Below are 57,671 nucleotides of genomic sequence, written 5' to 3'. Positions count from 1 at the left end.
CGGCAGGCGCTGCTGTGCATATTGGCCTGGATTGAATGGGCGCGAGGTCGTGGTTCGATGGCGCTGGTGCTATTGGAACAAGCAGTGCTGGAAAACGAAAAGTATGAACTAGCCATGCTTCTCCAAAAGCTTATGGAACACGGAGTGATGCCCTCATGGGCAACGGATCAACTGCGGGCGTGGCGCGCGAACTTTTCCTGAAACTCGGTCCTTGGGGTGTCTCAAGTGGTGTCTGGGTGGTAATTCATGGATAATGAGATAACAGACCCGGTTAGGTTCGAATTGCCTTCGCCTGAAATCTATGGATTTTGGGAACATAAGGCGGGCTTGAAGCGTTGATAACAATGTGCCAGCCCTGCGGCGTTTAGTCAGTGATTAAACGTCATCGGACTTGACAGGGTCATAGTGGTGTTACCGGCAGGTGCATCCGGAACGCATCGTTAGAAAGGTTATTCGTGTCATCTTCTGAGACGAACGCTAATCGTCAAGCAACTGAAGCCGAGGTCAACGAGGCTGAAGCATCGGCAGAAACTCCTGCGGCGAAGAAGCGTGCTACCAAGGCCAAGCCTCGGACCAAAAAGGTAGCTGCAGACACTGCAGCACAGGACGAATCAACCGCAGCGGTGGCAGAAGGCGACGAGGAAGCCGAGGCTGGAGCCGATTCCAAGCCTGAAGACGATTCCAAGGGCTTCACGCTTTCCACCGGAGATGACGATGCCCCGCAGCAGCAGGTCATGGTTGCCGGCGCAACCGCTGACCCCGTCAAGGACTACCTGAAGCAGATCGGTAAAGTCGCCCTGCTGAACGCAGAGCAGGAAGTCGACTTGGCACTGCGCATCGAAGCTGGCCTGTTTGCAGCAGACAAGCTGGAAAAAGACGACGGCTCAATGGATCAGCGTTTGCGCTGGGACTACGAGCAGATCATTCACGACGGCAAGATCGCCAAGAACCACTTGCTCGAAGCCAACCTCCGCTTGGTTGTATCGCTGGCAAAGCGCTACACCGGCCGCGGCATGCTCTTCCTGGACCTGATCCAGGAAGGCAACCTGGGCCTGATCCGCGCGGTTGAAAAATTCGATTACACCAAGGGCTTCAAGTTCTCGACGTACGCAACTTGGTGGATCCGCCAGGCAATTACCCGTGCAATGGCTGACCAGGCTCGCACCATCCGTATTCCGGTTCACATGGTGGAAGTCATCAACAAGCTGGCTCGCGTACAGCGCCAGATGTTGCAGGATCTTGGTCGTGAACCAACCCCTGAAGAGCTGGCCAAGGAACTGGACATGACCCCTGAAAAGGTTGTTGAAGTTCAGAAGTACGGTCGCGAGCCTATTTCCCTGCACACTCCACTGGGGGAAGATGGCGACTCTGAATTCGGTGACCTCATTGAAGACTCGGAAGCTGTCGTTCCAGCAGACGCAGTCTCGTTCACGCTTTTGCAGGAGCAGCTTCACTCCGTTCTGGACACGCTCTCAGAGCGTGAAGCGGGCGTTGTTGCAATGCGCTTCGGCTTGACCGATGGCCAGCCTAAGACTTTAGACGAAATTGGCAAGGTCTATGGCGTTACGCGTGAGCGTATCCGCCAGATCGAATCCAAGACCATGTCCAAGCTTCGCCATCCGTCGCGCTCCCAGGTGCTGCGCGACTACCTCGACTAAGGCAACATGATCATATGGCCAGCGGAACAGACTGTTCCGCTGGCCATATTTTTATTCGCCATTTAAAAAGAACTGGTGGCTCAACGCTTGTTGGGCCACCAGTTTGCAATTAGTCTCGAACGGAATCAGTCGTTGGCTTCGACCTTCGGCTTTTCGTAGAGTCGCGAAGATTCGTCCTGCCAAACTGAGGACTGCGGGCGCAGCTTTGGTTCCACATCGCGGGCGTGGTGAGCGCAAAACAGCAGTTCACCGCCGGTTGAAGCCAGCACGGCTCGCACATAGGCCTGTGCGCCGCAACGGTCGCACCGGTCGAGTGCGTTCAATTCACGACTAGCGGTCGTAGTAGTCATTGCCAGCCTCCTAAAGTTGATGGTTACTCAATAGAACCAGTTCGAGCCCTGACTTTATCCCGAAAACCGGTGTCTTTCGCTCACCGCGTAGTAGATGTGGATAAGGTCATAGCTATCGAAAGCACGCGAAGACAGCGGAAAATGGCGGATATTCGAACACATTAACGATTAGAATAGGACTCACGACGTCCTTTCTTATGTAGGTAGGAGACAAAGGCCCAGTGGCTTCATCCGACAATTACAACGCTCGACACCTTTCAGTCCTTGAAGGATTGGAAGCGGTCCGCAAACGTCCCGGCATGTACATCGGATCCACGGACTCGCGAGGCTTGATGCATTGCCTCTGGGAAATCATCGATAACTCGGTTGACGAAGCATTGGGCGGTTTCGGCCAGGCGATTGGCGTAGTCCTGCATGCCGATGGCTCCGTTGAAGTCCGCGATGATGGCCGCGGTATCCCCGTGGATATCGAACCTAAAACTGGACTGAGCGGCCTGGAAGTCGTATTCACCAAGCTTCACGCTGGTGGAAAATTTGGTGGGGGATCGTATAGCGCCTCTGGAGGCCTTCACGGCGTCGGCGCTTCGGTCGTTAACGCACTTTCTGCACGTCTAGATGTGGAAGTGGACCGCGGTGGTAAAACGTACGGCATGCAGTTCCGTCGTGGCGAGCCAGGAAAATTTGCCGACAAGGGGCGGAAGAAGGCTGAGGCAGAATTCACTCCCTACGAGGCGGCAACGTCCCCAGAAGTCATTGGTAAGGCCAAGCGCGGAGTAACCGGTACACGCATTCGGTACTGGGCGGATAATCATATCTTCACCCCCGATGCGAAGTTCTCGTACAAGGATTTGCAAGACCGGGCGCGACAGACCTCGTTCTTGGTTCCCGGCCTGCGCATCACGCTTCGTGACGAACGGGGCCTGCCGGATACACCCGGTGCGGATGGGCCGCATGAAGAGATTTTCCAGCACGACGGCGGCATCAGCGAGTTTGCGGAATATCTCAGCAGCGACTCGCCAGTAACTGATATTTGGCGTTTTCAGGGAAGCGGCTCTTTCCATGAGAAGGTTCCTGTCATTGACGACAAGGGACGCAGCCACATCGAAGACGTACAGCGCGTGTGCGAGGTCGACGTCGCGCTGCGGTGGGGGATCGGCTATGACACTTCGCTCCGCAGTTTTGTCAACATTATCGCCACCCCCAAGGGCGGTACGCATAGCGCCGGATTCGAGCAGGCGCTGCTCAAGTCATTCCGCAAAAACGTCGAGGCAAATGCCCGAAAGCTCAAGTTCGGGCAGAAAGACAAGCTAGAAAAGGACGATGTTCTAGCCGGGCTGACTGCAGTTCTTACGGTCCGCCTCGCCGAGCCGCAGTTCGAGGGTCAGACGAAAGAAATTCTGGGCACCCCGCAGGTACGCCAGATCGTCTCCAAAGTCGTCGAAAAGGCGCTTAACGACCGGCTGGGCTCCAGCAAGCGTGCGGAAAAGGCTGAGGCATCCACTTTGTTGGAAAAGGTGGTTAACGAGATGAAATCTCGTGTCTCCGCCCGGATGCACAAGGAAACTCAGCGACGGAAAACCGCTTTGGAATCCTCAACGCTTCCCACAAAATTGTTGGACTGCCGAAGCAAGGAAGTCGGCAAGTCTGAACTGTTCATCGTCGAAGGCGACAGCGCCCTGGGCACGGCACGCCTAGCTCGTTCCAGCGAGTACCAGGCGTTGTTGCCCATCCGAGGCAAGATCCTGAACGTCCAGAAGGCCTCCATCTCGGATATGCTCTCCAACGCGGAATGTGCTGCGATGATTCAGGTCATTGGTGCCGGCTCGGGCCGGAGCTTCGATATCGAGCAAGCCCGGTACGGAAAAATTATTCTCATGACCGATGCCGACGTGGACGGTGCACATATCCGCACGTTGTTGCTCACGCTCTTCTACCGCTACATGCGACCAATGATTGAGCACGGTCGTGTCTATGCTGCTGTACCGCCTTTGCATCGCATCGAAGTGATCAATCCCGGATCGAAACAAAATGAAGTGGTGTACACCTATTCAGAAGCAGAGATGAACAAGCTGCTTGCTCAGTTGGAGAAGGACGGCAAGCGATACAAGGAGCCGATTCAGCGCTACAAGGGCCTTGGCGAAATGGATGCCGATCAGCTGGCAGAGACCACCATGGACCAGCGTCATCGAATGCTGCGCCGAGTGGGGATCGAACACGCCCAGGCTGCTGAAGAAGTCTTCGATTTGCTTATGGGATCTGATGTCGCACCGCGCAAGAAATTTATTATTGACGGTGCGGACGATCTGGAACGCGAACGAATCGATGTCTAGGCATTAAAAGTCGAAGCCGTTGGCTTGGGCAATTCTGCTCAAGCCAGCGGCTTCATGCATTAACGCGAAAACGACAAGACCGCTTCATTACGCAAGCAGCCTCGGCGCCACGAGCAGGACGGTCGGGCAGACCAGCAAGAGAATCGTGCAGGCTAATACGAGATAGCGTGAGGCCCATCCTAGCGGAGCAACTGGCGTCAGCAGGCGTTGCAAGCGTCGTGACGAAACTTCACCGCCGGGCATCCCCACCATTTCTGCGTTCGATGCGTTTCGCTGGCCGGATACTCCATCAGCGTCTGCTGCGGCGGTGGCTACCGCAATGATGGCCTTCAGGAGGGTTTGGCGGTTTACCTTTTCCAGGGCTTTATCGTCGGCAAGCATTTCAATTAGCTGGCGCACTGCCTCCAGCGAGAGCTTAGACGTTGGCAGCCAAGGCAGGGCTTCGTTCCATGCTGTGAAAGCCAGAATTAGCAAGTCATGCCGCTGATCCAGATGCGAACGCTCGTGCGAGATGACTGCTTGTTGTTCTTCGGCAGTGAGTTGTGTGATCAGTCCACGCGAGAGAACAGTCACGGATTGCGAGATGCCCGGAACACAGTAGGCTACTGGCATATCGTGATCAATGACCAAAGTATTGGGGCGAGTTTCCGAAGGGTTGCTGAGCAATCGCAGGAGGTGCCGGTGTTTAGCCCGCTGCCTGGAAGTTCTCCAGGCAGCGCGAATCAGGGTCAACACCAAATGAAACCCGAATAGAAGCGCCGTGCTCAGCGCAAAAAGATGGACGACACCGGGGTAACGTACGGTCGGATCGCCTGTGAGAAGCCGCCAGCTGCCGTGTATAGCCGAGATGAGATCATCGCCCAATGGCGTCAGTCCCCAGACCAGCATCGATCCGATCATGGACAGGCCACCGCCCAAAGCGATGGCTTGCCATAGGAGTACGGCCTGGACTGGCGCGCGAGTGGTCCATTTAGCCTTTGATAGGGCCAACGGCGTCGGCCAGGCTAATGCGATGGCCAACGCCGCTAGGAAGTATGAGGTGAGAAGCACTCAGTCCCCGAAGTGTGAATAAATTATGCGGACTTTACTGAGTCCAAGATAGCACGCAATGAAGCTGCTTCATCTGCGGAGATTCCACCGATGAATCGGGCAAGAACTGCTTCGCGATCCTGGGCTGTGCCCAATGCTTCGTTAAGAAGGCCAACGGTGTGGTCTTCTCGAGAGGATGAAGCAGCGTAGCGGTGTGGGCGGCTAGAGCGCTCGCGCTCAACCAAGCCCTTCTTTTCAAGGCGCGCAAGCACAGTGAGCACCGTTGTAACTGCGAGTTCTTTCGCGTCGGTGCCAAGTGCCGCGAGCTCATCGCGAAGGTCGTTCGCGGTGAGCGGTTCTGTGGAATCCCACAGCAAATCCATGACGGAACGTTCTAGATCGCCAAGGCTGGCCACTAGGTCTTACCTCACTTGCATTAGTACTTTCGCCGCATGCCCCGGGACTAGTCCTAGGCACACTGCTTGAAACACCTATTGTAGCGATTTTTGTTCGAGATTTCTACGACACGTAAAAGAGTGGCAGATTCAGCTTTCTGCTTGCCGCCGCCGGGCCAATGGCCGGCTTCTACCTGCACTGCGAATGGATGCCGAACCCGTAAGGGCCCTTCGGATTGGTGCTTGCTTTCTTCGGGTGGGACCGGGTCTTCGCGATGTGGCTGGGATCAACGTCCCGCGACTTCTACAAGCTGTCGAAATGGTCTATGGTGATACTTGAAGGCATTTCTACGGAACGTAGAAAAGTCTTGGAAGATCCCAACACGCAATAAATTGAGGATTCAATGGATGCACTAGAAATTGCCCGCTGGCAGTTTGGCATAACCACGGTTTACCACTTCCTGATGGTTCCGCTGACCATCGGGCTGGGACTAACGGTCGCCGTCTTGCAAACTATGTGGCATCGCACCGGTAACGAACACTGGCTGCGGATGACAAAATTCTGGGGCAAGTTGTTTCTGATCAACTTCATCATGGGCGTGGCCACCGGCATCGTGCAGGAATTCCAGTTCGGAATGGCTTGGAGCGAATACAGCCGCTATGTCGGCGACGTATTCGGTGCGCCACTGGCCATGGAGGCGCTCCTCGCATTCTTCGTAGAATCCACCTTCCTCGGGCTCTGGATTTTTGGCTGGAAAAAATTGCCGAAGCGCCTGCATCTGGCAACTATCTGGTGCGCGTCGCTGGCTACCATGGTCTCGGCGTATTTCATTCTCGTCGCGAATTCGTGGATGCAACATCCGGTCGGCACCCAGATTATCGATGGTCGCGCCGTAATGACCGATGCCTGGGCAGTATTCACCAACAACACAGCGCTGGTCACCTTCCCGCACACACTTTTCGGGGCGTTCGCCGTCGCAGGTGGATTCTTGCTTGGGATCTCCTGGTTCCACCTTTACCGTCGTCGCAAAGCTGGAATCGACACAGTTGATGCAAACGGCCGAGTGATCATTGGCGAGGATCTGAGCCGGGGGAAGAACCGCGACAAGACCGACTACCAAGTATGGATCAAATCCTTGCGGATCGGTGCAAGCGTTGCCGTGGTCGCATTCCTCGGCGTCGCGTTGACCGGGCACGAACAGGCCAAGCTCATGTTCGAGCAGCAACCGATGAAAATGGCCTCTGCTGAAGCTGCATGCCACGACGGGACGGGTTTCTCGGTCCTGTCACTGGGCGATATTACTGCTCATGGCTCAACCGACTGCGACGATGTCGTGGCAGTATTTGAAATCCCTGGAATTCTTTCCTTCCTTGCCAACGGAGATTTCACCACCGAAATTAAAGGCGTCAACTCACTGATTCCGGAATACCAGGAAAAATACGGAAAATACTACCCCGAGGATGAATCCTTCGGCCAGTATGCAGGGCAAGAAATCGACTACCTGCCAGTCATGGAAGTTACCTACTGGGGTTTCCGCTTGATGATCACCTTCGGCGGGCTCTCCGCAGTTGCTGCCGCTATCGCGTTATGGATCACGCGCAAGGGAACCGTTCCAGATAATAAATGGATCTCCCGACTCGCAGTGTTGGGAATTGCGGCTCCCTTCGGAGCCAACGCCACCGGGTGGATCTTCACCGAAATGGGCCGTCAGCCATTCACCGTGGCACCCAACCCTCAAATGGGAGGGGTTGACCAGGTCTTCATGTACACGGCGGCCTCTGTCTCGCCCACGGTAAGCGCTGGAGAACTCTTGTTCTCGCTGATCTCCCTGACTTCGATCTACGCCGTACTGCTCGTTGTGGAACTGGTGCTTTTGACCCGTTATATTCGCGGCGGAGTAGCTTCTGCCATGCCGGAACTCGAATCAGCAGAAAAGCACGATGATACCGGCGCAAAACCACACGATGGCAATGACGACGATGACGTCTTGGCATTCGCCTACTAGCCTCACGGACGAAGGAGAAAACCATGGAATGGCTACCAACACTCTGGTTCATTGTCATTGCGATACTTTGGTGTGGCTACCTCTTTCTTGAGGGCTTCGACCTCGGCGTAGGCATGCTTATCGGCCTCGGTAAGAGCACCGAAAAACGAAAGCGTTTGCTGCTCAACACCATCGGCCCGGTATGGGACGGCAACGAAGTATGGCTGCTTACTGCCGGTGGTGCCACCTTCGCCGCCTTCCCGCATTGGTACGCTTCGCTCTTCTCTGCGCTCTATATTCCGCTCACCATAGTGCTGATCGCCTTGATCTTCCGTGCCGTTGCCATCGAATATCGAGGCAAGGCAATCACTGCGCTGACCCGCAAGGCATGGGATCTCGCATTGGGCCTGGGCTCCCTAATTGCAGCATTTGGCGTCGGCGCTATGCTCGCGTCCACCACGTTGGGCCTGCCGCTGAACGAAAATGGGGACCGCATCGGTGGCGCTTTCGCTTGGCTCACGTGGCATGCGGTGCTCGGTGGAGTCGCGGTGGTGGCGTTCTGCTGGATTCATGCACTGGCCTTCCTGCGGTTGAAAACCGATGGACCAGTACGGGAGGAAGCCGGAAAGCTTGTGGGACGCTGGCTGCCGGTAGCTGCACTTCCAATGCTGCTTTGGGCTCTCTGGGTGCTCGCCAACAACAATTCAACACTCGCCTGGGTATGCCTAGCGCTGTCAGTTGTGGCGCTGATCGCCGCAGGTGTCATGGGCCGGTCTGGAAAAGAAGGAAAGTCCTTCATCGCGCTCGGAGTCATGCTCCTGGCAGCAGTTGCAGCGATATTCGTCGCGGCCTATCCAGTGGTATTGCCTTCAACGCTGGACTCGGCGTTTGATCTAACCGTTGACAACGCATCCAGCACTCCCTACACGCTCAAGCTGATGAGCATCGTGGCTGCTTTTGGCGTGCCATTGGTTTTGGCCTATCAGGCGTGGAGCTACTGGGTATTCCGCAAACGGCTGCGTGAGGAACATATTCCTGAAACTCACCACGTGACTTCAATCGTTAAATAATTGAACCGGACCTGAAAGTCGAGCTATGCCAGCCCCAAGATTCCTTCCAAAAGAACTGATTTCACCACGCCAATTCGCCGTGTTGACGTGTTTTTCAGTCTTCAAGGTCTTGGGGCTGGTGCTTGTCGCCTACTCGTTGGGAACGTGGATTGCGACCATGGCCTCCGGTGCAAAGAGCGATCCCCAACTTTTGCTCGTTGCAGGCGCTGGCGCCATACTGCGCGCACTCGCCGCGTGGGGATTAAACGCGGGCGCGAGGCGTATGGGGATGGGAGCCAAGGAACGGATGCGGATGCAGCTGCTAAGCTCCGAGTCCTCGCACCCTGTGATTGTTCCGGCAACGCAAAACTCAATCCCTGTGGTAGCCACACTGGCCAGCCATGGAATTGAGAAGCTGGACGATTACTTCACAAAGTTCATTCCAGCTCTCATTGGCGCCGCTGCTGTTCCCCTTTTGCTCGGCATCTACATTCTGCGACTCGACTGGATCAGCGCGGTGATACTGCTACTGACGGTTCCCTTGATTCCGGTGTTCATGGCGCTCATTGGAATGCATACGCAAGACACGCTCAAAGAATCACAATCATCCCTCGACAGGTTGGCGAGCCAGCTCTATGAACTAGCCCAAGGACTACCTGCGCTCCTAGGCCTGGGACGGGCACGTCAACAAGGCAACGCCATCGCGCAGGTCGGCGAGAAGTACCGTATTGCCACCATGGCCAACCTCAGGACCGTGTTCATGTCCAGCTTCTGGCTGGAACTTATTTCAACGCTCTCGGTAGCAGTGTTAGCGGTATTCATCGGCGTGAGACTCGTCAACGGCTCGATGGAACTGTCCGCAGGATTGACCATCCTGATTCTGGCGCCGGAGCTCTTCTCGGCCCTTCGTGAGGTCGGGTCTGCCTATCACGCAGCCGACGACGGACTGGCAGCCTATCAGCGGTACCAGAACATGACTGCAGCTGCTCCAAGCACTACCACTATCGGTGCCTCGCCAGCGCGGGCATCCAAGGTTCTGGAAATTGAGAATCTCAGTGTGCGATACGAAGGCAACGAACCAATATGCAAAAACCTGAACCTCAGCCTGGGCGCGGGGGAGCGGAAGATCATCGCTACGTCGAGCGGTACGGGAAAGACAACTCTGATCACGCTGATCGCGGAAGCAAGCTGCAGCGACAATGCTTTTGATCCAGAACTCGTTCAAGGCACCATTCGAACTTCGGGTTCCATAGCTTTGATCAACCAGCATCCGCGTTTTGATGCGGAGACCGGGGAAGAGCAACTAGCTCAAGACATTCACGCACCTAGGCCCGGACTTGTCAGTGAGCTGGCAGAACGCCTGTCGATGGATCACATGCTTGGACGCAAAATCGCCGAATACTCGCCCGGCGAACTACGCCGATTAGAAGTACTGCGGGCCGTGGCACGCCTGCACAGCGACCCCCAATGCACCTTGCTCCTGGCTGATGAGCCGACGGCTCACCTTGATGACGATAACGCGTCGGTGGTACGCCAATTGCTCAGCGAAATCCCTGCACGCTGCGCAGTTCTCATTGCAAGCCATGATCCATTGATCGACAACTCGCAGGGACGTGGAGCCAGTATCACGCCGAAACCAGCATGGCCGGGCCAGGAATCCGAGCATCGGGCTAGCGGCATTCAAGATGCAGTGCCCTCCACGGCATTGGATCAGAGCCGACAGCGGTTTAACCCTCGTCGAGAACTGCTCAGAGGCTACAGGAGCGCGCCCAAAGCCGTGGCGTGGGGAACGATCAGTGTCTTATGTGCCGTCGCCTTGGCGGCATTGAGCGGATGGCTGATCGTTGAAGCCAGCTATCAGCCACCGATCCTCCACTTGATCGTCGCTTTTGTCATGGTCCGCGCCCTGGGAATCGGCAGAGCAGCTTTCCGCTACTTGGAACAGCTGGCCATTCACGATGCGGTCCTCGAATACGCCGGGAAGCTTCGCGAAAAAATTTGGAACGCCATGGTGGCCGACCCGGCCCGCTGGGGACTTTTTAGCCGGTCGTCTGTCGTATTGCGTTTCTTCCTGGCCGAAGTGGATGAACTGCGTGATCAGCTTGCGCGAGTGGTTTTCCCGCCACTCTCAGCCATTACCCTCTGGGGCGTTGCAACCGTAGCCTTGTTCCTCATCCAGCCGGAATTCGGATGGACAGCGGTCATCGCTGGCATTCTCCTGGCTTTCCCCGTTAGATGGCTGGTCCAGAGAATTGAGGGACAGCATCTGGTACGCCAAATGACCCATCGAATGGCCATGAACCAATCCATTCTGGGAATCTTGCGGCACAAATCAGCATTGCGGATTAACGGTTCACTCAACGCGGCTCTCGCTTCAGTCAATAGCGCCGAACAGGAAAATACCAAGGACGCGCAACGCCACGCGCTTGGCCAGGGGAGTGCTCCCGCGCTCGCCGTATTGCTCAGCGTGCTGATGGCGATCGTGGTGGCCGCGGTTTCCCAAAGCTCGGCATCGTTGACTGCGTTGGCCGTGCTGCTCAGCCTGGCCTTGGGTGATAGCGCCACCAGCGCCCTGCTGGCGGTCCAGCAAGGGCAAGCCTTGAAACAATTGGCTGGGCTTCTGGGGCAACACGGGCTATCCAACCAGGATCAGCAAGGCCGCGAAAACGATCACGCTGCCAGTTTCACCCCGGAGGTTGCAGGATTCGAGCTGGACGAAGTCAGCCTGGGGTACGGCCATGGACCAAATGTGGTCGACAAGCTGACCGCGACCATTCCGCAACGCCGATGGACGGCAATCGTTGGTCCTTCCGGTTCCGGGAAGTCCACTCTTATGACCGCATTGCTTGGGGCCTTGCCGGTGCGCGCCGGCACCTTGAGCCTCATTGACGAACACGGCATGCGCAGTCCGATTCACGGGGCCAAGCTGAACTCCGTGGCCTGGTGCCCGCAGGAAGCCCACCTGTTTGATTCCTCGATACGCCGCAACCTGATGCTCGGCGTAGCCGAAGGGGAGCAACGCGAGGATGCGCAACTTGTCGAGGTGCTACAGCACGTAGGATTGCACTCCTGGTATCAGCAGCAAGCCGAGGGGCTGGAAACAAGGATTGGTTCTGGCGGACATCATCTTTCAGGCGGCCAGCGCTGCAAGATGGCCGTTGCCCGTGCCCTGCTTGGCGGACATCAAGTGGTTCTGCTCGATGAGCCCACAGCGCACTTGGGAGCAGACGAGGCCGCTGAACTGATGGATACGCTGCGCCGTGCTCTGCAAGATCGCACGGTCGTGCTCATTACCCACGATGAGCGATTGGCCGAACAGTGCCATGAACGCATCCAGCTGGAAGCCAAGGTTGCTGCTTGATCCAACTAGAAAGGTGCTGCAACAGATCGCGAATCTGTTGAAGCACCTTTTCGGTGTCGAACCCAGCTGCCTAGAGAATTACTCCGCCGTCGTCAAAGGGCAAGGTATCTTCGCCCGGGTTGAACGCCGGGGCTGCCTTCGGATGCTCGTCTTGAACTGCGTTGCCCACTGGTGCGTCGGCAGGTGAGTCCGGTGCCTGGGCAGCGGATGATTCGGCAGCGCTCAAAGAACCGCCAAGGATGTTGACGGTCTGCGCAAGCGGTGCCCCGGATCCATCACGCTTTCCGAACTCTGTCGGCAAGGCCCGAACCACACCGGCACTTGAACTAGCTCGCGCTGGTCCCTGCCCGGCAAAGGCAAGCTGCAGGTGGTCTTCACCCTTGATGAAACGGTGGGCGCGAACACCGGCCGTGGCACGCCCCTTGGCGGGGAATTCGGCAAACTCGGTGAGCTTCACCGACTGGCCAGAAGTTCCAGGCAAGGTTTGCGAACCCGCTGCAATGGTCGCCACTACGGCATTCTGTGCCGACGAGGGGACGACACCAAAGAAGATGACGTGGTCATCGGCGCTGAGCTTGATTCCGGCCATGCCGCGACCGGTGCGCCCCTGCGGGCGCACAGCAGAGGCAGGGAATCGCAGCAGTTGCGCACCGCGGGTGAGGAAGACCAATTCGTCGTCTTCTCCAGCCACCGCAGCGGCAACCACCGCATCGTCGTCCTTGAGCGTAATGGCCTCGAACTCGTCACGGTTCAACGGGTACTCCGGGGTCACTCGCTTCACGACGCCCTGACGGGTACCGATGGCCAGGACCTCATTTAATGGAACGAGCGCGATGACCGTTTCATTCTTGGGAAGTTTCAGGAACTCGGCCACCGGAACACCCTGCGCCAGCTGCGGGAACCCGTGGGACTCAGGCAGCACGGGCACGTCAATCAGGGAAATGCGCATGATCCTGCCGGTGCTGGTTAATGCGCCGATTTCGCCACGGGCACTGGAGGCCACCTGGGAGATCAGCACATCGTGCTTAATTCGGGCTGAGGCGAAGTCCAGCTGGGCGCGATCGTGGGTGCGAGCGATCTGGCCGGTGGCTGAGAGCAGCGCCCAGCACGCGCTATCGGAAATCTCCATAGTCAGCTTCACCTGCTTGCCGCTGCCGACCGCTTCCGGCAAGGCGGTGCCCTTGAGCGGAGCGAGCTGCGCGGACTTGAGGAGTTTTGTCCGACGAGGCGTGCCGAAGGTCTCCGCCATGGCTTCCAACTCCTCGGAGACCACGGAACGCAGCAATTGGTCGGATTCCAGGATGGCTCGCAGCTTCTCGATTTCCTCGCGCAGCTGCTCTGCTTCGGTTTCCAGCTCAAGCTTGGAATACTTGGTCAGCTGGCGCAGGCGCAGTTCCAGAATATGGTTTGCCTGTGGCTCGCTGAGGTCAAAGACCGTCATCAGCCTCTGGCGTGCTTCATTGGTCTGTTCCGACGAACGGATGATGGCGATAACGTCATCAATATCCACGATGGCGATCAGCAAGCCCTCGACCAGATGCAGGCGGTCTTCACGCTTGGCCAAACGGTAAACGGTGCGTCGGCGCACGACATCAAGCCGGTGGTCGACATAGACCGTGAGCAGTTCACGCAATCCCATGGTCCGCGGTTGCCCATTGACCAGGGCAACGTTATTGATGCCGAAGGAATCCTCCATGGGGGTGTACTTGAACAGGCTAGCCAGCACCGCATTGGCGTTGAAGCCATTCTTCAACTCAATGACCAGCTTCAGGCCGTGGTGGCGATCAGTCAGATCAACAACATCAGAGATGCCGACGATCTTCTTGTTGTTGACGCCGTCCTTGATCTTTTCGATCACCTTTTCGGGCCCTACGCCGTACGGCAGCTCGGTGACCACCAGCGCCGACTTGCGTGCCGAGACCTTTTCCAGCTCTACCGTAGCCCGGGTGCGGAACAGGCCCCGCCCGGTGCGGTACGCATCTTTAACGCCGTCGAGGCCGATGATGCTTCCGCCTGACGGCAAGTCAGGACCCGGGATGAACTTCATCAGTTCTTCGACCGTGGCTTCGGGCTCAATGAGCAGATGCCGCGCGGCCGCGATCACCTCGCCCAGGTTATGCGGTGCCATGTTCGTTGCCATGCCCACCGCGATGCCGGTAGTTCCGTTAACCAAGAGGTTGGGGAAAGCCGCCGGGAGCACCTCGGGCTGCATGAACTGGTTGTCGTAGTTCGGAATGAAGTTCACGACGTCTTCATCCAGGTTCGCCGTCATCGCCACAGCGGATGCGGCCAGTCGCGCCTCGGTATAGCGTGGCGCCGCAGGTCCATCATCCAGCGAGCCGAAGTTGCCGTGCCCATCAATAAGCGGCAAGCGCAGCGAGAAGTCCTGGGCCAGTCGAACCATCGCATCATAAATGGCGGCGTCGCCATGCGGGTGCAGCTTTCCCATGACTTCGCCCACCACGCGGGCGGACTTGACATGGCCCTTTTCGGGGCGCAGCCCCATTTGGGACATCTGAAAAAGAATTCGACGCTGTACTGGTTTCAGTCCGTCACGGGCGTCGGGAAGGGCACGCGAATAGATGACGGAATAGGCGTACTCCAAGAAGGAGGATTCCATTTCATTGGTGACGTCGATATCGACGATATTTTCAACGAAATCCTCTGGAATCTCTTCAGACTTCTTACGAGCCATTACTCTATTTGTCCTTCATCTGCTGTGGTGCGGCCGGGGCCGTCGATACTTCGTGTTGCGTCTGGGCACATCACCAAGGTCGCGACTATTCTAAGCCTATGGTGGATCGTAAACTTTCGGCGGCATATCCAGCGCATTGGGAAGCAGATGTTGTGCTTCGCGACGGAACAACGGCACATCTGCGGCCCATCACCCCAATGGATGCGCAGGCCCTGCAAGAGATGCACAAGCATCAATCCGAAACCTCGGTCTACCTACGCTATTTTACGTACAAGTCCTCCCTGACCCCTAAAGAGCTCGAACGGTTCACCAACGTCGACCATGTGAATCGAGTCGCCTTCACCGTGGTGCGCGGATCAAGGATTATTGGTGTTGGCCGTTATGACCGGCTCGATGATCCGAAAGAGGCCGAAGTTGCCTTCAACGTCTCCGACGAATATCAGGGGACTGGCATTGGCTCGATCTTGCTGGAGCACTTAGCAGCAGCAGCCCGCGAAAACGGCATCGAGAAATTCTCGGCCGAGGTACTTCCGGAAAACCGCAAGATGCTGACGGTCTTCTCGGACGCAGGTTACGCGGTGGCCAGGCACTTTGAAGACGGGGTGGTGATGCTGGAATTTTCCATCAGCCCCACCGAGAAGTCTCGTGAAGTCACCGAGTCCCGGGAGCACCGAGCGGAAGCGAGCAGCGTTGCAGGCCTATTATCACCACAGTCGATAGCGGTGATCGGTGCAAGCCGCACCTGGGGAAAATTAGGCCATGACGTTTTGGAGAGGATCGTCGAGTCCGGTTACACAGGCACCGTCTATGCGGTGAACGATGCTGCCCTTGAAGTTGGAGGGATGGTCGCATATGGCAGGGTCACCGAACTTCCCGGCGCCGTTGACGTGGCGGTCCTATGCATCCCAAGAGAGCGAGTCCTGGAAGCCATCCAGGACTGCGCCAAACATGGGGTGAAGGCACTGGTCATCATGTCCGCTGGGTATGAATCTGCTCAAGGGCTCTCGGCCCAACGCGAATTGGTTGCTTTGGCCCGGGCCAACGGCATGCGTGTGGTGGGGCCGGCATCCCTTGGACTCATCAACACCGATCCCTCGGTCAATCTGCATGTTTCGGGTAGTCCCGGTGTTCCGAGCCGGGGCAATGTGGGTTATTTCAGCCAATCGGCAGCCATGGGGATGATCCTCCAGGGCGTGGGCATTCAACAAGGCGTCGGCGTCAGCAGCGCAATTTCTGCCGGCTTGCGCGCCGACGTGTCCGGCAATGACGCCATGCAGTTTTTCGAGGATGATCCGCGCACGGACGTTGTTGCCATGTACTTGGAATCCTTCGGCAACCCGCGAAAATTTGCCCGTATTGCACGCAGGCTAGCGCGTCGCAAGCCGGTGGTCGTGGCCAAGACTGATGTCATGGGCCGCCGGCTGCCGCCAGGCCACTCGGTACGTGTCGGGCAAGCGCCAGCAGGTGCGATGAATGCGATCTTGCGCCAATCCGGTGTCATTCGCGTTCGCTCATCGGAAGAATTATTGGATGTGACGTCCTTGCTGTCGGTATTCCCGCCACCCCAGGGGCCAAATGTCGCAATCATCTCGAATTCTTTGACCATCGCCGAAGTTATTTGCGATGTCGCCGAGGACCGGAACCTCAACGCCGCCATTCACGGCGAAGAACTTGATTACAGCATCGGGCAATCACGGGCCATTCCCATGCTCCGGCGGCGGCTCAAAGAGCTCGTTGCGGACTCGGATGTGCATTCTGTGCTTCTTGCGCACCTGCCCTATTCCGGACTGGAAACCTCAGCGGTTTTAAAAGTTGCCCGCGAATTCCTTGACCAGCCGAAGCCGATCGTGGCTTTGGTGCCAGGCCTGTCAAGCTCTGAAATTACCGGCGGCGTGAAGCAAGGAGTTCCGCTATATACGTCGCCCACTACGGCCATTGGCGCCTTGGCGAAAGCGTACGGCTATCAGCAATGGGTGGATGTTCCCTACGAACCCATCGAGGACCCGGACGGAATCGACGCCGAAGGGGCGGGCGAATATCTCGCAGAACTAGTGGCCACGGTTTCAGGCACCAACCTGCTTGAACTTTCCGAAGCCCAAGCGCAAAAGCTGCTGGGGTTCTACGGAATTCAGATCTACGGTTCCCGGGTAGTCAACACGGTTTCAGAAGCCATTGAAGCGGCGGATGAACTTGGCTGGCCAGTCGCCCTGAAAGCCAACGATCCAGACCTGCGCCAAAGACTGGACCTCGGAGGGGTCCGCTTGAGCATTCCAGATAAGCAGAGCCTGGAGGCAAACTTCACCCATATGAAGCTGCTGATGCGCAACTACGGCGTCGATGCTCTCGAGGTTCAAAGCATGGCGCCGGCCGGGCAGGCCTGTGTAGTGAAAGCGGTCGAGGACCCATTGCTTGGCCCAGTGATCTCCTTTGGGCTCAGCGGCGATCCCGTGAACCTCTTGGACGATTGGGCCCACGGCGTGGCACCCCTCTCAACACATGATCTGGAGCAACTGATTCGTCGTCCCCGAAGCAGCGTCAGGCTACTGGGATATCAAGGGCTTGCCGCGGTGGATCTGGAGGCATTAAAGGATTTTGTTACCCGCGTATCGCTCTTCAAGGACAATCATCCTGAGGTCACTGTCGCAAAGTTCGCTCCAATCTCGGTCTCGGCCAATTCGCTGAGTGTCTTGTCAGTTAATATCCAGATCAGCAACGCTGAGCAACGGACTGACAGCGTGCGCCGAGCATTGCGAAGCTGAGCAGTTGGGCAAAACGTGAATTGGGCGTAGCTACTGAGTAGAATTGGCTTATGAGTTCTCCAACATATTCGACTGCTCCGGGCGCTGAGCTTCTCGACGATCTGGTACGGGCGGGCTTCTACCCGCAGATGGTTCAGGATGTCCTTGCCGAAGCAATGACCGGGCAGCCAGTACTCGACCACTATGTACATCTGGAAACTCATTTCGACCACACCGAAGTGCACCGCCATATTACGGTCATGGTGAAGAGCGAAAAGGTGCTTTTCATTTTGCACGTCGATGACCAGCAGCTTGATGACCATGGCAAGGACGTTATGGCTCAGGTTTCCGTTGAAATGATTGCACTATCACGTATCTCGTCGGTAGCAACGAGCTATGTGTACCACCAGCCACAGCACTATTCATCCGGGGATCCAGTGAAGGAATTGACCTTCGGCATGTCCTGGGGCGGCACCAAGCGCATTGACCTGGCTCCGGCTGCCTGCGGCGATCCCCAATGCGATGCCGACCACGGGCTCAACGGCACGTCCCAGCCCGAAGACCTGGTTATTCGTGTCAGCGCCGAGGCTGATGGACAGCGTGCTGTCAATAAAGCACGCGAATTTGCGGTGCGACTGCGATTGGCTACGATCGCTTGAGCATGAACGAGTCGCTGAACGCAGCTGATCTTTCGGTGCCAGCACAAAAAATCCCGGATGCGCCGCAGTATGGCCAAGCGACGCTATCTGAAATTCTTCCCTCGGCTGCAACTGCCTTGGGGGTTCCTGGATTCAGCAACGCCCTGGGGCTCCAACCGACTAAGCGCGTTGTGGTGATCATGGTTGATGGCCTGGGCTGGAACCAGATCAAAAGCCACGTTGGGCATGCACCGTTTTTGCGTTCACTATTTGCCGAAGGCCGCAAGCTTGGAACAGGATTCCCCTCGACCACGGCAACCTCTCTGAGCAGTCTTGCCACCGGCGTTACCCCGGGCGAACACGGAATGCTCGGCTATGACGTGGTGGATCCGGCCCGGCGTCGCGTTGTCAACCAGCTTGGCGGGTGGCCTAGCGACCTCAACCCGGAAGCCTGGCAAACCCGTCCTACGGTTTTCGAAAAGGTGGCGGAGCACGGCATACATGTCGCAACGGTGTCCATCCCAATGTTTGCGAAGTCCGCATTAACCAGGGCATCGCTGCGCGGGCCTAAATTTGTGGCCGCGAATCAGCCGTTGGCACGGGCGCGAGCTACGCACACCGTCTTTGAATCCCAGCGCAATGCGCTGGTGTACACGTACTTTAATGAGCTGGACAAGACTGGCCACAAATTCGGTGTCGATTCCAGCCAGTGGCGCGACACTTTGGAAGAGCTTGACTACGTCATCAAGAGCCTCGTGTCACGGTTGCCGGAAGAAACCACGGTGCTGATTACGGGCGACCACGGGATGGTGGATGTTCCCGAATCGCAGCGGATCGACTACAGCCGTTATCCGGAACTGGTTGATGGCGTCGAGCTGACGAGCGGGGAACCGCGTGGAGTCCAGCTGACCTTCGCACCGGGGACAGACGAAACCAGCAGGCTCAAAGTCAAGCACGCATGGCATAAGGAATTTGGTTCCAAAGCGTGGATCTTGACCCGCCAAGAGGCCATCGATCGTGGCTATTTTGGGCCGATCACCCCAGAACATGAAGCCAGGCTCGGGGATCTGATGATCCTGGCTGCGGAATCCATTGCTTTTTACGATGGCCGCAGGGTCGCTCCCATGGCTTTTGAAATGGTTGGGCAGCATGGCTCTCTCACATCGGGGGAGCGATACGTTCCGCTGCTGGTGCATCGAACCAAATAGAAAATGCGATCGGGCAACACCTGAAGGTGTTGCCCGATCGCATTCAAGCACGGCTGGTTCCGGATTAGGAATCCGTATCCTTCTTGCGCTTGCCGAACATGATGTCGTCCCAGCTCGGTACCGATGAGCGCTTCGCCTTGCGCGGCGAGGAATCATCGTTGTTCTGCTCGCCTTGCTTGTCCTCGGCGTCGGAGTCACCTTGATCGGAATCGGTGACGACAACCAACTGCGAAGTCCGCGGCGAAATTCCCTGCGGAAGGTGAGGCAGCGAATCCTCTTCATCAGCGTCGTACTTGCTCATGCCGCGTTCAATGATGTCATTGAAACGGGATTCGCGTTCTGGATCCTGATCCTTTGGCCGCTGGCCTCGACGAGCATTGAGCAGTGTTACCAGCTCTTCAGTTTCATCAGCTTCAGGGGTGTTGGTCGCAGGCTGCTCTGGTTCCGGCTGGCTTACTGCCGAGATCGGGCGAAAGTATTCCGGCGCGACCTGTTCGCTGAGCGTCTGGGCCCAGCGATTCAGGTTCTTCAACGTTTTGCGTGCCGGGGCAAAGGCCCAGCGGGCGACGTTCCCGGAAACCTCAGAGGAGTCAGCTCCCAAGGATTCAACATTTTCGGTGGGCAACGGCGAATCGAATTCAACGGTAATGATCCACTGGCCTTCTGGATCCTTCCACGAGTTCCACCGAGCGGTTTCGCTATCGATGTGCAACTGGTTGAAGCGGTGCACGACCATGGAGCCCAGATCGGCAGGTTCTTCTCCAAAGACTTCGCGATATTCAGCATCGGTCTGAGGACCGGAGACCTCCACACGGCGAGCCAGCTCGGCTATGTGTTCGCGCTCGGCAAGCACCGGACCTTCGTACTTCACGATGTCCTCAACGGGAATATCCCATTCAAGGGACAGATCGTAGGCAGAAGCACCGGCACGCACGCGGGCCTGAATTTCACGTGGCGAGTGGACCGAGGACTCTTCGCGATTTCTCGGAGCCCGCGAGCGAGCTATTTCTGCCATTGCACTGCGCAGTGCATCGTCAACGGGGAGCTCGTAGCTCATCCCGTCGTCGCTGCTGACCTGCAGGCTGGAACCATTTTCATGAATTCCTACCAGTCTCAGCTGACGCATTAATACCCTCCACACGCTATATTTCCTGAGTAAAACTCTGCCACCTCGAAGGCTGAATTCCTACCACCGCCCCGGGTGTGGCGCAAGAATAGTCATCAACTTCACGCCTTATTTCCCGATAACTTCAGCCGGTGGCTGATGTCCTGCCCCATGGGAATGGATTGCCCGGAAGAACGTTATACTTTTAGGCCGGTGTGAATTTTTCACGTTGTGGACCTACCGGCTCGATTGAATACCTGCAGGAAAGAGCGAAAAACGATCATGGCAATTGAATCTGCTGCACCAGCCGTTATCTCGGAAGAGGATCGCGCCAAGGAGATCGCTGAGCTTAAAGCGGGCAAGACCGCTGAAATGGCAAACCTGATCGATGAGTCTGAAGCTTCGTTGGCCGAAGAATATGTGTTGCCGGGCGGAGAGGCAGCCCAGGAGGAAGCCAGCGTAGAGATTCTTAGCGAACAAGCTGATGAATTCACATGCGCGTCCTGCTTCATGGTCCGGCACCGTACGCAGCTGGTGCGCGAAGAGAACGGCCAGAAGTTCTGCAGCGAGTGCGAAGGATAAATCCCCAACACTGATCGTTCAGCATTGGGGATCTTCTATGCGGATATTCCTGCTCTGGCGGCCTCGAAATCAGTCTTCAGGAGTCAGCGGAGAGTCTTCCCCGGCTTCGGCTTCTGCCTTGCCTTCTTCGGTGAACTCATACATGACTCCGCCTAGGGAAGCTGCCAATTCTTCGGGGCGGCGGGTGGAAGTAAGCCAGTACGGAGTGGCATCCCGCTCATCGGTAACTTCCATTTTGACCACGCCATCGAGCCATCCGCGCAACAACATGTAAGCCAGGCCGTGCAATTTCTGCCCACGCTGCTTGAAGGCTTCTTCGCCGCGGTAGCCCACTACTTCACCGACAAACTGTCGTTCGATGCTGGCACGGCCGACAGTTACCGTCGAATCGGTGACTTCGATGCTCGGCACGCGCACGAGGAAAATGACCACGAGGGCAACGAGCATTGCCGCTCCGATGCCCCAGCCGAGCGGGGCGCTGATCGGCGCAACAGCGATACCGGCGGTCAACGCGATAATGATTGGCCAAATCCAGGTGCTGGCCGAAGGCCAAAGTTTTTCGCTGTACAGGACGCTCGATGCCGCAGGGCTGGTGTTACTCATGATTCCAAGTCTAGGCAATAATTCTTTGAGCCAAGAACGGGGCGCATGTGACAGCCCATTCCTAGCCGCGCACGATAGAGTTAACTCAACAAAACTGTCGAACGACCACTTCACAAAACTCCCGGGGGATAACCAAACTGATGAGTGAGCCAACAATCTCGATCGCCATCAAGATGCTAGACAGCGAATTGCCAGTGCCTGGTTATGCTCACCCTTCGGACGCTGGCGCTGACTTGCACGCACGCGAAGGACTGGTGCTTCAGCCAGGTGAACGCGCACTGGTTCGTACAGGCATCGCGTTGGCTATTCCCCATGGGTATGTCGGGCTGGTGCACCCGCGCAGCGGGCTGGCTACCAAGCATGGGATAACGGTTGTTAATGCCCCGGGCACTGTTGACGCGGGGTACCGCGGTGAGATCATGGTCACGCTGTTGAATACCGACAAGACGGAAGCCTTTTCGATCAACCGCGGCGACCGCATTGCCCAGCTTGTGATCCAGAAGGTCGAACAGGCGGTGTTCACCCAAGTCGATTCCCTCGAGGAGACGGCCCGTGGCGTCGGTGGCTTCGGATCCACTGGTGGATTCAGCGCCAATTAAGCACTGATTGACAATCAGCCAAGTTTTCTAAGGAAACCATGATTTTTAAGCGCAAGAAAACCAAAGAGCAGGAAGCCCCGGTTGAATCGAACGAGGTTTCCGCCAGTTCTGACGAACCAAAAACTGGTCCTTACGACATCAACGATGTGGCGGACACCAATGAGTACCTCGACTTCGGTTCGATCCTGATCAAACCGGTGAGCGGGCTCAAGGTTCGAATGGACGTCGAAGAATCCAATAAGCGAGTGATCGCGGTTTCGCTGGAAATTGCGGAGTCGCGAGTACAGCTCATGGCCTTCTCCTCTTCGAAGTCCGAGTCGCTATGGCCTGGCATCAAGGACAAGATCAAGAGCGATATCACCGCGCAAAACGGCGAGATATTCAAGCGCGATGGCGATTATGGAGAGGAGCTGCTGGCCAAAGTTCCACAGCAGTTGCCAGATGGCCGTGCCGGCCACGTCGCACTGCGTTTCGTGGGAATCGACGGACCTCGCTGGTTCCTTCGTGCAGTCATCGGCGGCAATGCAATTGCCAATGAAGAAGCAGCGGCAACCGTGGATGGGATCTTGCGCGATGTCATCGTCAACCGCGGCGACAAGCCATTGCCTCCCGCAGAATTGCTGCCCTTGAATGTGCCGGCAAATGCTCAGACCCGTCCAGTTCAGGAAGACGCTCAGCCTGAGATCAAGCGGCCCGAGCGCGGACCAGAGATTACCCAGATCGGCTAATCATGTCGTTGAAGGATAAGCCGGTCGCGGCGCATCTGGGCCCATCGGATCCGACATTGAACTATCAGTGCCTGGATTCGCTGGACCAGTTGCCCGTCAAAGGCAGGGTCAAGCACACCGGGTACGTCCAATCTGTCAGCTACTCCGCGCCCAACGAGGCGCCATTGCTCAAAGCTGTGGTAGTCGACAAGCTTGGCAGCGTTGCGGCTCGACGTGGCACGGTGGCCCATGTGCGTTTGATCTTCATGGGGCAAAAGTCGGTACCGGGTATCAAGCCCGGGGTGAAAGTTACCTATTCTGGGATGGTCGCTCCGGTGGAACAGATCCCAACGATCTTTAATCCGCGTTATGTAATTGTCCCGGTACCCCGCGGGTAGCTGGAGACTAATTTCCGCAGTGGCGGGGCAGCCTGTGTGCTGTTGGAAATATGGAAGTGGGCATCATGCACGACGAGGAATCCGGGCGCGACGGCGACCAGCAACCTGAGCCAGAGGCCAAACCGTCTTTTGCCTCGATGATTGGCGCGAATTCCAATATCGCCCAGAACGCGGATGGCGGGATCGATCTGCTGTCGACCGTCGGCGGCGTACGCGGAATCCTTGAAACGGTGCTGCCCGGTTTTATCTTCATCATGGTTTTTGCCTTGAGCAGCAACCTGACCTGGGCACTGTTTGCCTCGATCGGCCTTGGAGTGATTTTCATGGTCATCCGACTGGCCAAGCGCTCCACATTGATTCAGTCCGCTTCTGGCCTGATCGGCATTTTGATTTGTGCCTTCGCCGCCCGTCATACGGGCAACGCGAAAGACTACTACATCCCCGGGTTCTATACTTCCGGCGCCTACCTGCTCGCCCTGGTTGTCTCCGTAATTCTCCGCTGGCCGTTGATTGGCCTGCTGTTCGGATTCATCCGCAATGAAGGCGTCGAATGGCGCAATAAGGCCGATCGGCTGCGCCGCTACCAGATAGCGACGTGGATCATCATCGGGGTCTTTGCCTTGCGCCTCGCGGTGCAACTGCCGATGTACTACACCGATCATGTGGTGGCGTTGGGCGTTGCACGGGCCTTGATGGGCGTTCCCCTGTACGCCGCCGGGCTGTGGTTTGCCTGGCTCTTGTCCAAGCCAGCTGAAACCGCAACCGGCGACTCCTCGGGGGCAGTGGCGAACTAGCGGGTGGCTTCGCGCAAGGTCCGGCGCAACAGCGGTTCTGCTTGGGGGGTGGTGATGAAGAAGATTTCATCGCCACCCTCAACTACGTCATCTGCACTTGGCGGGAAGGGCGTCTTGTCGCGGACCACTGCCATGAGCGTGGTGTCCTGCGGCCAGGGAATTCGCCCGATGGTGCGTCCAATGAGCGCGGAGTCGTGGGGAACGGTAAATTCCACCATGTAGACCTCGCCGGTTTTCAATGTCAGCAGGCGCACCAGGTCGCCGACTTCCACGGCTTCCTCGACCAGGGCGGTCATCAAGCGCGGGGTGCTGACCGCAACGTCGACTCCCCAAGCATCGTCGAACATCCACTCATTTTTTGGATTATTCACCCGGCCTACGGTGCGACGGATGCCAAATTCGCTCTTTGCCAACAGCGAGACAACAAGATTGACCTTGTCATCACCGCTGGCGGAGACCACCACATCGTAATCCTCTAGATGCGCTTGCTGCAGAACCGCAAGCTCGCAGGCGTCGCCGATCAGCCATTTCACTCCTTGGAGATCTTCGCGCTGCGCCATCTCGGGCTGGATATCGATGAGCAAGACCTCGTGGTCGTTGATCAGCAGTTCGCGGGCGATGGAGGAACCGACCGAACCGGCTCCGGCAATCATGACCTTCATGGGGTCCTCTCAGTCAGTCGTTGGGCAGGGGAGCGGGAGGGCTGGCAAGGATCTTTTCAACGTCCTTGAGCTGATCTATGCGCATCATGACATGGACCAGATCCCCGCCCTGCAGGCGGGTGCGGTTCTGCGGAATAGTGCCTTCGCCAAATCGAGTGAGATAGGCAACGCGCACGCCAGCGGCGGCTTCCAGATCCTTGACCAGGCGGCCGTACCAGTCCCGGTTCAGTGCTACTTCAGTGAGAACCAAACGTCCCGACGGTTCCCGGAAGTCCCCGCGCATCGAATAGTCGGGCAGAATTCGGCGCAATACCTGGTCGGTGCTCCAACGCACCGCAGCAACCGTGGGTATGCCCAGGCGCTGATAGATTTCGGCGCGTCCCGGATCATAAATACGGGCCACCACATGAGGAACGTTATAGGTTTCGCGGGCTACTCGAGTAGCGAGGATGTTGGAATTATCACCGCTGGATACGGCAGCAAACGCATAGGCGCCATCGATTTTGGCCGCTTCCAAGGTGTCGCGGTCAAATCCTCGTCCGGTCACCGTAAGGCCGGCGAAGTCCTTGCCCAGACGGCGGAAAGCATGAGGGTCTTGATCGATGATTGCCACCGAATGTCCCGCTGAATCCAGTGTATGGGCTAGCGAAACGCCGACGCGGCCGCACCCCATGATCACAAAATGTGCCACCGAGAACTCCTTGGATTGCTGCTTGCGATGATTAGTCCGGAGCACCGCCTAACGGTGCTCCGAATGCAACAATAGCGCTGTTCGGTCCCAGATTATTGGCGGCGAACCGCCCGTGTGCCTTGCGCACCTGCGATAACGTTATGACGTGCCTGCATTATTTGATGGTCTCAAGAGGATTTTGGTGGGACGGCCCTTCAGCACCGAACAGCTGAAAAAGAAGCCGTTGCCACCGAATGTTGCGTTGCCGATTTTCTCCTCCAGCGCCTTGTCGTCATTGGCCTATGCGCCAGATGAAATTCTGCTGACCCTGGCCATGGCCGGCATTGCTGCAACGATGCTCTCCCCGGCGGTGGGCGTCGCCGTTTTGGCCGTACTGGTGGTATTGGTGCTTTCCTACCGTCAATCGGTGGTTGAGTATCCTTCTGGCGGCGGCGATTACGAGATCGTCAAAAAGAATCTTGGCGCACGCTCGGGCACTGCCGTAGCTGCCGCCTTGCTCGTCGACTTTGTGCTGACAGTTGCGGTCTCCAGCTCTTCGGCGGCCGCGTATCTCAGCGCAATATTCCCGTTCCTGGGCGAGCACAAGGCCTGGGTTGCGGCCGCTCTGGTGGCCTTGCTGGTGGTGGGAAACCTCCGTGGCACCGGCCAGGGGCGGTGGACCCTGGCCATTCCGGTGTATCTCTTTGTTGCCGGGATGCTGTTGCTCATTGCCATTGGCGGCGTCATGGCTCTCACCGGAAACCTCGGCCTGGCGCCCAGCGCAGAATTCACGATCGTCCCCGAAGCGGAATTTTCTACCGGTTTGCAAGGGATGGTGGGCGCACTTCTGATCCTCCGTGCCTTTAGCACCGGATCGGCCGCCTTGACCGGTATCGAAGTGCCGATTTCCAATGTCCAGACACTGGCCAAGCCCCGGGCCAAAAACGCCGGCCGGATCCTGCTGGTACTGGGCTTGCTCTCCGGCGTACTCACCCTTGGCACCCTGATGCTTGCACGCGCCACCGGCATTAAAGTGGTCGCCGACCCGCACGAATCATTCCTGCTCCACGGCGGACCGATCCCCGAGGGCTTCGTCCAGGTGCCGGTATTGGGGCAATTGGCCCAGGCGGTCTTCGGAGACTACACGCTGGGCCTCATCCTCGTGTCGGTGTTGACTATCGCGGTGCTGCTCCTGGCTGGAAACCAGGCCTTTAATTCATTCCCGTCGCTGGCCAGCCACTTGGCCACCGACGGTTTCCTGCCGCGCCAATTGCGAACCCGCGGAGACCGGCTGGGGTTCTCCAACGGCATCCTGTCCTTGGGCGTGGCCGCCATTGCCCTGGTGCTGCTCTTCCAAGGCGACGTGACCTTGCTGGTGCAGCTCTACGTTGTCGGCGTTTTCGTCTCCTTTACACTCAGCCAGCTGGGCATGCTCAAGCACTGGAAGCGTGTTCTGGTTCCCGTCGCGGACCGGAGGATTCGCGCTGCAAAACAGCGCAAGCGCATGCTGAATCTGGTCGGCTTGATCCTCTCGGCCCTGGTGCTGGTGGTCGTCCTGGCTACCAGGTTCGTGCACGGCGCGTGGCTGGCGCTGCTGGGCATCGTGGTGCTGATGCTGATCATGGATTCCCTGCAGCGTCACTATCAGAAGGTCGATGCGGAATTGGCAGTCGACGAGGATTATGCGGCCACCGCCTTGCCCTCCCGAGTGCATGCCCTGGTCCTGGTCTCCACGGTGCGCAAGCCCGTGCTTCGCGCACTGGCGTTCGCCCGCGCTTCCCGGCCTTCGAAGCTGGAGGCAATCATCGTTGACGTCGAGCGCGCGAAGACTGAAAAGACCCTTGAAGACTGGGAGCGTTTGGGCATTCCCGTGCCGATTACTGCCTTGGCTTCGCCCTACCGAGACATCCCCGGTGCGCTGATCGAACACATTCGTTCCATCAAGCGCGAGTCGCCACGCGAACTGATCGTGGTGTACATCCCCGAATACGTGGTCGGGCATTGGTGGGAGCAACTGGTCCACAACCAGACCGCGCTGAGAGTAAAAAATCGCCTGCACTATGAACCAGGGGTGCTCATCGCCTCGGTGCCCTGGCGCTTGCTCAGCGCTTCGCGCGCTGTCGGTGGCGGGGCCACCGAAGAATACTCGGCACACCGCTAACAATGCTTCTGACGAAAGACGAAAACATGACTGAATCACCACTGCTGCAGGTTCGCTTGGGCAATATTGCCCATGGAGGGCACACGGTGGCCCGCCACGAGGGTCGCGTGATTTTTGTGCGCCACGGCATTCCCGGCGAATTGGTATCGGTTCGGCTGACCGATTCGGCGCCCGATGCAAAATTCTGGCGCGCCGACGTCGTTGAGGTGCACGAGGCCAGCGAGCACCGGGTACCGCATTTCTGGGATGCAGCTGACGCGCTGAAGCACCGCGACCCGGTGGGTGGCGCAGAATTCGGCCATATTTCGCTGGAGCATCAGCGCGAGCTCAAGGCGCGGGTGGCCGCCGAACAGTTCACTCGCCTGGCCGGGCTGAAGGCAGAGGACTACAACTTCCCGCCGGTTCAAGCGGTCGCTGGAGCAGCCGATGGCCTGGGGTGGCGTACCCGCATGTCGTACTCGGTGGATGGCTCGGGCCACTTGGCGATGAGCGCTTTTCGCAGCAACAAGCTCACGAGCATCGAGTCGATGCCCTTGGCGCATTCCGCCATCGAGAGCAGCGGGATCTACGCAGTGGACTACACGGGCATTGACCGCGTGGAAGTTGCGGTGTCCAGCGCGGATGATCAAACGATCCTGGTGCTGCTTTCTGAAGCCAAGCAAGGTGCAGCCGCCAAGGTAGCCAAGCAATTCCCCGAAGGGGTGAATGTTGCCTCTTTCAGCCAGCATGGCGGGTCGGCGGCAGATGGCAAGGGATCATTGCAGGTTTTGGCCGGCAACCCATGGCTGGGCGAAAAAGTCCTGGGGGAGAAGTACCGCATTACCGGCGAAGGTTTCTGGCAGGTGCACCGTTCAGCAGCCAGCTTGCTCAGCGAACGCGTTCTCGACTTGATCGAGCCGGCGCGCGGTGAGCAGATCGCCGATCTTTATGCCGGAGCAGGATTGTTCTCGTTGCCTTTGGCTAAGTCGGTGGGACAGCAAGGACGGATTTTTTCGATCGAGGGTGCCCCGGGAACCCACGCCGATGCGAAGAAAAATCTGAAGGCGTTCGGGCAAGCTACCGTGATTCGCGGCCGCGTTGAGCGGGTTTTGCGCCAGGTGTCGCGCGATGCCCAGTTGGACGCGGTGGTGCTTGATCCGCCGCGTGCAGGAATCGACAAGCAAGTCGCCGCGGAACTGGGCTCCAGCGCTGTATCGCGCATTTGTTACGTCTCCTGCGACCCGGCGTCTTTTGCCCGGGATATCGCCAGATTGACGTCACGCGGCTATGAATTAGAGCACGTCGAGATTCACGATTTATACCCGCATACCCACCATATGGAGTCCATCGGGCTCTTTGTCCGCCAGTAACGAGCTGAAATCGTACATTCTGACACGAATTTCGATGAAAGTTTATTCCGAGGAGTCTTTTTCCCACAGTTGGCGATAGACTGTTTTTAGCTCTGCCGCGCTAGGAACCTGACTATCTCAGTTAGGAACTCCTAACTGGAATTACAGTGTGCGCGTGCAACAGAATGAGTGTCTGGCGAGAGGAGTCCCACGTGAGCAATGTGGACAGCTTCGGTGCCAAAGGCGTACTTGACGTCAATGGAACCGAATATGAAATTTACCGACTGAACAAGGTTGAAGGCTCAGAAAGCCTTCCCTACAGCCTTAAGGTTCTGCTGGAGAACCTGCTTCGTACCGAAGACGGCGCGAACGTAACGAGCGAGCATATCAATGCACTGGGTCAGTGGGATGCTTCGGCTCAGCCGAACACCGAAATCCAGTTCACCCCGGCTCGTGTCATCATGCAGGACTTCACCGGTGTCCCTTGTGTTGTCGACCTGGCAACCATGCGCGAAGCCGTTAAGGACCTTGGTGGCGATCCAACCCGTGTGAACCCATTGGCACCTGCCGAAATGGTCATCGACCACTCCGTGCAGATCGACACCTTCGGTTTCGAAGGCGCTGTCGAGCGCAACATGGAAATCGAATACCAGCGCAATGGCGAGCGTTACCAGTTCCTGCGCTGGGGACAGACCGCATTTGACGACTTCAAGGTCGTCCCGCCGGGAACCGGCATTGTGCACCAGGTCAACATCGAATTCCTGGCTCGCACCGTCATGACCCGCGAAGTGGGCGGCGTACTGCGCGCTTACCCTGATACCTGCGTCGGCACCGACTCGCACACCACCATGGTCAACGGCCTGGGCGTGCTGGGCTGGGGCGTTGGCGGCATCGAGGCCGAAGCAGCAATGCTCGGCCAGCCAGTGTCCATGCTGATCCCGCGCGTTGTCGGCTTCAAGCTCGCTGGCTCGATCCCAGCTGGCGCGACCGCAACCGACGTGGTTTTGACCATCACCGAAATGCTGCGCAAGCACGGTGTGGTCGGCAAGTTCGTCGAGTTCTACGGCGAGGGCGTGGCAGCTGTGCCACTGGCCAACCGTGCAACCATCGGCAACATGTCCCCAGAATTCGGCTCGACCGCCGCAATGTTCCCGATCGACGATGTCACCCTCGACTACCTGCGCCTGACCGGCCGCAGCGAAGAGAACGTGGCACTGGTCGAGGCTTACGCCAAGGAACAGGGCATGTGGCACGATGCAAGCCGCGAAATCCGTTTCTCGGAATACCTCGAGCTGGACCTGTCCACCGTTGTTCCATCGATCTCCGGCCCGAAGCGTCCGCAGGACCGCATCGAGCTGTCCTCTGCGAAGGAGCAGTTCCGCAAGGACCTGCACAACTACGTATCGGACTCCGAGGACACCCAGGGCGCTGGCCGCCCATCGGTAGCCGTGGACGTGACCAAGGAAGATGGCACCCAGTTCACCCTGGACCACGGCCTGGTTTCGATCGCTTCGATCACCTCGTGCACCAACACCTCCAACCCTTCGGTAATGCTGGCCGCAGCCGTTCTGGCTCGCAACGCCGCCGAAAAGGGCCTGACCTCCAAGCCTTGGGTCAAGACTTCGGTCGCACCAGGCTCGAAGGTTGTCACCGAGTACTACGAGAAGTCCGGCCTGCTGCCATACCTGGAGAAGCTCGGCTTCTTCGTTGTCGGCTACGGTTGCGCAACGTGCATCGGCAACTCCGGTCCATTGGATGCCGAGATCTCCGAAGCCATCCAGGCCAACGACCTCGCAGCCACCGCAGTCCTGTCGGGTAACCGCAACTTCGAAGGCCGCATCAACCCAGACGTGAAGATGAACTACCTGGCTTCCCCGCCACTGGTCATCGCCTACGCACTGGCTGGCACCATGGACTTCGACTTCGAAACCGACGCACTGGGCCAGGACGCCGCGGGCAACGATGTCTTCCTGAAGGACATCTGGCCATCGCCTGTCGAGGTCCAGGAGATCATCGATTCGTCGATCGACAAGGACATGTTCGCCAAGGGCTACGAAGGCGTCTTCGACGGCGATGACCGCTGGAAGGCACTGGACACCCCAGAGGGTTCGACCTTCGCTTGGGACGAGAAGTCGACCTATGCGCGCAAGGCACCATACTTCGAGGGCATGACCGCTGAGCCACAGCCTGTGTCGGACATTTCCGGCGCTCGCGTGCTGCTGAAGCTGGGCGACTCGGTCACCACCGACCACATCTCTCCTGCAGGTTCGTTCAAGTCGGAGACCCCGGCTGGCCGCTACCTCATCGAGAATGGCGTGGATCGCAAGGACTTCAACTCCTACGGCTCGCGCCGTGGCAACCACGAGGTCATGATCCGCGGTACCTTCGCGAACATCCGCATCAAGAACCAGCTGCTGGACGGCGTCGAGGGTGGCTTCACCCGCGACTTCACCCAGGAAGGTGCTCCGCAGGCTTACGTCTACGACGCTGCAGAGAACTACAAGGCCGCCGGCACCCCGCTGGTCGTTCTGGGTGGCAAGGAATACGGTTCGGGATCCTCGCGTGACTGGGCTGCCAAGGGCACCGCATTGCTGGGCGTCAAGGCCGTCATCACCGAGTCCTTCGAGCGCATCCACCGCTCGAACCTGATCGGCATGGGCGTTCTGCCACTGCAGTTCCCAGAGGGCGAGTCCGCTGATTCGCTGGGCCTGACCGGTACCGAGACCTTCGCAGTCGCCGGCGTGACCGAGCTGAACAACGGCACCACCCCGAAGACCCTGAAGGTTACCGCCACCGCTGTTGACGGCAAGGTGACCGAGTTCGACGCAGTTCTGCGCATCGATACCCCAGGTGAAGCTGACTACTACCGCAACGGCGGCATCCTGCAGTACGTACTGCGCCAGATCGCTGCTGCTAACTAGCAGATCCTTCCCGGCACCCGCCGGGGTGAATTTCGAGTAGATACGCAACACCCAAAGATTTGAGGCCCGAGGCATTTGCCTTGGGCCTCAAATCTATTTAATCCGCCGAGCCATCTACGTGTTTGCGCTGGGCCACGATGTGCCCATGGCACCTGGCCCCGCTTCGGTCCCTGGTACCCCGATCCACGATCTCGAAACCAGCAGCCTCAACCAGCTTCGATAGTTCCCCAACCGGCCAGTACCACGCGGGTGCGACCTTGTGCTCGAATGGACGAACCTTCTGGGCAGCGAAAAAGCCCAGGAGCAATGCCCCGCCCGGTTGCAGCACTCTGGCCAATGAATTCAGAACTTCAGGCAGCTGCTCCGGCGGCGTGTGGATGATTGAATACCATGCGAGAACCCCCGAAAAACTGCCATCGGGGAAGGGCAACGCACTCATGTCCGCTAGCTGAAAAGTGCACTCTGGATAGTTTGCTGCGGCATGTTCTATGAATTCGGGCACCATGTCCACACCGATGGCCGGGCGTTCAGCGCTTGCAACGGCATGCGTCCACTGCCCGGGGCCGCAACCCGCATCCAGCACAGGGCCTGCCAAGTCCTGGGCCCATCGGGCGATCAGTTCCCGGTCTTCCGGCTCCGCCTGCTCGACTCGGCCGAACAACTCAATATAGGCTTCGGACAAGGAAGCGTAGCACTGGGCCGTGGGAATTGCGGAGTAAATCTGTGGCATGCTCACAGCCTAGCGAGCTGCACGGCCAACCCCGGTGGAACCTTGCCCAAGAGGCGCAAACGTGGCGTGGAAGGAGGGCCTGTGAAAGAGCTTCGCACCCATCGATTGATCCTGCGTGCGTGGGAGCCCTCGGACGCTTCATTCCTGCTGGATTTGGAATCACGCACGGAAACCATGCGGTACTTGGGGCCCGGTGCAACGCTCATGACGACGATGGAGGAAGCATTGGCCTCCATTGGCCGTCGACGCGCTGTGCGCGGAGCCGGGCAAGGGATTTGGGCAGTAGCGCGCCACGACACCGGCAGGCTCATCGGAAACCTATTGTGCAAGCCCATGAGCGAAGAAATGCAGCGCGCCATCGGCATCGGCTTCGAACAGCAACCCAGCGAAATAGGGTGGCATTTGCACCCCGCGGCTCAAGGCCAAGGGTGCGCCACGGAAGCTGCTCGTGCAGTGCTTGGCTACGCCAACCAGGCGAACGCGGATCAGCCGGTTTTCGCCATTGTAGATCCGCGCAACGAGGCATCGCAGAAAATTTGCGATCGTTTGGGGCTGCAGCGTTTCGGCCGCACCCGCGGATACGCCAGTGCTGAACACCTGGTCTATGTGGCCCCTTCGGCCAGAAGGCAGCCCGTGGGATTGCGATGACTGGAAATGATCCTGCGCAGTTCCTGGCCGCTGGACAAGCAGCTCAACTGCGTGCCTGGCTTGGCAACGTTGAGGTAGTTCGCGACCTTTCATGGAATCTTACCGACACAAGAGTGCTGCACCTTCGCACGAGCCAGCAGGATTGCATTCTCAAAACCGGGGGAGAAGGCAACCACCATATTTCTCGTGAGCTTATCGCGCATCAAAGTTACACCAGGGAACTGAAAACGCGCGGTCTCGCTGCAGAAATGCTGTTTTATAGCGAGGAACTGCGCCTAATGGTATTGGACTACTTGCCAGGCACGCTCTGCGCGGGTACGGGCAACGAATTGAGTCCAGATATCCACCGTCAGGCCGGTGCCGCGCTAAAGATCTTCCATTCCCAGGCTCACCGGCTGGACCCGGACTACGAATCCCGATTGCTCGTAAAGTTCCGTCGATTATTGTCCTCGGAACATCGAATCAGCGTGAGCCAATGCAAGGAGATCGAACGGATCTTTGCCGCGCAAGAGCCCCAAGACGCGGTGCTTGTTCCAACTCATGGTGACTGGCAGCCACGCAATTGGCTGGTGGATCAAGGCCAATTGCGAGCCATAGATTTTGGCAGATTCGAGTTTCGACCAGCTGCCAGCGACCTGGCCAGATTAGGCAGCCAGCAATTCAAAGGGCACCCGGAGCTGGAGTCCGCCTTCATCGAAGGCTACGGTGAGGATCCCCGCCACGAGCCGTCATGGCGGCTCATGCTCCTGCGAGAAGCCATCGGAACGGCGATCTGGGCATATCAAGTGGGCGACGCCGAATTCGAGGCGCAAGGACACCGGATGATTCAGGACGCGCTGGCGAGGTTCGAATAAGTGTCAGCTGTTCGCCAATGCAGGACGAGGTATTGAACGTCATTGCCTGGAAATTCGCGCTATCCGGAGCAGTGGCGGATAATAGGAGAAGCTTCCAACGCGGTAGACTAAGTATTTCGCATGGGCTCACGGCCACCACGGGCGAATTTGTAAAGGGGACGAGCGTGTCTTTGCTGAAGACCATCAAGAAACCAAGCGATCTGCGGGCGCTGACCCTGGAACAACTTCACGAGCTCGCGGATGAAATTCGTACTTTTCTCATCGATAACGTTGCTCGCACCGGCGGCCACTTGGGCCCAAACCTCGGCGTCGTCGAATTGACTCTGGGCATCCACCGAGTCTTTGACTCGCCACAAGACTCCATCGTCTTTGACACCGGACACCAGTCGTATGTCCATAAGCTCGTGACCGGGCGCCAGAACTTTGAGACCTTGCGCCAGCAGGGTGGCTTGTCGGGCTACCCCGACCGTGCCGAATCAGAACATGACGTGGTCGAGTCCTCCCACGCTTCCTCCTCGCTTTCGTGGATTGATGGCATTTCCCGTGCCAATAAGCTGATGCGCAACAATGAGCGCTATGCCGTGGCCCTCGTCGGCGACGGTGCCTTGACCGGTGGCATGGCCTGGGAAGCTGTAAATAACATCGCGGCCGATAAGGACCGCAAGGCCGTGATTGTGGTCAACGATAACGGCCGTTCGTACGCCCCGACTATTGGCGGCTTGGCCAATCAGCTCTCGGGACTTCGTCAGCAACTGGATAAGTTCCGCACCCATCCTGCGTACGAAACCGCGATGGAAAAGCTCAAGGACAGGCTCAAGGGCTCCGGACCCATTGGTGGTTTCACCTACAAGTCCCTTCACGCAACCAAAAAGGGAATCAAGGACTGGTGGGCTCCGCAGGGGCTTTTCGAAGATCTCGGGCTGAAATACATTGGCCCGATTGATGGGCACAACCAGCGCGCAGTCGAAGAAGCCCTGCAGCAGGCCAAGCAATATTCCGGTCCGGTGCTTGTCCATGCCTTGACCGAAAAGGGACACGGCTACGCGCCTGCCCGTGCCGATGAAGCTGACCAGTTCCATGCGGTGGGCATCATCGACCCGGTGACCGGCCTGCCCGTATCCAAGTCCAGCGCGCAAAGCTGGACCAGCGTTTTCGGCGAAGAGATCGCCAAGGTGGCCAAGGAACGCGACGATATTGTCGCGATCACCGGCGCCATGCTGCAACCGGTGGGCCTCAAGAAAATGGCCCAGGAGCATCCCGAGCGCGTAATCGATGTCGGCATCGCCGAACAGCATGCCATGACCACCGCAGCCGGATTGGCTTTCGGCGGACTGCACCCAGTGGTCTGCGTTTATGCGACCTTCCTGAACCGTGCCTTCGATCAATTGCTCATGGACGTCGCCTTGCACAAGGCCGGGGTTACCATCGTTCTCGACCGTGCCGGCGTTACAGGCCCGGATGGTGCAAGCCACCATGGCATGTGGGACATGGCGCTGACCCAAATTGTCCCGAACCTGCATTTGGCGGCACCACGCGACGCAACACGTCTGCGTGAAGAGCTGCGTGAAGCATTGGATATCAACGATGCGCCGAGCGTTGTTCGCTTCTCCAAGGGCTCTGTGGGCGAACCCATTGATGCAATCGACCGCTTGCCAGATGGCGTAGATGTATTGGCGCGCCTGGGTGACAGGGCTGCGCCGGACGTCCTGATCGTTTCGGTCGGCGCCATGAGCGAGTTGTCCCTTGACGTTGCCCAGCGGCTCAATAGCCAAGGAGTCTCGGTTACCGTGGTGGATCCTCGTTGGGTCCTGCCGATGCCGAAGTCGGTGATTTCATTGGCTGCCCGCCACCGCATCGTGGTGTGCATCGAAGATGGAGTCCGGGCTGGCGGCGTTGGCTCCCGCCTGCGTACCGAAATGCGCGCAGCTGGTGTCGACACTGCACTGAACGAAGTCGGCCTGCCTACGGAATTCCTTGCCCACGGTTCACGAGCCGAAGTTCTTGATCGCGTCGGCTTGACCGCCCAGCAGGTGGCAAGGGACACGCTCGCCCAAGTGCTTGGCACCAAGGTTCCGTTTGCCCGTCCACTGCCAGGCCAGGATCTGCCCACAGGACAGATTCCCAAGCTATGAGTGCACTGCACAGCTTCCCCGTTGATTTGCCGCGCAACCCTGAAAGCATCGATTTCGGGGCCTTGGTGGTAGCCCGCGCCTGGAAATACAACGGCCTGCCGCATTGGGTGGTTCCGGGGTTCTACCTCGGGAAAGATGTGCACGGGCACTGGTTGTTCCAACCCGCTGGCTCATTGGTCGCGAGGCCTGGCGCAGCCCACTTGGCTCAAACAAATGCTCTGTGCCTGATTCCGCACGCGGGCTCATGGATCGGCACGCTGTATGCGGATCCTGCCGAGGATTTTGATGTCTACATCGATCTCTCCCATGCCATCGGATGGCGTCCGTTGCAGCATGGCGGCTGGGAAGTGAATTCGGTGGACCTTGACCTCGACGTCATCCGGTCGCGAAGCCGCGGTACTTTCCTCGACGATGAAGACGAATTCGAGGAACATGGGCGGTCAATGGACTACCCCGAGGAACTCAAGAACGAGATACGCGCCGCCAGCGAGAAACTCCTCGATGCGGTTCAACGGGATGAAGCGCCCTTCAACCACTCGCACCGCCAAGGCTGGCTTGATAAGGCCGACCAGCTTCACAACTTATAGCCACAAGCACTTCATTGAACTACTGACCTTGTAAAGGGAAACCAATGGCGATTATTCGCACCTATCGTTTGGACGAGAAAAACGTACTGCACTTCCGCGAAGCGTGGTTCCAGCAATTCGAGAACGAAGAAGTAGGCCAGTTCGTCATCAACCATGGCAGCGTGGGCCACATGTCCACCACCAGCGATGTTCAGGACGTGGATAACGATCGTGCCGATGAGCTGTTCGCTGGATTCTTGCAGGCTTGCGCCGATGAAGGCTACGCCGAAATCAGCGAGGAAGATCAGTCCTGGGTCATCGTGCAATACGCGTTGAAGTCGGCCTCCGGCACCGAGCGTGACCACTACTTGGAAAAGAAGGCCAAGGAAGCTTTGACCGGGCACCTGGCATGGCGTGGATTGGGCACCGTGGAGTCCAGCGACTTTGCACCTCGGAAGATCAACATCCGTATTCTCACCCCGGCGCCTAAACTGGCAGTCGCAGCGATCAAGACGTGCATCCGCGAAGCGAAGCTGGACTTCACCAAAATGAGCATTGGCACCGCGGAATACGCAACGCCCGAGAAGCTCAAGAGCGTGCACCCAATGCCGCCGAAGCCAATGACCCTCGACTAGAGAACCATGCCTGCCCTTCAGCCCGAAGCCATGCAGGCTTCTGACCACGAAGCCATACAGAAACTGTCGCGGTCCCTGGGGCGTTCTTCAGAACCCTCCCGCTTTGGCGATAATGAATGCCAATTGGTGCTGAAGGATCCGCAAGGACAGCTTGTCGGGTGGGCGAGAGCTGGCTGGTGGGATCCAAGCGATCAGCTTGCTCCGGCTGGCTACTACCTCTCTGGTGTCGAGATTTCGCGAGAGCATCAGCATCGTGGATTCGCCTCGATACTGACCGCTGCGCGGCTGAAGTGGGTCGCCGAGCGGGACACTACAGCATGGTGCATCGTCAATGCACGGAATACCAGCTCGCTTGCCTTGCAGGCATCTTTCGGATTCAAGGAAATAGCGAGAGCTTCCCACTTCGGGGCGGTGTCGTTCAGCGGAGGCTGTGGTCTATTGCTTCGCAAGGAACTCAGCGAAGACGCCTTGGTCCTCTCGGCTTGATTGTTATAGGAAATTAGGAGATATGATTCCTCAGGAAGATCGGGATGAGACTCCCGGTGCCCCTCGCAAGTCGCCGCAGATGGGCGCGACCCGCGTGCCCCTTCATCTGGTATTCCAAGCATTCGTCGGTGCCATTATTGGAATTGGAATTGTTTCGCTTCTCAGCGAGGTAGCTCCTGCGCAATTGGCTCTGGCCGGCGTCTTGGTGACGATCGTGGCCTGGATTATCGAGCACGGGTTCAACCTTCCAGCACCTAATTCCAAGCAAGGTGCCCGCGTGCGCTTGATCCTGCGGATGGTCTCGCTCATTGGCTTCACGCTGGCCGTCAGCCCGCTGCTGGCATTGCTAGAAGCCTAGGTTCGGGTGGACTTCGCAGTATCGCTGCAAACGGCGGCTGGATTTGCCATCGGGCCGGTGACGGGCAAGTCGATGGCCCTGCCTAACGAGCAAGCGGCCCTGTTCGGTATCTAAATCACCCTCGGGACCTGCTTGGGCTATGTAGCGTTCATGATCATGGCGAAGTGCACCAAGGCCATGGCAATTATTCATGGATCTCTGCGGATATTGGCCCTGGGTGATTCCATCATGGAGTTGCAGTTCCTCGCAGCTGCCAATGGATTGCTCTGCTGGGCACCAAGGTAAAAATAAAAACGGATCAGGGCTTCTCTTCAAGAGAAGCCCTGATCCGTTTTTGACTAGCGGCAAGCCTTTAGTCGGTACCAGCGTCGAAAGCAGCCGATTCAATGGCGCGATCGGTAGCCAGATCGTCGCTGTCCACAGCGGTGGCGTTGACGATATCATTGGCGCCCCCGGCTTCCAGCGAACCAACGAGTTCTGCGGTGGTTCCACCGACCAGGCCCATGTTGGCGTACTGCTCCAGGCGGCCGCGAGAGTCGGCAATGTCCAGGTTGCGCATGGTCAGCTGGCCGATGCGGTCAACAGGACCGAAGGCTGCGTCGCCCACGCGTTCCATCGACAGCTTGTCCGGGTGGTAGCTGAGGTTCTCGCCCTCGGTGTTCACGATCGTGTAGTCGTCGCCGCGGCGCAGGCGGATGGTGACGGTACCGGTGATGGCCGAGCCGACCCAGCGCTGCAGCGATTCGCGCAGCATCAGAGCCTGTGGGTCCAGCCAGCGGCCTTCGTACATCAGGCGGCCCAGGCGGCGTCCCTCGTTGTGGTAGCTGGCCACGGTGTCTTCGTTGTGGATGGCGTTGACCAGGCGCTCGTACGCGATGTACAGCAGAGCCATGGCAGGCGCTTCGTAGATGCCGCGCGACTTCGCCTCGATGATGCGGTTCTCGATCTGGTCGCTCATGCCCAGACCGTGGCGTCCACCAATGATGTTGGCTTCATTCACGAGAGCCACAGCGTCTGTGTATTCCTTGCCGTTGATGGCTACCGGGCGGCCGGCAACGAAGGAAACCGAGACGTCTTCGGTCTTGATCTCAACGTTCTCGTCCCAGTACTTCACGCCCATGATCGGCTCAACGGTCTCAATCGAGCTGTTGAGCAGTTCCAGGGTCTTGGCTTCGTGGGTTGCGCCCCAGATGTTGGCGTCGGTCGAGTAGGCCTTTTCGGCCGAGTCACGGTATGGGAAGCCGTGCTCCTGCAGCCACTCCGACATTTCCTGGCGACCGCCGAGCTCAGCGACGAAGTTCGGGTCAAGCCATGGCTTGTAGATGCGCAGCTTCGGGTTGGCCATCAGGCCGTAGCGGTAGAAGCGCTCGATGTCGTTGCCCTTGTAGGTTGAACCATCGCCCCAGACATCCACACCGTCTTCGCGCATGGCACGTACCAGCAGCGTGCCGGTGACGGCGCGGCCCAGTGGGGTGGTGTTGAAGTAGGTTTTGCCACCGGTGCGGATATGGAAGGCGCCGCAGGCAAGAGCTGCAAAGCCTTCCTCGACGAGTGCCGGCTTGCAGTCGACCAGACGGGAGTTCTCGGCGCCGTACTCCAGTGCACGGCCAGGAACGGCGTCGATATCTGGTTCGTCGTACTGGCCGAGATCGCCAGTGTAGGTGTAAGGAATGGCGCCCTTGTCGCGCATCCAAGCTACTGCCACCGACGTGTCGAGGCCACCGGAGAACGCGATTCCGACGCGTTCTCCTACAGGAAGATTGGTAAGAACTTTAGACATGTTTCCATCCTAATGGATAAATATGCAATGCAGTGAATTGTGTCGTGAACTCTTCGGTTACAGCACCTACCCGATAGCCTATGGGTATAAGGTCGCGCAGAAAAGCGGCGAAGGAAAAACAGCGAGGTGTGCATGGAATTCCGTCAACTAGGACACAGTGGCTTGAGCGTTTCCGTCGTGGGTTTGGGCTGCAACAATTTGGGCCGAACCGGTACCGCTACCGAGTCCCAGGAAGGCTCGGACGCAGTCGTTCATGCCGCGTTGGACGCCGGTATCACGTTCTTCGACGTCGCGGACAACTACGGAAAAACTGCAGGATTATCCGAGCAGCGCCTGGGCAAGGCCCTGGGCAAGAACCGCGAGAACATTGTCCTGGCCACCAAATTCGGCATGGATGTCAGTGGGGCCAATGGGCCGGACTTCAATGCCCGCGGTTCCCGCCGGTACATCATGAAGGCAGTGGAAGCTTCCCTGAAGCGCCTTGGGACGGATCATATCGATCTGTACCAATTCCACACGCCAGATGCCAATACCCCGATCGACGAGACGCTGCGCGCCTTGGACGATCTGGTCACCAGCGGAAAGGTCCGCTATATTGGCCATTCCAACCGCGCTGGGTGGCAGATCGCCCAGGCAGAGTATGTGGCCCGTGAGCTGGGCACCGAGCGATTCATCTCGGCACAGAACCATTACAATCTCATTGACCGTCGCGCAGAGCTGGAAGTGCTGCCTGCTGCGCGCGAGTTTGGACTCGGCGTTCTTCCATACTTCCCGCTAGCCAACGGATTGCTGACCGGAAAATATTCCAAGGGATACGCCCCTGAAGGCAGCCGCCTGACTCATGCTCGTCAGCAGCTGGTTGAAACCTCTGACTTTGAGCAGCTTGATCGTTTTGCGCAGTTTGCCGCTGATCGCGATCTGGCGCCAATCGAGCTTGCTTTCTCCTGGCTGGCAGCGCAGCAACCCGTGTCATCGGTCATCGCTGGAGCGACCCGACCCGAGCAAATCCAGATGAATGCCAAGGCAGTACGCTGGGTTCCGTCGGATGCCGAGCGTGCCGAACTGGATTCCATCTTCCCAGCTCCGCAGAAGGTGGCACTTTTCTAATTGCCGGTTGCGCACAAAGCGGAATGCTGCAACCCGCCAAGGGTCGCAGCATTCCGCTTTTCTGCAAGATTTCTCGACTTATTTGGAGTCGGTGACGAAGACGATGACCTTGTCGTCCTTGATCTTCGTCGCGTAGCGCGCCAGGGGAGCGATCGCCGGTCCATTGGTCACCGTGCCGTCCGATGGTTGAAAGCGTGATCCGTGGCAGGCGCAGAAAAAGTCGTCTTTCGTGGATTTTGTTGTGACCACACAGCCCTGGTGCGTGCAGACACTGGAGTAGGCGAGGACAGATTTCTCGTCCGGCCGGAAGAGCAGCACCGGAATTTCAGCCCCCGTGGGATGCTTGGCTTGCACAGTGGCTCTCGCCCCAACCTCCAATTCGGCGAGGTCGATCACTGCCTGGCCTTCACCGGTAGGTGACGGAACTGGCGAGGCCTGAGGAACTTGCGCTTCAGAATGTCCGTCGCCACATGCAGTCAAAAGAGCTGCGGAACCGAGGGCGGCGGAGGCGCACATGACGGTGCGGCGGGCTGGTTGAGCGATGTCAGTCATGGAATTATTCTGACAGAACACCCTGTGGCGGTGCTAAGAGCCAAGACAAACTTTCATTAGCACTTCAGCCTTGCGAACCAGCTATCGCTAACGGCCCGGTCTCGTTTGAGCAGTGGGAGGCCGAGCGCGACAGAAAACTCTGGGCTCCAACCCGCAAGGAATGGAGCCCAGAGGTTCAGCAGGATGCTAGCTGTTGAATTTCTTGCCGTTTACGCGCTCGGAAGCGCCGACCTGGTCGAGGTACGGGGTGATCCCGCCCAAGTGCATGGGCCAGCCGGCACCAGTGATCATGCACAGGTCGACATCCGCTGCTTCGGCGACGACGCCTTCAGCAAGGAGCAAGCCGATTTCTTCCGCAAGCGCATCTTGCACGCGGAGAAGAATTTCCTCGCTGGTAGAAGGGTTCGAACCCTGAACCAACAGCTCTTCGGCCAAGGGGTTGAGCGCTTGTGCGCCTTGTTCGTCCTTAACCCACAGGGCGGTGATCTTTGCATCGATCAGCTTTTGAAGGTTCTCGGAAACCACGAATCGGTCGCCGAAAGCGGAATTCAGGGACTCGTTGACGTGCTGTGCCACCGGCAGCCCGACCATGGACAGCAGCGTGAATGGGCTCATCGGAAGCCCCATCGGAGTCAAGGCAGAATCGGCAGTAACAGCGTCAGTGCCCTCATCAAAGGCTGCCTGCACTTCACTCATCAGGCGCAGCAGGACCCGGTTCACGACAAATGCCGCCGCGTCCTGGGTTTTGACGGTTGTCTTCTTCAGTTTCTTGCCAAGCACAAAAGCGGTGGACAGCGAGGATTCATTGGTCCATTGCGTCGCAGCGATTTCCAGCAGCGGCATCACGGCTACCGGGTTGAAGAAGTGGAAGCCAACGAGGCGTTCCGGGTGCTTGAGGTCGCGTCCCATCTCGGTCACCGACAGGGAGGAGGTGTTGGTTGCGAGAATGCATTCGGGGGAGACGACGGCTTCTACTTCGGCGAAGACCTGCTTCTTGACGTTGAGCTCTTCGAAGACTGCCTCGATGACAAAATCGGCATCGGCAAAGGCATCCTTGGTGACCGAACCGGTGACCAAGGCCTTGGCGCGGTTCACCGCGTCTTGGCTCATGCGGCCCTTGCTGTGCAGCTTGTCGATTTCACCGCTGATGTAGGCCAGGCCCTTATCCACGCGTGACTGATCCAGGTCGGTGATCACCACAGGCACGCTCAAGCGGCGCACAAAGAGCAACGCCAGCTGGCTGGCCATCAGCCCGGCGCCGACAACTCCGACCTTCGTGACAGGGCGGGCGAGCTTTGCATCCGGTGCGCCGGCTGGACGCTTGCCACGCTTTTGCACCAAATCCAAGAAAGCGTACACGGTGTTCTGGAATTGATTAGTGCGCATGAGTCCGGTCAGGGCGTCAACTTCAAGTTGCGCCGATTCAGGCTGGGTCAGGCTCATTCCCTTGCGGAAGACCTCCAAGACCTTGTACGGGGCGGGCGCTGCACCAGAGAGCTTGGCATCGACAAATTTTTCGGCCTGGTCAGCTGCGTCGAGCCAGCGGCGAGCCACCTCGGGATCGCTGGGATCAACAGCGTTGGGGCGTTGAACCTCGGTTTCGCCTGACAAGACGGCGCCAACAAATTTGGTGGAATGCTCGATGAAATCTGCCGCTTCGAACAGCGCGTCGGCAACGCCTATCTTGAAGGCAGCTGGGCCGGACAGGGTCCGGTTGTTGTTCAGCGGGTTTTCGATCATCACCTTCAAGGCGTTCTCCGGGCCCACCAGCCGTGGCAGGCGGTAGACACCGGCCCATCCGGGGATCAGGCCAAGGAAGGATTCAGGCAGTCCTAGGGCCCCGGCCGCGGTGCTCACCGTGCGGTAGTTGCACGCCAGGGCGATTTCCAGCCCGCCACCGAGCGCCAGCCCGTTGATGAAGGCGAAGGTGGGAACTCCGAGATCGGCAAGCAGCTCATAGGTGTAATGGCCAAGCGAAGCCATGGCGGTGGCCTGGTCCGGGGCGCTGAGCCGGGTGACCGCCGACAGATCTGCGCCGGCAATCAGGAAGTATGGCTTGCCGGTGATGGCCAGGGCGTCGATCTCGCCGGCCTTGGCACGTGCCGCTTGGGTTTCAAGGGTGGAGCGCAGTTCCAGCAGCCCGTTAGGTCCCAGTGTGGTTGGCTTCTTGTGGTCCAGGCCGTTGTCCAGGGTCAGCAGGGCCAGGGTCTTGCCTCCGGGCAAAGCCACATCGCTGACGTAGGAGTGGGTTACGGTCTCGTCCTGCATGAGCTCGGCGACAGCCGAGTAGGAAGTGGTGGTTGCAGTCATGGTCTTTTCCTTACGCCTTGCTGCCGAAATCTGGATGATTGGGGTTTTCCCAAATGACGGTGCCACCCATTCCCAGGCCAATGCACATGGTGGTGATGCCGTATCGCACGGAGTGGTCTTCGGAAAACTGGCGAGCCAGCTGGGTCATCAGGCGAACGCCCGAGGAAGCCAGCGGGTGGCCGATCGCAATGGCGCCACCGTAGCGGTTGACCCGATCGTCATCCTGATCGATGCCGTAGTAGTCCAGGAAGGAGAGCACCTGGACGGCGAACGCCTCGTTGATCTCGAACAGGCCAATGTCCTCTATGCCCAATCCGGCCTTGGCCAGCGCCTTTTCGGTGGCGGGAACTGGCCCGTAGCCCATGACATCTGGTTCAACACCGGCAAAGGCGAAGGAGACCATGCGCATCTTGGGCTCCAGCCCCAATTCCCGAACTGCTTGGCCGCTGGCTAGCAGGGCTGCGGTGGCACCGTCGTTGAGGCCCGCGGCGTTGCCGGCGCTGACGCGTCCATGAGCACGGAACGGCGTGCGCAGCTGGGCCAGCGATTCCATGGTGGTGCCAGGGCGAGGCGGCTCGTCGCGGGTATTCACGGCCCAGCCTTCGCCCGGGCGCTTGGCAGCCACGGGAATCAGGTCCGGCTGGATCTGCTGGTTCTCGTAGGCCTTGGCAAGCTTGGACTGCGAAGCCACTGCGTAGCGGTCGGCGCGCTCCTTGGTGATAGCGGGGAACCGGTCGTGCAGGTTCTCCGCGGTATTGCCCATGTTCAGGGCCTGCGGGTCCACGATCCTTTCCGAGAGGAAACGCGGGTTGGGGTCGGCCCCTGCGCCCATCGGGTGGTTTCCCATATGTTCCACGCCGCCGGCGACAACTACGTCATAGGCGCCAAAGGCAATGCCGCCTGCGGTTGCGGTGACAGCGGTCATCGCACCGGCGCACATGCGGTCGATGGCAAAGCCGGGAACCGACTTCGGGATGCCGGACAGCAGCCCCACGGTGCGGCCCAGGGTCAGCCCCTGGTCCCCGGATTGCGTGGTGGCGGCGATGGAGATTTCATCGATCTTCTCGGCAGGAACTTTTTGGTTGCGTTCAAGCAGTCCCCGGACCGCTTTGACGGCCAGATCATCGGCACGGGTTCCATGGTAGATGCCCTTTTCGCCTGCTTTGCCGAAAGGGGTGCGCACTCCATCAATGAACACGACGTCGCGGTCGTCCAGGGAGGGATGCGCGGTATGGGGCGCGGTCGAAGCGTTGGCACTCACCGTAAGGCTCCTTGAGGTTGATTCATGCTGCCCAGGAGTGGGCAGCGGCCAGCATCACTGTGACCTAAACCATAGGTTACTCAGGAGTAACTTGAAGTGCAAGTGCAGCACATCACAAGGCGCCATGTCCTGGGCGCCTGGAAGCGGGCAGGAGGCCCTAGTTGCTGGCGAACGCCTGGGCCAAACCTGCCGAGAGCAGCTCTTGCTGCCATGGTCGGGCGCCCATTGAATCCAGCTTTTCAGCCACGGTTTCGACGCTGATCAGTGCTGGCGGATTCCAGCACAGCTCCCGCAGGTATTTGGGCGTCAGCAGATTTTCCGCCGGGATGTTCCAGTGTTCGCCCACTTCGCCGAGCACGGCCTTCGCGGCGTCGAGCCGGACCGCTGCCGCCGGGTTCTTCTCCGCCCATGACCGGGGATGGGGCAGGCCGGCTTTGCTCGAGCGCAGTTCGGGCAAATCGCGGGTATTGCGCCCACGCTGAATCGCATCCATCCATCGCGGAGCATCGCGCTTGGCATTTCTGGTGTGGAACCCGGGGATCTGCAGCAGTGCCGGGACGCTGGCCGCCCGCTGTTCAATGGCCGCCATGATGGCGCGATCGGGCAGCAGCCGCCCGGGGGCGACATCCTGGGTGCGAGCCAGGGCTTCGCGCGAGAGCCACAGCTCGCGGGCGATGGCCAGGTTGCGCCGCCCTTTGAGCTTGTGGATCCCGGAGAGCTTGCGCCATGGTTCCTCGGACGGCTGCGGATCAGGCAGGTTCCGCTCGTATTCGAATTCCTGGAGGGCGAAGTCCATCTTGCCCTGCTCTTCGAGGACCTTGGTGATTTCCTGGCGCAGCTCTTCGAGGACCTCGACGTCTAGCGCGGCGTAGTTCAACCAGGACTCGGGCAATGGGCGGGTGGACCAATCTACCGCCGAATGCTCCTTGGCCAGCTGCAATCCCAGCAATTCGCCGACCATCGTTCCAAGGGAGACCCGGGGGAAACCAGCCAGCCGGCCCGCCAACTCGGTGTCGAACAAGGCGGTAGGCGACATGCCCAATTCATGGAGGCAGGGCAGATCCTGGGTTGCGGCGTGAAGAATCCATGGCTGCTGGTTCACAAAGCTGCGCAACTCGCCCAGGTCATCCAATACCTCGGGGTCGATGAGCCAGGTGCCGGCGCCTTCGCGTCGAATCTGCAGCAGGAAAGCGCGCTGTCCGTAGCGGAAACCGCTGGCTCGCTCGGTATCAACAGCAAGATCGCCGGTTCCAGCGCCCAGTTCGCGCACCGCGCGGGACAGGGCCGCTTGGGTATTGATGACCTCGGGAATGCCATCACGTGGATGGGTGAGCGGGGTCAGCGCCGGTTGATTGGGCTCGAGGCCGGCGGCGGATGATGCGGAAGCGGTGGAGTCAGAATTCGGCATGATGCTTCCATTCTAGGTCCAACCGGCATCTCCCGCGGGGAACAGGCGGTTAACTCAGCCGGCGATGCGGCAGCTGCTGCACGCCCTCGGGCAGTGGTGGCAACCCGGCGAAGGTGCACACCAAGTCGGCCCAAGCGCTCAAATGGGGGCCGAGGTGCTCCGAATCGGGGGACCAGGATGCCCGCAGCTCGATGTCGATATGGTCTTGTTCCCCGGCAAGATCGCCAAAGGACTCGGAGATCACGCGCGTGGCGGTGCCCCCGGCCGAGTGGTGGAATGCCTCGCGTTCGCGCAGGGAATCTTCCAGCCACGACCAGGCCACCGAGGCGAGCATGGCATCTTGGCCCATGTCGTGGTCCAAGCGTGCCCGGATATAGGTGACAATGCGGAACTGCCCATTCCACAGTTCCTGGCCAGCCGGATCGTAGAGGAGGATGAATCGCCCGGTGGCCAATTGCTCCTGGGGCTGCAGGAACGGCGTGCGGCCAATCTCTTGCCCGTGCGGACCGTGGTCGGGAGGAACAACGTCGATCACGTCTCCGCTGAGCGCCAGCGCGAAGGGAGCGAGCCGGCCCGGCGCCGGAATTTCGGTGAACTTCAGTTCCTTGCGCACCTTGGCATGCGACAACTCATCGAGGGCCTTCGCAAAGGCGCTCGGGATGGCGGAAGCAGGGCGATCGTAGGTCACAATTTGAGTCTAAACGTGCCGTACCCGAGGTGCGGTACGGCACGCCGACCCATCCTGCAAGCTACGCGGCCAGATGCGCGTTCATCAGCTCGCGCAGCTTGGCGATGAATGCCTCCACGTCCTGTTCGGTGGTGTCGAAGGAGCACATCCAGCGCACCTCGCCGGCCGCCCGATCCCAGTCGTAGAAGCGGAAATGCTTGCGCAGTTCATCGCTGACCTCGGTTGGCAGCTGCGCGAAGACGCCGTTGGCCTGTGTCGGGTAGACCAGCTCAACGCCGTCGATCTGCTCTACCGCCTCGGAGAGCTTGGCTGCCATCAGGTTCGAGTGGCTGGCAAGTTCGCGCCATAGCCCGGTGCCGTAAAGCTCGATCAGCTGGGCCGAGATGAAGCGCATTTTGCTGCCCAGCTGCATGTTCATCTTGCGCAGGTACTTCATGTCCTGCGCAAGTTCCTTGCGCAGGGTCAAGATTCCCTCGCCCAGCAGGATGCCGTTCTTGGTCCCGCCCAGCGAGACGATGTCGACGCCGGCATCGGTGGTCAGCGCGCGCAAGGGAACACCCAGGGAAGCTGCCGCATTGGACAAGCGCGAACCATCGAGGTGGACCTTCATGCCCAGCTTGTGCGCATGCTCGGTGATCGCCTTGATCTCTTCGGGGGAGTACAGGGTTCCGAGCTCGGTGGCCTGGGTGATGGAGACCGCCAGCGGCTGGGCGCGGTGCTCGTCGCCGAAGCCCCAGGCTTCCTGGTCGATCAGTTCCGGGGTGAGCTTGCCATCAGGCGTTGCCACCTGGAGCAGCTTGAATCCGCCGACCCGTTCGGGGGCGCCATTTTCATCGACGTTGATATGCGCTGTGGTGGCGCAGATGACCGCGCCCCAGCGCGGCAGGAGCGACTGCAGTGCGGTGACGTTCGCCCCGGTGCCATTGAAGACCGGGAAGATCGCTGCATCCTCGCCAAAGACATCGTGCGCGACCTGGCCCAATGCTTCGGTGTACTGGTCTTCGCCATAGGAAATCTGGTGCCCGCCATTAGCCCGTGCGATCGCATCGAGGATTCGCGGATGAACGCCAGAGTAGTTGTCTGAAGCAAAACCCCGCACAGCGGTGTCATGAAGTGTGGTCATCGTTATGTGGTCCTTAAAAGGGTAAAGAGAAAAACTAGGTCACTGCGTTTGCGGGCTGCCATGGCGCGGCAGGCTCAGGCTTGGGGCAGGGCAACCCGGGTGCCGTTGAGCGCTACCGACTGATCGGAAAGCAATTCGAGCGCCGCGTCGGCGAGCCACGCCACCGGGGTATGCCCGGCAGCAGCTTCTCCAGGCGCCGAATCGCTGAGTGCCTTGACCACCCAGCTGATCGCTGAGGCATTTTCGGCGTTCTTGCTGAACAGCCGTGCGATCGCGTTGACCCAGTGCTCAGCCGCGGCCTTGGCCGCCCCGTAGTTGGCATTGGAGGGAGTCGGGTTCTGCACCGCTTCGGCGCTGACGATCGCCAAGCGACCGGACGGAGACGCGAGCAGATCGTCGACAAAGACTCGCGTGGTGTTGCGCAGGGTGGTCAATATGCTGCGGTGCAGGAAATCCCAGTCCTCATCGCTTTGGCCGGCAATGGACTTGCCGCCGCGCCAGCCGCCGACCAGGTGGATCAGCCCATCAATCGGCCCGTAAGCCGCATGGATGCTTTCGGCCAGTTCGCGCACTGCCGCGAAATCCGCGAGGTCGCAGGCGAAGCGGGCCTCGGCAAAGGGCAGGCGTTCATCTAATCGGGCTTGATTGCTGCCGACGGCAAGCACCCGTACTCCGGCATCGCCCAGCGCTTGGGCGCAGGCGATGCCGGAGTACGAGGTGGCACCGGCGATGAGCACTAATCGTGGTGTTTGGTTCAAGAAGAAACTTTCTTTGCTCACGCTTCCTAGCCTAAGGCAGAAGTGCTAGATTTCGGTGGCGCCGGTCATGCCCTTGGTGGATTCGATAACGCTGGACATCTTCTTGTTCAGTGCTTCGTAGAACATCGACAGCGGGAATTCATCGTCCATCACCTGGTCGGTGATTTCCCGCAGTGGCGCGGTCAGCGGCAGTGCTTCCGGGCCCTTGGCCCACTGCGAAGCAGGGTTGGGAGTGACCGTTGCCGAAACCAGCTCGTAGGCGGCCAGCCAGTGGGCCAGCTTCGGGCGATCGATGGACTTCCAGTACAGTTCGTCGATCGCATCTCCCAAGGAGGCAACCACCTCGGGAACCTGGTCCCAGTCGATGCTCAACTTGGTGTCGGTCCAGTGCAGTACGTGGTGCTGGTGCATCCACGCGAAGAGCAGCTGGCCACCGAGTCCATCGTAGTTTCGAACGCGCGAGCCGGTGATGGCAAAACGGAAGATCCGATCGAAGATCACCGCGTACTGGACCAGCTTGGCCATCTTGGCGGTTTTCTCATCGGTCTTCGGGTTGCCCGCAATCTTCATGGACTCGCGGAAGGCGGTCAGATCGCAGCGCAGCTCTTCGAGCGAGTAGAGGAAGAACGGCATGCGCTGCTTGATCATGAACGGGTCGAAGGGAAGATCGCCGCGCATGTGGGTGCGGTCGTGGATCAGATCCCACATGATGAAGGTTTCTTCGGTCAGGTGCTGATCTGCCAGCAGCTCGGCCGCGTCATCAGGCAACTGCAAATTGGTGATGGAAGCGGCCTCCTGCAGCACCTTGCGGAACCGGGCTGCTTCGCGATCCTGGAAGATTGCGCCCCAGGTGAATGAGGGGGTCTCTCGAATGGCTACGGATTCCGGGAACAGCACCGCTGAATTGGTGTCGTAGCCTTCGGTGAAGTCGACAAAGCGCAGCGGAACGAACAGCGCGTTCGTGTAGTCGGTGCCCTCCAGGTTCGCAATGAACTCCGGCCACATGACCTGGACCAGAACGGCTTCCAAATGGCGGCTGGTCGAACCATTCTGCGTGTACATCGGGAAGAGCACCAGGTGCATCAAGCCATCGATGCGCTGGGCCTGTGGCTGGAACTGGACCAGCGAATCCAGGAAATCAGGCACACCGAACCCGGAATCCGACCACTTTTGCAAATCGGCAACGAGCTGTTCGAGGTATTCAGCGTCGTGCTCGAAATGGACTTTGAGGCTCTGGATGGAGGCGATGGCGGTTTCAATGAGCTCGGTGGCCCGTGGCGCGGCGGCCGAATCCGCGAGCGACCCGTCTTTGGCCTGCAGGCCCTGGAATTCTGCAGTGGCAGCCTTCAGGGACAGCCATGCGTCGGAGTTCGCGATCTGCAGTACTTCGGCATCGCTGGCCGGCATTGGCTTTGCGGAAATCTGGGTCATTTCAGTACACTTTCTCTTCATGTTTGGGGAGCGCTCATGTGCTTGATATGAACGCTACGCCCAAACAATAGAAAAGTTGATGCTAAGTCGCTCATGAATAAGCAACTCTAGCCCTAAGTGTGATCCCCACCGCCTCGCAGGCAAAGACTTTATTCAGAGGCGCTGCGCAGCGACAAGCTCAAGGAGTTCATGCAAAAGCGCAGATCGGTAGGCGTGCCGAATCCCTCGCCTTCAAAAACGTGCCCCATGTGCGAATCGCAGTTTGCACAGCGCACTTCCACGCGCTTCATGCCCATCGATTCGTCGGTGATATAGCGCACCCGGTCTTCGGCCAACGGCGCATAGAAGGACGGCCAACCGCAGCCCGCATCAAATTTTGTCGTGCTGGCAAACAACTCGGCACCGCAAGCGCGGCACGAGTAAACGCCCTCGGTCGTCGTATCCCAGTACTCGCCCGTAAACGGGCGTTCCGTTCCAGCCTGGCGCAGCACATGGAATTCTTCGGGAGTCAGGATTTCCTGCCACTGCACCTCGGTACGCGCCGAAGTGTTCTCGCCGGATGGAGTTCTATCGTTCAAGGATTCATTGCTCATACACATGGAAACGTTCGGACCCGGCAGATGATTCCCGTGCGACAACATGGAAAGATGAAAACATGGCTCGGAATATCGTAGATACCTTGCAACCGCGAAAAACCATCCCCGCAACATTGCTGGGCGTGGGATTGGGCGTTGGCGCCGGCTCGTTGCTGGCGGCCAGCGTATCAGCGCTCGCCGGATACTTCGCCCGACGCGTGGTGACTCCCGAAGAGCGGCGCATCGGCAACAGCATGATACGTGAAGTTGTCACCGATGGCGAAGGCAAGCTGTGGTTGCACTTTGTCAAGGACGCAGATACCAGCCAGCCTGGTCCGTGCATCTTCCTCACCGAGTTCGACGCCTGCGCACTGCGGCTCTCGGCTCCCGTCGACGTTCCGGGCAAGCCACGGCGGGTCGCTCGCAAAATCGAACACGTTTACCGGGGGAGCCTGGAAGGGGTCCGGCGCGGATACCTCTCCGGTGCGGTCTACGAGCACCCCGAGGATCTCGGATTCACCGCCGAAGACGTGGTCGTGCCCTTGGAAGGCGGGGACGGGCCGGCATGGCTGGTTCGAGGCACCACCAACAACAACGTGTGGGTGATTGGAGTCCATGGGCGCGGAGCGCGCCGCGACGAAACCATTCGCGCGCTCCCGGCGCTTGCATCCATGGGTGTCACGGCCCTGCTCATGAGCTACCGCAATGACGGGCTCGCGCCCAATGCGCCCGATGGCCGCTACGGTCTTGGCGATACCGAATGGCTCGATGTCCAAGCGGGGATACAGTTCGCCCTGGATCACGGTGCCGAGCAAATCATCTTGCTCGGCTGGTCGATGGGCGGCGCGATCAGCTTGCAGACCGCCGACCGCAGCGAATTGGCCGATCGCATCGATTCGCTGATGCTGGTTGGGCCGGTGATCAACTGGGTTGATGTCCTCTCCCATCAGGCCCGGGCCAATAAGATCCCGCAATCTGTCGGACGAGTTGCCCAGTGGCTGCTATCCAACAAGGCCGGCCGATGGGTCACCGGGCAAGCGGCACCGGTGAACCTCCGGCGGCTGAATTGGGTTGACCGCGCCAGCGAACTGAAGCATCCAACGCTGATCATGCACAGCCGCGACGACGAATTTGTCCCGAACGGGCCCAGCCTCAAGCTTGCCGCCTTGCGCCCGGATCTGGTGACCCTGCGAACCTTCACCAAGGCCGGGCACACCCGCGAACCCAATGTGGATCCCCAGGGCTTCGCCCAAGCGGTCACCGGCTTCTTGAGCAAGCGCATCGCGGCCCGGGCAACTGCGGCACAAAGCTGAAAGGACCCTGCGCCGATGCGGCGCAGGGTCCTGGTTCGGCCTGCAAAAGCTAGCTGGTGATAGGCGCCCACAGCGCACTGGTCGCCGCGACGGCATCCTCCGGGGCGATCTCCAGGCTGAAACCCCGTCGGCCGCCGGAAATGAACACCGTCTGGAATTGCTGTGCGCTGCTGTCAATCACGGTTGTGGCGCGCTGGCGCTGCCCGAAGGGCGAGATGCCGCCGAGCACATAGCCACTGCGGCGTTGCGCAGCAGCCTTGTCAGCCATCTGCGCCCGCTTCTTGCCCAGCGCAGCACCAACCGCTTTCAGGTCGAGCATCGCCGCCACCGGAACGACGGCCACCGCGAGATCCTCGGCGGCATTGGCCCCCGTGGAAACCATGAGCGTCTTGAACACCCGGTCGCCGCTGACCCCCAATTGCTCGGCGGCCTCGGCGCCGTAGCTTTCAGCCGAATCGCTGTGCGCGTAGCTGTGTGCAACATAGCTGATGCCGGCCGCGTCCAGGGCCGCGGTGGCCGGCGTGGAAGCGGACTGCTTTTTCTTGCCCAATGCCCTTAATCCCCTTGGCTCATGCGTGTGGTAGCAGACACCGGCCAGCTAGGCGGCAAGCTGCTCGGAGACCTGGCGCTTGATCCGCCCGAGCATGGCCGTCATGCCTCGCATGCGCAGCGGCGAGAGGGCCCGAGTGAGCCCCAGCTGCTGCGGCATGTCATCAGGCACGCCCAAAACCGAGCGCGCATCGATGCCGTCCAAACCTGCCGCGAGCACCGAAGCGAAGCCGCGCGTGGTGGGCGCTTCTGGCGGTGCGGAGAAGAACAGGTTGACTGTGCGATCCGCATCCTCGGCCACTTCCACAACCAGGAACAACGGGGACTGGCACTCCACCACTTGCTCAAAAAGCTCGGGGTGGTCCGCCAGCCGCGCAGGCAGTTCTGGAAGCTCTCGCGAATATTCGAGCAGCAGCTCCAGGCGGTCCGCTTCAGGAACTTCGGTGAATTCCTCGACGATTCCCTTGAGCTCAACAGGCAACTGGCTCATGCGCGAACCCCTCGCTGTGCTGGTACTTCGCCCTTGGCTTCGCCGCGAACGATCGGCACGCCCACGGCGTTGCCCCATTCGGTCCATGAACCGTCGTAGTTGCGCACATTTTCAAAGCCCAGCAGGTGCTTGAGCACAAACCAGGTGTGGCTCGAGCGTTCCCCGATGCGGCAGTAGGCCACCACATCATCGCCGGGTTCCAGGCCAGCGCCATCCAGATAGATGGCTTCCAGCTCTTGGCGCGAGCGGAAGGTGCCATCCTCGGCAGCCGCCTTGGCCCATGGCACCGAGGCCGCGCTGGGAATGTGGCCTCCGCGCAGTGCGCCTTCTTCCGGGTAATTGGGCATATGCGTCCGTTCGCCGGTGTACTCTTCCGGCGAGCGAACGTCGATCAGCGGGTGGCCCAAATGCGCCAGGACCTGCGGCAGGAACGCGCGGATTTCAGCATCGGCACGCTCGATGACCGGGTACTGGGTGCTGGCAACCTCGGGTTTAACGGTGCTCAGTTCACGGCCTTCGGCAATCCACTTGTCGCGGCCGCCGTCCATCAGGCGCACATCCTCGTGGCCAAAGAGGGCGAAGACCCACAAGGCATAAGCTGCCCACCAGTTGGACTTGTCCCCGTAAATCACCACGGTGCTCTCGCGGGTGATGCCCTTGGCCGCCATCAACGCGGCAAAGCCAGCACCATCCACGTAGTCGCGGGTGACCTCGTCGTTCAGCTCGGTATGCCAATCAATCTTCAGCGCGCCCGGCACATGGCCGGTGGAATACAGCAAGATGTCCTCATCCGATTCCAGCACGACCAAATTCTCCTCGCCCAGATGCTCGGCAACCCATTGGGTGGAGACGAGCCGTTCCGGGTGGGCATAGGAGGCGTACTTCTCGTTGGAGTCAACAGGCAATGGCATTGATGATCACGATCCTTGCAGTTCTTGGTACTGGGCCAAGCTGAAATCAGCTGGCGCCGGGCTTCACATCTAGCCTAGTCCCGAACCGCAGCGATGGCGGTGTGGGATACGACATTTTAGGCAATCAACGCCGCCATCCAAGGTAAACTGGCCGATGGGCTTGCCATGGCAGCCCGGATCATCTGAGCAATCAACTGAAGGGCTCCCACAGCCAATGGCGACAATCACCCACCTGAGCGAGACCAAGCCGAATCTTTCAATCGAGGAATTGTTGGCCGGTTTCCACCCGTCCTACCGCTTTGGTGAAGTGTCCTTCAATACCTACCGGCCCGATCCGACGCAGCCCTCGCAGACCGAGGCCGTCAACAAGCTCAAGGCCTTTGCTGAAACCGTCGGCAAGAACGACTCGGGCTCATTCCTTTCCAAGCTTTTTGGCAAGAAAAAAGAAACCAAGAACGGCATCTACCTTGATGGCGGATTCGGTGTCGGCAAGACCCACCTGCTGGCCTCGCTGTGGCACGCCGCGCCGGGCCGCAAGGCTTTTGGCACCTTCGTCGAATACACCAACCTTGTCGGTGCCCTCTCCTTCCGCCAGACCGTTGAAGTGCTCAGCCAGTACTCGCTGGTCTGCATCGACGAATTCGAGCTGGATGACCCGGGGGACACCGTGCTGATGTCCCGCCTGATGCGCGAGCTCTCCGATGCCGGCGTGAAGCTTGCCGCCACCTCCAACACCCTGCCGGGTGCTTTGGGCGAAGGCCGCTTCGCTGCCGTGGACTTCCAGCGCGAGATCAAAACCCTGTCCGAGCAGTTCGACGTGCACCGTGTTGAAGGCGAAGACTTCCGCCACCGCGGCCTGCCAGATGCCCCTGAGCCCCTGGACGATGGACAGATCGAAAGCTTCGCGCAGCAGCGCTACACGGACAAGACCCTTGCCGTGGACAATTTCGATCAGCTCGTTGCCCACCTGTCCCAGGTCCACCCCTCGCGCTACCGCCAGCTGCTGTCCGAAACCGATGTCCTGGTATTGCACAATGTGGACACCATTACGGACCAGGCCATCGCCCTGCGCTTCGTAGTCCTCGCTGACCGCCTGTATGACAAGGATGTGCCGATCGTGGCTTCGGGCAAGCCGTTCAGCGAGCTGTTCACCCCGGAGATGATGTCCGGCGGCTACCAGAAGAAGTACTACCGCGCGGTCTCGCGCTTGACCGCCTTGGCCCGCGAAGGCCAGATCGGCGAACCAGCGATCTAGGGCAGATCCGTACTAGCCAATTCTTCATCGCCGGGCATTGCGCTCGGCGATGAAGTGGGTTAACAGCCCTGCCACCAGCGCCCAGAACGCCCCGCCAATGCCGAAGAGCGCGAGATTTCCGGCGGCGACCAGCACCGTGACCAGCGCGCTCAAGCGCCACGCGGCATCGCCCATCGCGCCCACCAGCGAACTTCCCAGCGTGGCCAGCAGGGCCAAGCCCGCAGCCGCCTGAAAGAGCCCCTCGGGCGAGGTATTGGCCACCGAGACGATCAGGGCGCTGCACGCTCCGAACAGCAGGTAGAAAATTCCTGAGCTGGCTGCGGCCCGCCAACGAAGTTTCGGATTCTCGCCCGCCTGTTCTCCGGCGGCAAGCGCTGCGGTAATGGCCGCAAGATTGATCGCATGGCCGCCGAATAGGGCACCGGCCGCGGAACCGATGCCGGTGAGGATCATTGAAGGGCGCCACGGCAGCTGATATCCGAATGAATTGAGCACGGCCACTCCAGGAATGTTTTGCGAGGCCATGGTCACGATAAATAGCGGCACGCTGATGCTGGCCACCGCCTGCCATGAAAACTCTGGCGCCACGAATTCGAGTTGCGGCACCACCCGCAGCTGTGCCCACGCCTGATTCTGTCCAATATGCCAGAGCCCGAAGCCCACGGCGGCCAGCATGCTCACGGCCACCGCGAATTTTGGCAGTATCCGCAGCCCGGTCAAGAAGACCAGCAGGATCCCAAGCGCTGGGACAGTAATGGTCCCCAGCGAGGTAAATGGCTTGATGCAGAGCGGGAGCAGCACCCCGGCCAGCATGCCCTGGGCAATCTGCACCGGGATCCGGGCCAGCAACTTGTGCAGCCCGGGCAGCAATCCCGTGAGCACGATCATCACGCCGCTGATCATGAAGGCGCCGATCGCTTCTGCAAACGTGAACGTACCCGGCGCCAATGAGGCGAGCATGGCCGCGCCCGGCGTGGACCACGCGATGCTGATCGGCATCCGATGGCGCCAAGACAGCGCCATGGTGCATATGCCCACGCACACCGAAAGAGCCAACAGCCCGGAGGCGGCCTGCGCCGGTGAAGCCCCGACCTGAAATAGGCCAGCGAGTACAACAGCGAAGGAAGCGACAAAGCCAACTAATGTGGTGATCAATCCCGCAATGACGGCGTGGCTTAAACTATCTTCGATCGAGGAGCGTTGAACCATAAGTCATTTCTACATGCTCGCTCCGGCTAGGGGATAATCACATCCGTTTGTGAAGTTAAACGGAAAAGGTACCGACCGCAGTCGGTACCTTTTCTGGATGCTCGGGCAAGCCGAGGGGAGTCAAGCGAAGGAATTAGCCTTCGTTGTTCTCGCCTTCGCCACCCTCAGCGCCTCCGCCGAGTCCATTGAGGTAATCGTTGGCACCACCCTGGATGCCGTCGACCTGCTCAGCGAACTTGCCACCGGTCTTGTCGTCGATGAAATCGCCGACCTGATCGATGCCCTGGGAGACCTGGTCTGGGTTCTCTTTTGCGAATTCCTCTGCCTTGCCACGCAGATCATCAAATCCTGCCATGCTGCACCTCCATTCGTCTGTGGGAACCCCTTTAGCTCCACAACTGTTCTCCACCCTAGGGCGAAAAGCGCGATCAGGGAAGAGGATCAAAAAAACTCGGGCGTGTCGAGTCGCAAAACTTAAAGCAAAAATGGGAACCACTTGGAGTGATTCCCATTTTTATTTGGAGCGGTCAACGAGGTTCGAACTCGCGACCTCAACCTTGGCAAGGTTGCGCTCTA

51 protein-coding genes (1 of these 51 running past the window's edge) are annotated in these 57,671 nt (G+C 59.0%); 27 read left to right on the top strand and 24 right to left on the bottom strand.

Annotation, left to right across the window (positions count from 1 at the left end):
* Positions 1–201 carry the final stretch of a DUF4192 domain-containing protein gene (locus H6F58_RS11245; protein ID WP_171920103.1) on the top strand. 903 nt of this gene lie to the left of the window's left edge, so the window shows 201 of its 1,104 coding nt (coding positions 904–1,104); the start codon falls outside the window, past its left edge; its stop codon occupies positions 199–201.
* Positions 202–455: 254 nt separating this feature from the next.
* Entirely contained in the window at positions 456–1,658 is a 1,203-nt protein-coding gene (locus H6F58_RS11240) for an RNA polymerase sigma factor (RefSeq protein ID WP_195181773.1), read from the top strand.
* Positions 1,659–1,783: 125 nt separating this feature from the next.
* Here H6F58_RS11240 and H6F58_RS11235 read toward each other — a convergent pair whose 3' ends face one another.
* Entirely contained in the window at positions 1,784–2,008 is a 225-nt protein-coding gene (locus H6F58_RS11235) for a hypothetical protein (protein ID WP_060701946.1), read from the bottom strand.
* Between the two features lie 221 nt (positions 2,009–2,229).
* Between H6F58_RS11235 and H6F58_RS11230 the strand changes: the two genes are divergently transcribed.
* A complete protein-coding gene (locus tag H6F58_RS11230) occupies positions 2,230–4,338 on the top strand; it encodes a DNA topoisomerase IV subunit B (RefSeq protein ID WP_146275374.1) in 2,109 nt (702 codons plus the stop codon).
* A gap of 87 nt (positions 4,339–4,425) precedes the next feature.
* Here H6F58_RS11230 and H6F58_RS11225 read toward each other — a convergent pair whose 3' ends face one another.
* Both H6F58_RS11225 and H6F58_RS11220 read right to left on the bottom strand, forming a co-directional pair.
* Complete coding sequence (locus tag H6F58_RS11225; protein WP_244652552.1) at positions 4,426–5,238, bottom strand: M56 family metallopeptidase; 813 nt, start codon at positions 5,236–5,238, stop codon at positions 4,426–4,428.
* A gap of 173 nt (positions 5,239–5,411) precedes the next feature.
* On the bottom strand, positions 5,412–5,783 hold the full coding sequence (locus H6F58_RS11220; protein WP_146275372.1) for a BlaI/MecI/CopY family transcriptional regulator: 372 nt from the start codon (positions 5,781–5,783) through the stop codon (positions 5,412–5,414).
* Between the two features lie 383 nt (positions 5,784–6,166).
* Between H6F58_RS11220 and H6F58_RS11215 the strand changes: the two genes are divergently transcribed.
* From H6F58_RS11215 to cydC, 3 genes are read left to right on the top strand one after another with little or no spacing between them, the layout of a single operon-like run.
* Positions 6,167–7,768 (top strand): cytochrome ubiquinol oxidase subunit I, encoded by a 1,602-nt coding sequence (locus H6F58_RS11215; protein ID WP_195181772.1) that lies wholly within the window; start codon positions 6,167–6,169, stop codon positions 7,766–7,768.
* 23 nt (positions 7,769–7,791) lie between these two features.
* Positions 7,792–8,817 (top strand): cytochrome d ubiquinol oxidase subunit II, encoded by a 1,026-nt coding sequence (gene cydB / locus H6F58_RS11210; RefSeq protein ID WP_195181771.1) that lies wholly within the window; start codon positions 7,792–7,794, stop codon positions 8,815–8,817.
* 25 nt (positions 8,818–8,842) lie between these two features.
* Positions 8,843–12,157, top strand: a complete 3,315-nt coding sequence (cydC, locus tag H6F58_RS11205) for a thiol reductant ABC exporter subunit CydC (protein WP_195181770.1) — start codon at positions 8,843–8,845, stop codon at positions 12,155–12,157.
* A gap of 70 nt (positions 12,158–12,227) precedes the next feature.
* Here cydC and H6F58_RS11200 read toward each other — a convergent pair whose 3' ends face one another.
* Positions 12,228–14,852: a DNA topoisomerase IV subunit A gene (locus tag H6F58_RS11200; protein ID WP_171918996.1), complete on the bottom strand. Its 2,625-nt coding sequence runs from the start codon at positions 14,850–14,852 to the stop codon at positions 12,228–12,230.
* 98 nt (positions 14,853–14,950) lie between these two features.
* Between H6F58_RS11200 and H6F58_RS11195 the strand changes: the two genes are divergently transcribed.
* The 3 genes from H6F58_RS11195 to H6F58_RS11185 are packed head-to-tail and all read left to right on the top strand — an operon-like array spanning position 14,951 to position 19,436.
* On the top strand, positions 14,951–17,611 hold the full coding sequence (locus H6F58_RS11195; protein ID WP_171918995.1) for a GNAT family N-acetyltransferase: 2,661 nt from the start codon (positions 14,951–14,953) through the stop codon (positions 17,609–17,611).
* A 50-nt stretch (positions 17,612–17,661) separates the two neighbouring features.
* Positions 17,662–18,249, top strand: coding sequence for a DUF5998 family protein (locus H6F58_RS11190; protein ID WP_060701937.1), 588 nt, complete (start codon positions 17,662–17,664; stop codon positions 18,247–18,249).
* Between the two features lie 2 nt (positions 18,250–18,251).
* Positions 18,252–19,436: a nucleotide pyrophosphatase/phosphodiesterase family protein gene (locus H6F58_RS11185; RefSeq protein WP_146278160.1), complete on the top strand. Its 1,185-nt coding sequence runs from the start codon at positions 18,252–18,254 to the stop codon at positions 19,434–19,436.
* A gap of 64 nt (positions 19,437–19,500) precedes the next feature.
* Here H6F58_RS11185 and sepH read toward each other — a convergent pair whose 3' ends face one another.
* Positions 19,501–20,562 (bottom strand): septation protein SepH, encoded by a 1,062-nt coding sequence (gene sepH / locus H6F58_RS11180; RefSeq protein ID WP_146275366.1) that lies wholly within the window; start codon positions 20,560–20,562, stop codon positions 19,501–19,503.
* 261 nt (positions 20,563–20,823) lie between these two features.
* Here sepH and H6F58_RS11175 point away from each other — a divergent pair, with 261 nt between their 5' ends.
* Positions 20,824–21,123: a DUF4193 family protein gene (locus H6F58_RS11175; protein ID WP_060701934.1), complete on the top strand. Its 300-nt coding sequence runs from the start codon at positions 20,824–20,826 to the stop codon at positions 21,121–21,123.
* Positions 21,124–21,192: 69 nt separating this feature from the next.
* Here H6F58_RS11175 and H6F58_RS11170 read toward each other — a convergent pair whose 3' ends face one another.
* Entirely contained in the window at positions 21,193–21,726 is a 534-nt protein-coding gene (locus tag H6F58_RS11170) for a DUF3093 domain-containing protein (protein WP_171918994.1), read from the bottom strand.
* Positions 21,727–21,866: 140 nt separating this feature from the next.
* Here H6F58_RS11170 and dut point away from each other — a divergent pair, with 140 nt between their 5' ends.
* The 4 genes from dut to H6F58_RS11150 all read left to right on the top strand — a co-directional run bounded on the left by dut (position 21,867) and on the right by H6F58_RS11150 (position 24,224).
* Positions 21,867–22,325: a dUTP diphosphatase gene (dut, locus tag H6F58_RS11165; RefSeq protein ID WP_146275365.1), complete on the top strand. Its 459-nt coding sequence runs from the start codon at positions 21,867–21,869 to the stop codon at positions 22,323–22,325.
* A 38-nt stretch (positions 22,326–22,363) separates the two neighbouring features.
* Positions 22,364–23,053, top strand: coding sequence for a DUF3710 domain-containing protein (locus H6F58_RS11160; protein WP_146275364.1), 690 nt, complete (start codon positions 22,364–22,366; stop codon positions 23,051–23,053).
* A 2-nt stretch (positions 23,054–23,055) separates the two neighbouring features.
* Positions 23,056–23,430, top strand: coding sequence for a hypothetical protein (locus H6F58_RS11155; protein ID WP_060701930.1), 375 nt, complete (start codon positions 23,056–23,058; stop codon positions 23,428–23,430).
* Positions 23,431–23,495: 65 nt separating this feature from the next.
* Entirely contained in the window at positions 23,496–24,224 is a 729-nt protein-coding gene (locus H6F58_RS11150; protein ID WP_146278159.1) for a DUF3159 domain-containing protein, read from the top strand.
* Here the strand turns inward: H6F58_RS11150 and H6F58_RS11145 are convergent.
* Positions 24,221–24,886, bottom strand: coding sequence for a TrkA family potassium uptake protein (locus H6F58_RS11145; protein ID WP_060701929.1), 666 nt, complete (start codon positions 24,884–24,886; stop codon positions 24,221–24,223). The two genes, H6F58_RS11150 and H6F58_RS11145, sit on opposite strands and share 4 nt — an antisense overlap.
* A 13-nt stretch (positions 24,887–24,899) precedes the next feature.
* A complete protein-coding gene (locus H6F58_RS11140; RefSeq protein WP_060701928.1) occupies positions 24,900–25,577 on the bottom strand; it encodes a TrkA family potassium uptake protein in 678 nt (225 codons plus the stop codon).
* Positions 25,578–25,722: 145 nt separating this feature from the next.
* Here H6F58_RS11140 and H6F58_RS11135 point away from each other — a divergent pair, with 145 nt between their 5' ends.
* The 3 genes from H6F58_RS11135 to acnA all read left to right on the top strand — a co-directional run bounded on the left by H6F58_RS11135 (position 25,723) and on the right by acnA (position 31,966).
* A complete protein-coding gene (locus H6F58_RS11135; RefSeq protein ID WP_098945505.1) occupies positions 25,723–27,717 on the top strand; it encodes an APC family permease in 1,995 nt (664 codons plus the stop codon).
* Between the two features lie 26 nt (positions 27,718–27,743).
* Entirely contained in the window at positions 27,744–29,066 is a 1,323-nt protein-coding gene (locus tag H6F58_RS11130; RefSeq protein WP_171918993.1) for a class I SAM-dependent RNA methyltransferase, read from the top strand.
* Between the two features lie 191 nt (positions 29,067–29,257).
* Positions 29,258–31,966 carry an aconitate hydratase AcnA gene (gene acnA / locus H6F58_RS11125; protein WP_146275362.1) on the top strand — a complete coding sequence of 903 codons (2,709 nt, stop codon included), beginning with the start codon at positions 29,258–29,260 and terminating at the stop codon, positions 31,964–31,966.
* Positions 31,967–32,063: 97 nt separating this feature from the next.
* Here acnA and H6F58_RS11120 read toward each other — a convergent pair whose 3' ends face one another.
* Positions 32,064–32,696 carry a class I SAM-dependent methyltransferase gene (locus H6F58_RS11120; RefSeq protein ID WP_171920298.1) on the bottom strand — a complete coding sequence of 211 codons (633 nt, stop codon included), beginning with the start codon at positions 32,694–32,696 and terminating at the stop codon, positions 32,064–32,066.
* An 81-nt stretch (positions 32,697–32,777) separates the two neighbouring features.
* Here H6F58_RS11120 and H6F58_RS11115 point away from each other — a divergent pair, with 81 nt between their 5' ends.
* The 7 genes from H6F58_RS11115 to H6F58_RS11085 all read left to right on the top strand — a co-directional run bounded on the left by H6F58_RS11115 (position 32,778) and on the right by H6F58_RS11085 (position 38,375).
* On the top strand, positions 32,778–33,344 hold the full coding sequence (locus H6F58_RS11115) for a GNAT family N-acetyltransferase (RefSeq protein ID WP_195181769.1): 567 nt from the start codon (positions 32,778–32,780) through the stop codon (positions 33,342–33,344).
* Positions 33,341–34,198, top strand: a complete 858-nt coding sequence (locus tag H6F58_RS11110; protein ID WP_146275359.1) for a phosphotransferase — start codon at positions 33,341–33,343, stop codon at positions 34,196–34,198. Before H6F58_RS11115 ends, H6F58_RS11110 begins: the two co-directional genes overlap by 4 nt.
* Positions 34,199–34,362: 164 nt before the next feature.
* On the top strand, positions 34,363–36,330 hold the full coding sequence (dxs, locus tag H6F58_RS11105; RefSeq protein WP_195181768.1) for a 1-deoxy-D-xylulose-5-phosphate synthase: 1,968 nt from the start codon (positions 34,363–34,365) through the stop codon (positions 36,328–36,330).
* Entirely contained in the window at positions 36,327–36,917 is a 591-nt protein-coding gene (locus tag H6F58_RS11100; RefSeq protein WP_146275357.1) for a DUF402 domain-containing protein, read from the top strand. The genes dxs and H6F58_RS11100 overlap by 4 nt, the downstream gene beginning before the upstream one ends.
* Positions 36,918–36,961: 44 nt before the next feature.
* A complete protein-coding gene (locus H6F58_RS11095; protein ID WP_146275356.1) occupies positions 36,962–37,531 on the top strand; it encodes a hypothetical protein in 570 nt (189 codons plus the stop codon).
* Positions 37,532–37,537: 6 nt separating this feature from the next.
* Complete coding sequence (locus H6F58_RS11090) at positions 37,538–38,017, top strand: GNAT family N-acetyltransferase (protein WP_171920357.1); 480 nt, start codon at positions 37,538–37,540, stop codon at positions 38,015–38,017.
* A 22-nt stretch (positions 38,018–38,039) separates the two neighbouring features.
* Complete coding sequence (locus H6F58_RS11085; RefSeq protein WP_171920356.1) at positions 38,040–38,375, top strand: hypothetical protein; 336 nt, start codon at positions 38,040–38,042, stop codon at positions 38,373–38,375.
* A gap of 352 nt (positions 38,376–38,727) precedes the next feature.
* Here the strand turns inward: H6F58_RS11085 and argG are convergent, their stop codons facing one another.
* Positions 38,728–40,155: an argininosuccinate synthase gene (gene argG / locus H6F58_RS11080; protein ID WP_060701918.1), complete on the bottom strand. Its 1,428-nt coding sequence runs from the start codon at positions 40,153–40,155 to the stop codon at positions 38,728–38,730.
* Positions 40,156–40,287: 132 nt separating this feature from the next.
* Here argG and H6F58_RS11075 point away from each other — a divergent pair, with 132 nt between their 5' ends.
* Positions 40,288–41,262, top strand: coding sequence for an aldo/keto reductase (locus tag H6F58_RS11075; protein ID WP_146275352.1), 975 nt, complete (start codon positions 40,288–40,290; stop codon positions 41,260–41,262).
* Between the two features lie 78 nt (positions 41,263–41,340).
* Here H6F58_RS11075 and H6F58_RS11070 read toward each other — a convergent pair whose 3' ends face one another.
* From H6F58_RS11070 to msrB, 9 genes are all read right to left on the bottom strand, one after another.
* Positions 41,341–41,814 (bottom strand): Rieske (2Fe-2S) protein, encoded by a 474-nt coding sequence (locus H6F58_RS11070; RefSeq protein ID WP_146275351.1) that lies wholly within the window; start codon positions 41,812–41,814, stop codon positions 41,341–41,343.
* A gap of 186 nt (positions 41,815–42,000) precedes the next feature.
* On the bottom strand, positions 42,001–44,124 hold the full coding sequence (locus tag H6F58_RS11065) for a 3-hydroxyacyl-CoA dehydrogenase NAD-binding domain-containing protein (protein ID WP_195181767.1): 2,124 nt from the start codon (positions 44,122–44,124) through the stop codon (positions 42,001–42,003).
* Positions 44,125–44,134: 10 nt separating this feature from the next.
* On the bottom strand, positions 44,135–45,385 hold the full coding sequence (locus H6F58_RS11060; protein ID WP_171919277.1) for an acetyl-CoA C-acyltransferase: 1,251 nt from the start codon (positions 45,383–45,385) through the stop codon (positions 44,135–44,137).
* Between the two features lie 157 nt (positions 45,386–45,542).
* Positions 45,543–46,793: an HRDC domain-containing protein gene (locus H6F58_RS11055; RefSeq protein ID WP_195181766.1), complete on the bottom strand. Its 1,251-nt coding sequence runs from the start codon at positions 46,791–46,793 to the stop codon at positions 45,543–45,545.
* A gap of 49 nt (positions 46,794–46,842) precedes the next feature.
* Positions 46,843–47,481: a DUF3000 domain-containing protein gene (locus H6F58_RS11050; protein WP_146275347.1), complete on the bottom strand. Its 639-nt coding sequence runs from the start codon at positions 47,479–47,481 to the stop codon at positions 46,843–46,845.
* A 61-nt stretch (positions 47,482–47,542) separates the two neighbouring features.
* Positions 47,543–48,604, bottom strand: a complete 1,062-nt coding sequence (locus H6F58_RS11045) for a low specificity L-threonine aldolase (RefSeq protein ID WP_146275346.1) — start codon at positions 48,602–48,604, stop codon at positions 47,543–47,545.
* Between the two features lie 74 nt (positions 48,605–48,678).
* Positions 48,679–49,383 carry an SDR family oxidoreductase gene (locus H6F58_RS11040; protein WP_309245046.1) on the bottom strand — a complete coding sequence of 235 codons (705 nt, stop codon included), beginning with the start codon at positions 49,381–49,383 and terminating at the stop codon, positions 48,679–48,681.
* Positions 49,384–49,407: 24 nt separating this feature from the next.
* On the bottom strand, positions 49,408–50,793 hold the full coding sequence (locus H6F58_RS11035) for a DUF6421 family protein (RefSeq protein WP_146275345.1): 1,386 nt from the start codon (positions 50,791–50,793) through the stop codon (positions 49,408–49,410).
* Positions 50,794–50,942: 149 nt separating this feature from the next.
* The gene (gene msrB / locus H6F58_RS11030; RefSeq protein ID WP_060701910.1) at positions 50,943–51,386 is read right to left on the bottom strand and encodes a peptide-methionine (R)-S-oxide reductase MsrB; all 444 of its coding nucleotides are present in this window, start codon (positions 51,384–51,386) and stop codon (positions 50,943–50,945) included.
* Positions 51,387–51,448: 62 nt separating this feature from the next.
* Between msrB and H6F58_RS11025 the strand changes: the two genes are divergently transcribed.
* Positions 51,449–52,681 (top strand): alpha/beta fold hydrolase, encoded by a 1,233-nt coding sequence (locus tag H6F58_RS11025; RefSeq protein WP_195181765.1) that lies wholly within the window; start codon positions 51,449–51,451, stop codon positions 52,679–52,681.
* Between the two features lie 49 nt (positions 52,682–52,730).
* On the opposite strand, the gene ybaK is transcribed toward H6F58_RS11025, so the two are convergent.
* The 3 genes from ybaK to H6F58_RS11010 are packed head-to-tail and all read right to left on the bottom strand — an operon-like array spanning position 52,731 to position 54,631.
* A complete protein-coding gene (gene ybaK, locus H6F58_RS11020) occupies positions 52,731–53,231 on the bottom strand; it encodes a Cys-tRNA(Pro) deacylase (protein WP_146275343.1) in 501 nt (166 codons plus the stop codon).
* Positions 53,232–53,279: 48 nt separating this feature from the next.
* The gene (locus H6F58_RS11015) at positions 53,280–53,720 is read right to left on the bottom strand and encodes a SufE family protein (protein ID WP_060701907.1); all 441 of its coding nucleotides are present in this window, start codon (positions 53,718–53,720) and stop codon (positions 53,280–53,282) included.
* The gene (locus tag H6F58_RS11010) at positions 53,717–54,631 is read right to left on the bottom strand and encodes a sulfurtransferase (protein WP_146275342.1); all 915 of its coding nucleotides are present in this window, start codon (positions 54,629–54,631) and stop codon (positions 53,717–53,719) included. The genes H6F58_RS11015 and H6F58_RS11010 overlap by 4 nt, the downstream gene beginning before the upstream one ends.
* 214 nt (positions 54,632–54,845) lie before the next feature.
* On the opposite strand from H6F58_RS11010, the gene zapE reads away from it, so the two are divergent.
* Complete coding sequence (gene zapE / locus H6F58_RS11005; protein ID WP_146275341.1) at positions 54,846–55,886, top strand: cell division protein ZapE; 1,041 nt, start codon at positions 54,846–54,848, stop codon at positions 55,884–55,886.
* A gap of 24 nt (positions 55,887–55,910) precedes the next feature.
* On the opposite strand, the gene H6F58_RS11000 is transcribed toward zapE, so the two are convergent.
* Both H6F58_RS11000 and H6F58_RS10995 read right to left on the bottom strand, forming a co-directional pair.
* Positions 55,911–57,095, bottom strand: a complete 1,185-nt coding sequence (locus H6F58_RS11000) for a benzoate/H(+) symporter BenE family transporter (protein WP_171919275.1) — start codon at positions 57,093–57,095, stop codon at positions 55,911–55,913.
* Between the two features lie 133 nt (positions 57,096–57,228).
* Positions 57,229–57,450 (bottom strand): antitoxin, encoded by a 222-nt coding sequence (locus H6F58_RS10995; protein ID WP_146275339.1) that lies wholly within the window; start codon positions 57,448–57,450, stop codon positions 57,229–57,231.
* Between the last annotated feature and the right edge of the window lie 221 nt (positions 57,451–57,671).

Source organism: Glutamicibacter sp. FBE19, assembly GCF_015524875.1.
Lineage (GTDB): Bacteria > Actinomycetota > Actinomycetes > Actinomycetales > Micrococcaceae > Glutamicibacter > Glutamicibacter halophytocola.
Note: the sequence above shows the minus strand (reverse complement) of the source record. Positions and strands in the feature narration are given on the sequence as shown.

Excerpts from the sequence above, each read along its gene's own strand:
- H6F58_RS11055 (WP_195181766.1), bottom strand. The coding sequence starts at position 46,793 with ATGCCGAATTCTGACTCCACCGCTTCCGCATCATCCGCCGCCGGCCTC.
- msrB (WP_060701910.1), bottom strand. The coding sequence starts at position 51,386 with ATGAGCAATGAATCCTTGAACGATAGAACTCCATCCGGCGAGAACACT.
- H6F58_RS11095 (WP_146275356.1), top strand. The coding sequence starts at position 36,962 with ATGGCGATTATTCGCACCTATCGTTTGGACGAGAAAAACGTACTGCAC.
- H6F58_RS11160 (WP_146275364.1), top strand. The coding sequence starts at position 22,364 with ATGATTTTTAAGCGCAAGAAAACCAAAGAGCAGGAAGCCCCGGTTGAA.
- H6F58_RS11035 (WP_146275345.1), bottom strand. The coding sequence starts at position 50,793 with ATGACCCAGATTTCCGCAAAGCCAATGCCGGCCAGCGATGCCGAAGTA.
- H6F58_RS11085 (WP_171920356.1), top strand. The coding sequence starts at position 38,040 with ATGATTCCTCAGGAAGATCGGGATGAGACTCCCGGTGCCCCTCGCAAG.
- H6F58_RS11100 (WP_146275357.1), top strand. The coding sequence starts at position 36,327 with ATGAGTGCACTGCACAGCTTCCCCGTTGATTTGCCGCGCAACCCTGAA.
- cydC (WP_195181770.1), top strand. The coding sequence starts at position 8,843 with ATGCCAGCCCCAAGATTCCTTCCAAAAGAACTGATTTCACCACGCCAA.
- H6F58_RS11175 (WP_060701934.1), top strand. The coding sequence starts at position 20,824 with ATGGCAATTGAATCTGCTGCACCAGCCGTTATCTCGGAAGAGGATCGC.
- H6F58_RS11130 (WP_171918993.1), top strand. The coding sequence starts at position 27,744 with ATGACTGAATCACCACTGCTGCAGGTTCGCTTGGGCAATATTGCCCAT.
- H6F58_RS11015 (WP_060701907.1), bottom strand. The coding sequence starts at position 53,720 with ATGAGCCAGTTGCCTGTTGAGCTCAAGGGAATCGTCGAGGAATTCACC.
- H6F58_RS11155 (WP_060701930.1), top strand. The coding sequence starts at position 23,056 with ATGTCGTTGAAGGATAAGCCGGTCGCGGCGCATCTGGGCCCATCGGAT.
- H6F58_RS11090 (WP_171920357.1), top strand. The coding sequence starts at position 37,538 with ATGCCTGCCCTTCAGCCCGAAGCCATGCAGGCTTCTGACCACGAAGCC.
- argG (WP_060701918.1), bottom strand. The coding sequence starts at position 40,155 with ATGTCTAAAGTTCTTACCAATCTTCCTGTAGGAGAACGCGTCGGAATC.
- H6F58_RS11150 (WP_146278159.1), top strand. The coding sequence starts at position 23,496 with ATGCACGACGAGGAATCCGGGCGCGACGGCGACCAGCAACCTGAGCCA.
- H6F58_RS11195 (WP_171918995.1), top strand. The coding sequence starts at position 14,951 with ATGGTGGATCGTAAACTTTCGGCGGCATATCCAGCGCATTGGGAAGCA.
- H6F58_RS11025 (WP_195181765.1), top strand. The coding sequence starts at position 51,449 with ATGGCTCGGAATATCGTAGATACCTTGCAACCGCGAAAAACCATCCCC.
- H6F58_RS11145 (WP_060701929.1), bottom strand. The coding sequence starts at position 24,886 with ATGAAGGTCATGATTGCCGGAGCCGGTTCGGTCGGTTCCTCCATCGCC.
- H6F58_RS11225 (WP_244652552.1), bottom strand. The coding sequence starts at position 5,238 with ATGATCGGATCGATGCTGGTCTGGGGACTGACGCCATTGGGCGATGAT.
- H6F58_RS11000 (WP_171919275.1), bottom strand. The coding sequence starts at position 57,095 with ATGGTTCAACGCTCCTCGATCGAAGATAGTTTAAGCCACGCCGTCATT.
- H6F58_RS11170 (WP_171918994.1), bottom strand. The coding sequence starts at position 21,726 with ATGAGTAACACCAGCCCTGCGGCATCGAGCGTCCTGTACAGCGAAAAA.
- H6F58_RS11065 (WP_195181767.1), bottom strand. The coding sequence starts at position 44,124 with ATGACTGCAACCACCACTTCCTACTCGGCTGTCGCCGAGCTCATGCAG.
- zapE (WP_146275341.1), top strand. The coding sequence starts at position 54,846 with ATGGCGACAATCACCCACCTGAGCGAGACCAAGCCGAATCTTTCAATC.
- H6F58_RS11070 (WP_146275351.1), bottom strand. The coding sequence starts at position 41,814 with ATGACTGACATCGCTCAACCAGCCCGCCGCACCGTCATGTGCGCCTCC.
- H6F58_RS11120 (WP_171920298.1), bottom strand. The coding sequence starts at position 32,696 with ATGCCACAGATTTACTCCGCAATTCCCACGGCCCAGTGCTACGCTTCC.
- H6F58_RS11075 (WP_146275352.1), top strand. The coding sequence starts at position 40,288 with ATGGAATTCCGTCAACTAGGACACAGTGGCTTGAGCGTTTCCGTCGTG.
- H6F58_RS10995 (WP_146275339.1), bottom strand. The coding sequence starts at position 57,450 with ATGGCAGGATTTGATGATCTGCGTGGCAAGGCAGAGGAATTCGCAAAA.
- sepH (WP_146275366.1), bottom strand. The coding sequence starts at position 20,562 with ATGCGTCAGCTGAGACTGGTAGGAATTCATGAAAATGGTTCCAGCCTG.
- dut (WP_146275365.1), top strand. The coding sequence starts at position 21,867 with ATGAGTGAGCCAACAATCTCGATCGCCATCAAGATGCTAGACAGCGAA.
- H6F58_RS11110 (WP_146275359.1), top strand. The coding sequence starts at position 33,341 with ATGACTGGAAATGATCCTGCGCAGTTCCTGGCCGCTGGACAAGCAGCT.
- cydB (WP_195181771.1), top strand. The coding sequence starts at position 7,792 with ATGGAATGGCTACCAACACTCTGGTTCATTGTCATTGCGATACTTTGG.
- H6F58_RS11215 (WP_195181772.1), top strand. The coding sequence starts at position 6,167 with ATGGATGCACTAGAAATTGCCCGCTGGCAGTTTGGCATAACCACGGTT.
- H6F58_RS11185 (WP_146278160.1), top strand. The coding sequence starts at position 18,252 with ATGAACGAGTCGCTGAACGCAGCTGATCTTTCGGTGCCAGCACAAAAA.
- H6F58_RS11045 (WP_146275346.1), bottom strand. The coding sequence starts at position 48,604 with ATGACCACACTTCATGACACCGCTGTGCGGGGTTTTGCTTCAGACAAC.
- H6F58_RS11235 (WP_060701946.1), bottom strand. The coding sequence starts at position 2,008 with ATGACTACTACGACCGCTAGTCGTGAATTGAACGCACTCGACCGGTGC.
- H6F58_RS11190 (WP_060701937.1), top strand. The coding sequence starts at position 17,662 with ATGAGTTCTCCAACATATTCGACTGCTCCGGGCGCTGAGCTTCTCGAC.
- H6F58_RS11010 (WP_146275342.1), bottom strand. The coding sequence starts at position 54,631 with ATGCCATTGCCTGTTGACTCCAACGAGAAGTACGCCTCCTATGCCCAC.
- H6F58_RS11200 (WP_171918996.1), bottom strand. The coding sequence starts at position 14,852 with ATGGCTCGTAAGAAGTCTGAAGAGATTCCAGAGGATTTCGTTGAAAAT.